Source organism: Listeria aquatica, from assembly GCF_014223975.1.
GTDB classification, from domain to species: domain Bacteria; phylum Bacillota; class Bacilli; order Lactobacillales; family Listeriaceae; genus Listeria; species Listeria aquatica.
The window spans coordinates 516,615-564,328 of sequence record NZ_JAARRM010000002.1 but is presented as its reverse complement, the minus strand read 5'-3'; the positions used below and the strand labels follow the sequence as shown (position 1 = coordinate 564,328).

Here is a 47,714-nt window from a genome sequence, read left to right as displayed (position 1 = left end):
GCAGGACAAAAAGTTGAACTAGTTGCTTATGATGCAGCAAAACCAAATACACGTAAAGAGTTAGACAGAAAATCATTCACAGTCAGAGAAGTAGCTGGTTCTAACTTACAAGGTAAGATTTTGGATGCTCACTATGACTATCAAACAGCAAAGGTTGTAGGTAACTTTACAGGAGATATCCAAGTAGCTTACATCACAGTTAATGGCGGAGAAGCTCAAGCTTGGGGCGGAAGCTTCAACGAAGATGGGACTTTCGAATACTGGACTAAAAGTATTAATCACGGTGATCGCGTAACTATTTATGGATATAATAAAACAACTGCACACGTAGAACTAGATAGATATACTTTTATAGCTGCGTAAACTAGTTTTTTGGTTCATTGGGATACTTTAAGGTATCTCAATGAACTCAATTTTATGGAGGATATTAAAATGAAAAAAACCTTATTAATTTTCAGCGCCCTACTCGTCGTTTTTCTAACGGCATGTTCAAGTGGTGCTGGTGATAATAAAACAAATGATGATAACAAAGAAACAAAGAAACAAAGTGTGTCGATTTCTAAAAATGATAACACAATAACAATCGATAACATGAAGATTACTTTAGAAAACAGTGATGAAAGTAAAGTGTCAGATAAAGGCAGTTCTGATAAAAAAGTCTATAGCTTTAAGGTGAAGGCGGAAAACGTAAGTAATGATCAAAAAGGTATGGGAACTGTTGATTTTGCTCTTAAAACAAGCGATGGCAAAACAGTAAAACCAGATTATAGCTATGCTTCGTTTGGGGATTCTTTTGAAAAAGGTGAATCGCTTACTGGAACTGTTTATTTTGTATTGAAAAAAGGTGTTGCTCCAAAAGAATTACAATATAAACCTGGCGATGATGTAAAAGCAACTTGGGAAGTAAAAACAAAATAGACTAATTAAATAAGAAGGTGTCAGAATGAAAATTGTTACAATTGGCTTAGGTTACATTGGCTTACCCACAGCTATTATGTTCGCAAACCATAACCAGGAAGTTATTGGTGTCGATGTAAAAGAAGATGTTATTAAAATGTTAAATAATGGGCGTGTGCACTTGGAAGAGCCTGGACTGGAAGCAGAACTGAAAAAAGCCGTTCAGTCTGGGAACTTCAAGGCACAGCTAAATGTGGAGGCAGCGGATGCATTTATTGTTGCTGTTCCAACACCAAATAAAGACGATCAGTATAAAAGTTGTGACTTAACGTATGTTCTCGATGCAGTGAAGTCTCTCGTACCGGTTCTTGAAAAAGGAAATACGGTCATTGTGGAGTCGACTATTGCCCCGCGTACGACAGAAGACTTTGTGAAGCCACTGATTGAAGAAGCGGGATTTGAAATTGGAAAAGATATCTTCCTTGTGCACTGTCCAGAACGGGTACTTCCAGGGAAAATTTTACATGAACTAAAATATAATAATCGAATCATCGGTGGTATGACGAAGGCGTGCACGGAAGCTGGAAAAAAAATCTATAGTATTTTTGTTGAAGGCGAGCTGATTACTTCTTCGGCGTCTGCGGCAGAGCTTTCAAAATTGATGGAAAACACCTACCGTGACGTGAATATCGCGCTTGCCAATGAGCTTGTGAAAATCGGCGAGGATTTAGATATTGATGCGCTAGAAGTGATTAAGATGGCAAATAAGCATCCGCGAGTAAATATTCATTCACCTGGGCCAGGCGTTGGTGGACATTGTTTGGCAGTCGATCCATACTTTATTGTGGCGAGCACGCCGGAAACGACACCGTTGATTCAAACTGCTCGTGCGATCAATGCGTCGATGCCCGATTTTGTTTTCACGAGAACAAAACGGTTGATGGAACAAATTGATGGGAAGAAGATCACGGTTTTGGGGGTAACATATAAAGGCAATGTGGATGATATTCGAGAAAGTCCGGCCCTTGAGATTACTCAGAAATTATTAGATGACGACAGCTATGAAGTAAGTATTTTTGATCCACATGTGGATCAATCTTGGATTGAAAAAGATTGGAAAGCAGCGACACGTGAGAGTGACTTATTGCTTGTTTTAACGGATCATAATGAATTTAAAACATTAACCGAAGCGGATTTAAGCGAGATGAAACAAACTTATGTACTGGATACGAAACAAATATTCCCAAGTGAATTTGTAGGCGATCAGTATTTGTCTCTAGGGAATATCGCCTCGCTAAGTCGGATTGAGAATGTCCCTTCGTTTTAATAAATGGAGTAGGAGAGTGCAATGGAGGAATTAATTGATTTAAAAAGAATATTTAGCGCCATTAGCCGCGGCAAATGGTACATTTTGGGGGCAATTGGCTTATGTGTGTGTGTCATGAGTATTTATCTTTGGTTTATTGCCACGCCCGTTTACCAAAGTAAGACACAAGTTTTGGTTAACCAAGTAGATTCTAGTGAAAGCAATATTCAAGCACAAGATGTTCAAGCGAATTTACAGCTTGTGGATACGTATAGTGCAATTGTGACAAGTCCACGGATTTTAAAAGAAGTGGAGAAAGAGTTAAACGATAAATATTCTCAGTCAGAGCTTGCAAACGCTATTCAAGTTAGCAATAATTCCAATTCACAAATTATTGAGATTGCAGCGGAATTTCCAAGTGCGAAGGGCGCGACAGAGATTGTAAATAAAACAGCACAGGTTTTCGAAAGACAAATACCGAATATTATGAAAGTTGATAATGTTACGATACTTTCACAGGCACAGTATACAAAAGGACAAGCGCCTGTTAAACCACATAAAAGCTTAATGTTAGCACTTTCATTTGTTATTGGAACCTTAATAGGTGTAATGATTATATTCGTTCAAACGATTTTTGATCGCACTATCAAAAGTGTGGAAGATTTACAAGAAACACTCGGACTTACCGTGCTTGGCACAGTGAATGCCTTTGAACCGGAACAGGTAGAACTTGAAAAAAGTGTGGAAGGAGGAAGAATAAAAAATGAAAAAAAGAACCGAACGGAAGCAATTAATCGCATACAATGATCCGAACTCTCCTGTAAGTGAGCAGTTTAAAACGATTCGAGCGGGGATTGATTTTTCAAGTATTGATTCAACCTTCAACACAATTTTGATTACGTCACCAGAAGCAGGAAGTGGCAAATCCACAATTTCAGCTAACTTAGCCATAGTCAATGCACAACAAGGCAAGAAAACTCTATTGATTGATGCAGATTTGCGAAAACCAACAATTCATAAGACATTTTCGAAGAATCTATATACTGGGCTTTCTGCGGTTTTGACGGATGAAATTAGTCTTGAAGAAAGTTATCAGCCAACAGAAGTGGAAAACTTATTTGTGTTAACGAGCGGAGCGATCCCACCGAATCCAAATGAAATGTTAGGTTCGAAAAAAATGGCGTGTGCGCTTGAAGAACTACAACAAATTTTTGATTTAATCATCATTGATACTTCGCCGATTACGATCGTATCAGATGCACTCGTGCTTGCGCCGCAAACGGATGGTGTTATTCTCATTACTCGTTTCGGTTCATCGCTTAAAGAACGGACGAAGCAAGCCGTGGAACAAATTCGTATGACACGGGTGCCGATCATTGGAGCAGTTTTAAATGGAGTCAGCGAGAAGAAAAGTAATTACTATTATTACGCTTATAAATAGTTTGGGATTTAAAGATGCAAAATTAATAAATGGAAAATTTGAAATAATATCTAATTTTGGAAGGGTGATGAACTGAAGATGTATGTGGCAGAAGGAAATATAGGAAAACGTGTAGAACTTTTGGGAAGCCAGCTTGATTGCTTAACAATGCATGAAACGATTGAAGAAGTGGAGCGCATTGTGGAAGCACGAATTCCAACACAACATGTTGTCATTAATGCGCATAAGATCAATTTGATGGCTAAAAATCCAGAACTTAAGGCGATTGTGAATGAGTGCCCGTTAATTAATGCGGATGGGCAATCGATTGTCTGGGCTGGGAGGATGCTTGGTCATGATGTGCCAGAGCGTGTCACGGGGATTGATTTGTTTTCGGAACTTGTGGCCATCGCAGCAGAAAAAGGATGGCGCCCGTTTTATTTCGGGGCGACGGAAGAAGTTGTGGAGGAAGTTGTAGCGAAGCATCAGGCAGAATATCCGGATCTCGAGATTGCAGGTTACCGAAATGGCTACTTTGATGAATCGGAATCCCTTACAATTGCGGAACAAATTCGAGATAGCAAAGCAGATCTTCTATTTGTAGCTTTTTCAAGCCCACAAAAAGAATTTTGGATCAATGAATATAAAAATGTGATGAAAGTTCCATTTGCGATGGGAGTCGGTGGAAGTTTTGATGTGATCGCAGGAAAAACTAAGCGTGCCCCTGTTTGGATGCAAAAAGCTGGAATGGAATGGTTTTACCGCTTCATTCAAGAACCGCGTCGGATGTTTAGTCGGAGCGTAACAGGTAACGCTTCGTTTCTTTTTAAAGTTGGCAAAGCGAAGTTGCATCGTTATTAAAAATTGGAAAGTTAAAAAGAATGTCAAAACGAATCTGCTTTTTGTTTCTTATTATTCAATTGTATGCCTGCTTCCATAGTGTTTTGTTTTCACGGTTCGCATTTAATCATAACAGACATTAATTTGCTACAAGTGTTTTAGGATGTGGTGATGATTGGTACCGGCTGTGTTGGAGTGCTCCTTGTTTATTGTCAATCAAAAAACGCAAGATTTTCTTACTCGACCAGGTTTATCTGTTCTTAGGAAAGATTTCGTTTAGCGTGTATCTGGTGTATTGTATAGTGTTTATTTCTTGGATTTACTTGCTGTAGCAAATGATTTGATCAATCATTGTCATTGAATTACTCAGTTTGCTGCTTATCTTTTGTACTTGTTATTCGAAAAATCAGCACTGCAACTTAAGCACAAACTTGGAAAGTAAATTAGTCAATTTCTCTTGTAACTTTCCAAGCCGAATAAGTAAAGGGTTAGTAGATAAAGGAGGTGTGACCGTTTGACTAAAAATAAGCCATTAAATATTTATTTCTTTTTCGTCATTATGTCAGTTTTTCCGCTAATTGATTTTTTAAATGGGCTTTTTATCAGCTTCAATGTCTCTTTGCCGCTTGGTACGGCATATCGCTTCTTTTGTGTTATCTACTTGGTTGCTTGCATTCTCCATGCAGGCCTAAGGAAAAATTTTTATACACTGATTTCTATTAGCTTTATTGTTGGGGCGCTCATGTTGCTATTTTTACAAGCGATTGTTCTGCAAAACTCTATGACTTTTTTGTTTGCAGACCTAGCAGTTTTCACGAAATTTTTCTTATGGGTTTTGATTGCCTACTTTGTCTATCAACGCAAGGAAATCTTTTTAACAATGAATTACAGCAAAATTTTTCTGGTCGTAAGTATTTTATTTACACTTGAAATGCTGATTCCTTACTTTTTAAATATGGGAAATCAATCCTATGTGAATAGTAATGCGGGTTATAAAAGCTTTTTCTTCGCAAGCAATGATTTAACCATTGCCTTTATGATCAATGCCACGTTTGTTGGCTGGTACTTTATAAAAGCCCTTGAAAAAAAAGCTTTTTTTCAAACGTTAGCCCTTGTGGTGCTCTATTTAGGGATTATCGTTACTCTAATTTTAATCAGTACAAAAACAGGGATTCTTTATGGCATTTTATTTACTGTAGGCATTCTGATTCACTTTCTACTTTTCCAAAAAAACTTTAAACCAATTTATCGTCTCGTCATCTTCATTATTGCCGTGGTTGTTTTAATTGGTCTGGTTACTGCGGGCTGGGATTTTATTATCTCGGCAACATCCGGAATGGTAGATAGAATCACTTATTTTTACCGCTTATACAACGGGAACTTGATCAGGCTCTTAACGAGTTCACGAAGTGACTATATGGTAGCTGGCTATGAGCTGTTTGCGAATAATCGCAATAATTTCTTGATTCCACTTATCGGTTTTGGCTTCGAATATCGTTCGATTAACTTTGAACGATATGGCTTGATTGAAATGGATCCAGTAGATGGACTTTATGCACTTGGTTTAATTGGGGTTGTACTCACTACAGTGATGCTTGGTTATTTCTTCTTTGTATCACTAAAAAAACAAAATCGCAGTATTTATACAATCGCCTTCATGGTTCTGATGTTCTACAGCATTTCAGCAGGACATGTGATGTTTTCAGCACTATCTTCAACCATGCTCGGGCTTGTATGCGGTGGAATACTTTTACAAAAATACAAGCACTCTTCAGCGAATGAAGAAGAAGCGGTTTCGAAGGAAGTGAAGCAAAGTGAATATATTAATGGTTGGACCAAAATCTGACTCAAAAGGCGGGATTGCAACGGTTATTGCCAATTTTAAAGAATATTATAGTGGTGAAAATCAGGTAGCCTACCTAGCGACATGGACAGAAAAACATAAATTTTCAACAGGAATAAAAGCCATGTTGACATTACGCAAGATTATTAGAAAAAACAAGATCGATGTTGTTCATTTTCATGTAGCACAAAAAAGTAGTTTTCATAGAAAAGCACTACTCGCTAAATTAGTACCACGTCGTACAAAAGTCATTTTCCATATGCATGCCTCTCAATTTGACACTTTTTACAAATTGGCAGGAAAAAAAGCGAAAAAAAAGATTCGGCGAGAACTTTCTCGTTTAGATGGACTTGTTGTTTTAAGTGAAGAATGGGCAGCATTTTATGAGCAAATTACAGATGCACCAATTGAAATTATTGAAAACGCAGTGATGGTTGAAGAACAACCCAAATACAATCCGAGAGCAACAGAAATTATTACGCTTGGTCGCTTAGGCAAACGCAAAGGGAGTTATGATATCCTTCATGTCGCCAAGCAACTAGAATCCGAATTTCCAAATGTATGTTTCACGCTGTTTGGAGATGGTGAAATCGAAGAAGTTGAAAGAGAGATGGAAGCTCTTGCTAGTCAAAATGTCCGCCTCGGTGGCTGGCTATTAAAAGAAGATCGGGATGAAATAGTAGCTGGAACAGTACTACATTTGCTGCCTTCCTATCAAGAAGGTCTTCCAATGTCTATTTTAGAAACCATGTCTGAAGGTATTCCGAATTTGGCCTCGGACGTTGGAGGTATTCCTCAAGTGATTCAAGATGGTGAAAATGGCATGTTGATCAAGCCAGGGGATATATCTTCCATGGTAGAAAAGCTGAGATATTTCTTAACTGATGAAAAACTACGAGAAAAATTATCACAAGCTGCATATGAAAAAATAAAAACGGATTTTTCACTTGAGAAGTATTTTGAAAAATGGGATCGCTACTATGAAAGTTTATTGGAAGAAGAATCACAGGAATCACTAAGTATTTCAAACTTAGATGAACGGCAAAAAGAATGGAGTTGAATATAGATTGTTAGTATGGACGGTTCTCACCTTTATATTGGGACTATTGCTGATGCCCCTTATCCGTAAATTAGCTTTTTTGGTTGGTGCGGTTGATATGCCACGTGAAAGACATGCGCATACGAAACCAACGGCAACGCTTGGTGGGCTCGCGATTTTCCTCAGTTTTACGATCATGGCTTTTCTAGCCCCTATTGATCGAAGTAATGCATTACCTTTATTTGTTGGCATGCTAATCATTGTTGGAACAGGTGTTATTGATGATATTAAAGAACTTTCACCCAAATTAAAACTAGCTGGTCAAGTGCTTGCTGCACTTTGCGTCACAATTTGGGGTGGTATTATGGTTCACCATATCTATCTACCATTTCTCGGACGAATTGAATTTGGTTACTTTGCCATTCCGATTTCGATTTTTTGGATCTTGGCTATTGTAAATGCAATTAATTTAATTGATGGACTAGATGGCTTAGCTGGTGGAGTCTCTACAATTGCTTTAATGACAATTGGAGGAATGGCGCTTCTTTTGGGGAACATGGGTAGCGCATTTACAGCTTTCTTGTTAGTTGGCGCGTTATTAGCATTTCTGGTCTTTAATTTCCCACCAGCCTCGGTTTTTATGGGTGACACAGGTGCGATGTTCATCGGATTTATGATCGCGATTTTATCGTTGATGGAATTTAAGAATGTGACACTAATCTCTCTTCTTATTCCGATTATTATTTTAGGCGTACCTTTTACTGATACATTTTTTGCGATTATTCGCCGCTTAAAGCAAAAAACATCGATTTCGACGGCAGATCGCTCGCACATTCATCATCGACTTTTGGCATTAGGATTGAGCAATCGGCAAACCGTATTATTACTCTATGTGATTGCGGCTTTATTCTCAGGAATTAGTTTTCTTTTATATTTCTCAACTACTTGGGGATCCATTATTTTGATAGTTGTTTTATTGTTGCTTATTGAAGTGGCTGTAGAATTCATTGGACTCATTGATGAGAGTTACCACCCGTTATTCAATCTTTATACAGGTATTAGTAGAACAAGACGAAAGCTTTATCTCATTATTAGTAAAAAATCACGTTAAGTTTTAATTTTACTCAAGAACCTTTATAATTTTAAAAGGAAGGATTTTCCATAGATGAAAAAAATTGTAATTATTGTGCCTTATTTTGGCAACCTTCCAGAGAATTTTAATGTATTTATGAATTCATGTGGCAGAAATGAAAATATTGATTTTATTTTTATTAGTGATAATGACCTGCAAATCGAGTTTGAAAACATTAGCTTCTGGAAGATGTCCTTTCCGGAATTTAGATCAATTGTTCAACAAGCTTTTGATTTTCCAATTGCATTAGAATCTCCATATAAGCTTTGTGATTATAAGCCAACATATGGAAAAGTCTTGCAAAATTGGATTAAAGACTATGATTTCTGGGGTTATTGTGATGTGGATTTGATCTTTGGAAGAATTGATCATTTTGTAACTGAGGATGTTTTACAGCGATATGACCAAATCTATCAATACGGACATTTTATGTTGTATAGGAATAATGAACTTAATAATGATCGGTTTATGTCGGATGAAGGTCTAAACTATAAAAAAGTATTTACTTCTAATAGGATTTACTTTTTCGATGAAAAAATAATGCCTAGTAAATTTGATTTACTCAAAGTACCTAGATATAAAGAAAGAGATTTTATTGATATTGATCCTTGGAAGTTTAGAATGATTGATGTCTGTGAAAACGATGCTAATCGTAAAGCCAAGACAACATTGTTTGAGTGGGAAAATGGTAATTTGTTTAAATGCACGTACCATAAAAAAACAGGCATGATTACAAAAGAGGAGTATCTTTATATTCATTTTCAAAAAAGAAAAATGGTAGATAATACGCAAGATGCTACTCATATTTTAATCACAAATAAAGGCTTATTGCCATGCTATGATGGCCTTAAGGAAGAACATTTTTTACAGTTGGATAATAATAATATTTTCCAAGATATGAATAAACATTTCAACAAACAAAAATTTATTTTAAATAGACGAATAAAAAGGTATATCTTAAAGTAATTTAGCAGACTACGCGTTGAAAATATAAAGAAGCTTAGATTTATTGTCAGGAGTAAATTAAATATGAAAATTTTAAAAAACTATGCTTATAATATGACGTATCAGATACTTCTTATGCTGATCCCTCTAGTAACAGTTCCTTATATTTCAAGAACATTAGGGGCAGAAGGAATAGGGGTATATGCGTATACGTATTCAGTTGTTCAGTACTTTATTTTGATCGGAAACTTAGGTATTTCAATATATGGTGCTAGATCAATTGCTCAGGTCAGGGAATCAGATCAAGACAGGTCAAGAGTATTTTTTGAACTTATGATCATAAAACTAGTGATGTTCTTTATTTCAGCGTTATTATATGGTTTGTTTATTTATGTGTACGGAGAGTATACATTCATTTTCATCCTACAAGGTATTTTTATCTTGGCTGCTGCTGTTGATATTTCATGGTTTTTTATTGGGCTAGAAGATTTCAAAAAGACGATTTCAAGAAATATCGTTGTAAAATTAGTAGCCCTTGTAAGTGTTTTTATATTCATTCGAACTCCAAATGACATTGCTTTGTATGTAGCGATAAATGCTATATCTACTTTTTTAGGGAATTTGACTCTTTGGACATATTTAAGGAAAAGAATACACAAAGTAGCGGTCAAAAATCTAGATTTGAAACCGCATGTTCGACCCGTGTTTTTCTTGTTTTTACCGCAACTACTTACTCAGATTTTTGTGAATATGAATAAATTATTTTTGGGAAACTTCTCTACATTAACACAGACTGGCTATTTCGAGAACTCAGATAAGGTAGTTAGGATGCTATCAGCTTGTGTCACGGCTATTGGTAATGTGATTTTCCCAAGGATAGCTAACGAATTTCATAAAGGAGAAGCTAAAACAGCGAATAACTATACATTACTATCTTTTCAAATCGTTAACATGATCTCAATTCCTCTGCTTTTCGGCATGATTTTAATCTCGAAAAATTTCTCGCTACTCTTTTTTGGGGAAAACTTTGATGGTATTGAATATGTATTAGCGATTCTATCGGTAGGTCTTCTATTTATGGGATGGGGATCGATTATTGGCCAGCAGTATATGGTTGCTGCAAATCAAGTAGCAAAATCAATTGTGTCACTTATTGTGGGTATCCTTGTCTCGATTGCTCTATCATTCTTATTAATTCCTTCATATGGGGCGCTTGGAGCTGCCATATCCTCTGTAGCAGGAGAAGCAGTAATTGCTATTGCTCAAATCATCATGATAAGAAAAAGTTTGCAAATTCATTTATTTAAAGAGACTGCAGGCTATGTGATAGCTGCACTTGTAATGGTAGTTGCTGGATTTGGAATGGGGATGCTCATTAAAGGGACTTTTTATTCCATGTGTGTCCAAATTGCCACCGCAGTTGTCGTATATGCAATTTTTATGATTTTAATAAAACCTGCTCCTGTACGTGTATTGATGGATAAATTTAAAAATAGAAATTAAAAATATTTGTTTGTTTTGATGAAAACGGACTGAAGATATTCGGTTCATATTTTGTTGAGAAACTTTAATAAAAATTTAGAAGCAATTTGATTTAGAACGTAATTAGTCAGGAGAAGTTCTGGCTATTGGAAAAAATTTAAAAAAGTAAAATAAGAGGTGTAAAATGGATAATAATCTTTCGAAAGAAAAGCAATTAGAATTATTGGATCAGTACTTTGTTTCAACAATAGAGGCATTAGATTTATTGCAAATCTCAAAACAAAGCTTTTATTCACTAGTAAATCGTGAAAAAATTAATCGTGTGAAAAAAGGTGGGGCAGTACTGTATTTTCGAGATGAAATTTTAGAAAGAGCTCGTGAACAGGAATTTTTGCGCAAAAAATATCGACCATTTGATTATTAAAAAATCAAGGAAAAGGTCTGTGAAATATACTGATATAAGAACATTCAATTGATGAAAGCGATAGTCGGTTTCTCAATTGGATGTTTTTTTATAGGAGAACTAACTGATTTGAAGAACGTTTTTTCACAAAAAATACATAACTTGAAAAATAGAATGGAACAAAGTTACAAAGATGAAAATTTATATTTTGATAAGCCGAAGTTAGCTTAGATTTTTGGAGTAATGTTCTTACTAAGAATTTAATTGGTGTGGGAGGGATAGCGCCTGAGCGATCAAAAGAGAGGAACTGAATAAAAATTGATAGGGCAAATAGATAAGCTCTTTTTGCCGTATATGAAGGATTGAGGAGGGAATTTGAATGAAATTACATAAATGGATAGGCATGGGATCAACGGCAGGTATGATTTTTGCTATACCGGTTTCTGCTTTTGCGGCAGATGGAGCTGAGTATCAATCAAATGGGGTAGTACAGTTCGTTCCGAGTACTGGGATTACAAAACCAATGAATCCAGATGATCCACAAGGAGAAACGATTACACCGGTTGATCCGACAACCCCAGAGGGATTAGCAGAACCTGGGACTTCGGGACCACTAAGTATAGATTTTGCCTCAAGTATAGACTTTGGAACAAATGAAATTACTGCCCGTGATGAAACGTATTATGCAAAAGCACAAAAATTTAACCAAGTGGATGGTAGCACAGGTTGGACGTCTAATTTTGTACAAGTTTCTGACCATCGTGGAACAAATCTTGGATGGATGCTGACGGTTAAACAAGAAGGACAGTTTAGTAATCCAGATACGCAAAATAAAGAACTAGTTGGTGAGCAAATTAAGTTTACTGATAGTCAAGTTGTTAGTAATGCAGAAGGGATGCAAGCACCGGATGCCAAGGATATCATTTTTGATCCCGCTGGAGCGGAGTCGACCGTTATGTCGGCGCAAATTCATAAGGGATCTGGGAGTTGGATTGATAAGTGGGGAAGCGTAGCAGAAGAACCAGCAACTGAAGGTAGTGGTGCAGAAGCGACTAAAGTGAATAAAGCCATTTCGTTATTTATTCCTGGTAAATCAGCTAAAGATGCCGTGCACTATAAAACAAAACTTACTTGGAAATTATCCGATGTTCCGGGAAATGATAAATAATTGATGAAAGAGGGGGAAAAGATATGAAAAATAAAACGAGCAAGATTGTAGCTATTTCTGCTTTATCGCTAGGAGCAGTTTTAACTAATGTGGGTTTAAGTTCCACTGTGTCAGCAGCAGAATATAAATCAAATCTTATCGTAGAATTTTCGCCGAGTAATGAGCTTGTAAAACCGGTTGATCCAACAGATCCAACAAAAACGCTTGGGGACGAGGAGGGACCTGTCGACCCAACAGATCCGAGTGGACCGAATCCAGGAACTGAAGGGCCGCTTAGTATCGATTACGCATCTAGCCTTGATTTCGGGACGCAAAAAATTACATCAACTGACCAGGTTTATAATGCAGTAGCTCAAAAATTTGGGGATGGTAGTAGTCGTGGAGACGGCCCCAATTATGTCCAAGTAACGGATAACCGTGGTCTCGAAACAGGTTGGTCGTTGTCTGTGAAGCAACAAGGGCAATTTCTTACGGCGGATAATGAAGAATTAACAGGCGCTGAGTTGGTGTTTTCAAATGGTGTTGTGAATACGGCATCAATCTCGCCTAAACCTTCTGCTGTTAAAAATTCTTTCTCACTAACCCCTGATGGGAATGGGACAGCGGTAAATATCATGGCTGCTAAAAACGGTGAAGGTGCAGGGACGTATGTTCTTGCGTTTGGGGATAATTCAAGTGGCGGCAAGAGTATTTCACTGAAAGTGCCTGGTAAAGCAACCAAATATGCGAAAAAATATTCAACATCATTATTGTGGAGACTTCAAGACGTTCCAGCTCCTGGTGGAGAATAAAATAACGAAGGGCAAAAGGCATGTTTGTAATAGCAAATATCGCCTTTTGTCTTGTTTTAAGGAGAATAATCAATGAAAAAGACTATTGGATACCTCTTGGGGCTTGTTTTGCTTTGTACGCTCGCGTTAGGTACTTCGATGGATGCACATGCATCAGAATTTAATTTTGCTGCTGAAACTCAAATTCCGAGCAATCAAATTGATAAGAAGAAATCCTATTTTAATTTAAAAATGAAGCCGGGACAAAAGCAAACTCTGGTAGTTAAATTGCGTAATGATACGAATAAGGCGGTAGTGGTCAACCCGCAAATCCATTCTGCGACGACTAACATGCATGGGGTTGTTGAATATGGTGAAGCGAATGTTCAAAGAGATAAGAGCTTACCTTATTCATTAAGGGATTTAATAAAGGTGGAAAAGAAAATTACTGTTCCTGCTAAAAAGAGTGTAGATTTAAAGTTAGCTGTTACTATGCCGGATAAACCATATGTGGGAGTACTTGCTGGAGGTATTACGTTGGAAGAGAAAAAAGTTGCAACGAGTCAAAAGCAAGATAAGGGCATAAGTATTGAAAATAAGTATGCTTATGTCATCGGCGTTACGTTACAAGAGTCAGACGAAGAAGTAAAGCAAGATTTAAAATTAAAGAAAGTAGAAGCGGGTCAGACGAATACGCGTAATGCGATTCTATTTACCTTGCAAAATCCTACACCAATATACTTAAATCGTTTTGAGTTGGAAGCAAAAATCACGCGAAAAGGGAAGACGGAAACGTTATATAAATCTTCACAAAAGGACATGCAAGTTGCACCTAATTCTCATTTTACTTATCCCGTGTTGCTGAATGGCGAGCCGCTTAAACCAGGTGATTATACGCTCCATTTGAAAGCAAAATCTTCAAAGGAAAGCTGGCGATTTACGAAGAACTTTCAAATTAGACGAGACGAAGCGAGTAAATTGAATAAGAAAGATGTGACGATCGAAAGCCCGAATTATTGGTGGCTCATTGCGCTTATTGCAGTAGTAGTCATTGTGGTTGGTTTTTTGCTTTACTTCGCTTGGAGAAAGAAGAGGAAGAAAAATAGACAAACAGCTAGGTGATTAATGAAAAAGGTGAAACTCAAGTTTTTGAGTTTCACCTTTTTTCTAGTAGTTTTGCCATGTAAAATTCATCGTAATAGCGGCCTTTCATGTAAATAGCATCTTTTTTTAAACCTTCTTTGTAAAAACCAAGCTTTTCATATAATTGAATGGCCGGGAAGTTTGCGGTGATTACAGTTAATTCGAGTCGATGAATAGATTCGTTTCTTGCCCAAACGAATATTTCTTCGAAAAGTTTAGAGGCAATGCCCTTCTTTTGGAATTCTTTTTGTACACCAATGACTAGATAGCCAGTATGCTTAATTTTTGTAAGATTAGAGGTTTGCGCGGAAATAACCCCAACGATCTGGTTTTGTACGATTGCACCTAATAAAATTCCGTTTTCCTGGGTGTTTTGAATAAAACTTTCAAGCTGTTTTTCTTGATAAAGACGTTCTTCAGGGGAATAGAGCATAAAATCAGTTTCTTGGTCTAGCTGTTTCATACAGTCGTATAGTTTCCTTTTTTCTTTTGGAGAAATTTTTTTGTAAAGTATGTCCATCTGTTTCCCCCTTTCTGTATAAGCCTATTATAGCGGAATTAATAATGGAAAATGTTGCATTTGCAACAAAAAGAGATTAAAATCGAAAATAAAGAGGGGGGAGAAAGAAAGTGAAAGATGTGTTGCGAGAACTTGGGAATATTGCTCGAGCGCTCGACTCGATTAGTAATGTTGAATTTAAAGATTTAAAATTAACTAAAGGACAATATTTATATTTAGTTCGAATTTGTGAATATCCTGGAATAATTCAAGAAAAATTGGCGGAAATGGTGAAAGTAGACCGAACTACAGTTGCTCGGGCTGTAAAAAAATTAGAATTAAATGGTTTCATTGAGCGCAAAATGGATAAACAGAATAAGAAGAACAAGCAACTATTTCCAACAAAACGTGGACTTGATACTTTTCCATTTATTATACGAGAAAATGAGTATTCAAATTCGGTTGCACTTGACGGCTTTTCAGAGGATGAGGTTGAATCATTAGTTTGCTTTCTAACCAGAATGCGGCAAAATATTGAAACTGACTGGAATGCGGTGAAAAAAGGTGGAAAACGGATTTATTAAGTGGAAAGGGTGGATTTAGATGATTAGTATTGAACCTTGTAGCTTGGGACAGCTTGATTTACTTCGATCGGTTAGTATCGATACTTTTATTGATACTTTTCGCGAGCAAAATGCTGAGGAAAATCTGCAAGCATATGTGGACCGGGCTTTTGATGAAGAACAATTAGAAAGGGAGCTTACTGATTCGGAGTCAGCTTTCTATTTGATTTATTTGGATGGGCAACTTGCTGGTTACTTGAAACTAAACTGGGGAGATGGTCAGACAGAAAAGATGGGAAATGATCATTTAGAAGTGGAACGAATTTATGTCCGAACCATTTTTAAACGAAAGGGATTGGGGCGACGACTTCTTCGCCATGCTTTTGATGAAGCAAAAAATAAAGGAAAAGAAGTCATTTGGCTTGGCGTTTGGGAGGAAAATCAGGATGCCTTACAATTTTACAAGAAACTTGGTTTTTCTCAAGCTGGTGAACATGTTTTTCTATTTGGGGAAGAGGAGCAAACGGATTTGATTTTGAAACGTCTCGTCGAAATTTAGGAAAATTTACAAGCTTAAGTTTAAACAAAATTTGTTAACTTTTACACTATGTGATTTTCAGATAAAAAGTGGCTCTACTGTAACTGCAGAGCCACTTTAATTTCTGCTTTTAATGTGCACAATTCATTTTTGTGTTATTAACTATGATAAATAAAAAACAAAATTGCTTATTTTAAAGAAAAACGTGAATAAAGTTCACAAAATGTCCACATATTTTTTGTCTGAAGTATGGTAAAATTTTATCGAAATAATCATAAAAAGAGGAGATGAATTTCATGTCTGGACAAATTAGAATGACCCCAGCTGAACTACGGGATCGTGCAAAAACTTATGGAACAAGTGCACGTGACATCGAACAAATGTTACAACGCTTGTCTCAACTACAAGAACAACTTCGCAGTGAGTGGGAAGGTCAAGCTTTCCAACGTTTTGATGATCAGTTCAATCAATTGAAACCAAAAGTAACTGAATTTGCAAACTTGATGGATCAAATTGAACAACAACTTCAAAAAACTGCATCTGCAGTGGAAGAGCAAGATCAACAACTTTCTCAAAACTTTGGTTTCTAATATTCTACCTTAGAACATACATATTTGTGTGTCTTGAAAAGCCATGTAGCCCTTCGTTACATGGCTTTTTCTGAAAAGTGCACAACGAGTGGAGATGGAAGGCGTCTGGGAATAGAGTAAGCTTGAAAAACGGGAGTGACTAAACAGGATAATGCGGAAAATAAAATGGAAAATAGTGCTGTTTTTGATTCTAGCAATCGGATTAACGGCTTCTGTCTCTATTTTGGGACTGAACCAATCCATTAGCAAAAATCGAAATCAAAGCCAGACTGAAAAACAAGATAGTGCGATAAAAAGTGAGCAAGTTCAGAAAATGAATGTAGCGCTTGTCAATGAAGATGAAGGAGCGAAACTTTCAGGCAAAGAATATTTGTTTGGGAATGATATCCAAACAAGTGTGCTGAAGGATAAAACACACGACTGGGCAACGGTAAGTCGGGGTGTAGCTGAAAGTGGATTGAAACGGGATATTTATAATCTAATGATTGTGATTCCGAATGATTTTTCAAAAAAAGCGTTATCGTTAACGTCGGATTCGCCGGAAAAAATACAGATCTATTACAAAATTAATGATACGGGAAACAATGATTTGAAAACAGAAGCAGAAAAAACAGCCTCTGACTTACTTTCAGACATGAATCAGCGAGTGATTGATGTTTATTTTGCAAGCATATTAACGAACTTACAAGAGTCACAAGATAACATTAAAGAATTAGTTAACAAGGAAAAGAAAAATAATGATCGCTATAATGTTTCGGTACACAATCCGCTAGCAAATTATACGGATCAATTTAAAACGGTGCAAGACTATACAGGGAGCTCAAAAGAAAGTTTTACTGGATTCCAAGATTTATTGAAAGGTCATGAAAATTCTCTTTTAGAAGCAGACCAAGAAAATAAAGTTTATGGGACTGATCTAAGCAGTCTACTTAAAATGCAACAAGATCATACACCTTTTGGAACAACATTTGAAGATAATTTGCAGAAGTATACGGCGAGTTTATCTGCGGAGAATGTGCAAAGCCAACTAGGAGCATTGCAGCAAGCGAATGCACTTTTATATCGAGAGTTAACATCGTCAGAAAATACGACGTCACTTATGACACAGACACAACAACTGCAAAATTATATAGCAGACGTTAATGCGAGAATTACAGCGGTTGATCAGTCGCTTAATGATACGATCAATGCAGAGATTCAAGATGCAGTTAAGCAAGATTTAGTTCGGATACTTTCTGGTGGAGCTGGTGGATCGAATGAAGTATTCACAATAGCTTCGCTCGATCCGGATATTAATAAGCGCTTTACAGATACGCTCACGGATTCTATTCGGAAGCTACAATATTTTTCGGAAGACGATGCTGCCATGCTTGGGATTGATACGGGAGCGTACAAGAAAATTAAAGATCTTGCTAAGCAGTATATGAATGAAAATCCTACAAACTTCAGTGATGCAGATAAAGCGCAAAATCCATCTAAGAATGTCATTAACGATCAAATTGTTGAAACACAAAATAAGAAAGTTCAAGAATTAAAACAGAAGGGGATCACGATTCAGTCGGATTCGCTTGCGCTACCTGAGACGGACCCCGAAATGGAAACGGAAGTACGTTTGAATTTCGACAGCCGATTTGATTTGGAAAACTTGACACTGACTAAAGATGGACAAAATGTGGATTACCAAATTGCAGAGCAAAGTGATGGCAAGCTTATTCTTCATTTTTCACAAGAAAATGGCGAGGCAGGGAATTATGCTATTTCAGCAACTGCTAAATTGAAAGACAATGTTGTAGCAAATGACATTCCAATTTTTGGATCGCTGAAAATAAATGCGATGGCTGTACAGAAAGTGAAAAAGGAAGTCGTTCAAGATAAAGCTGCAACTCCTAATCCAGATCCAGGAACTACTGGTAATGAATCGACTGAACCGAACAATTCTACGAAGAGTTCGGCGGGTACTGAAGCGACTGGGGAAAGTAATGTAGGTGCTACGGATGACAAAACAGGTACCAAGGAAGATGAACCAGCTATTGAAACGAAGGAAGAAACACTCATTCAAGAAGTTTATTCGTTTGAGTTTGCAGACTTGCCGTTTTATAACAAAGATGATTTTAGTTTGACGGATATGTTTAAAGAGCTGCGTTTGATTGTGCGGAATTATGAACGGACGGGCATATTATTCCAGCTTTATTATGGAATTAATCCTTGGAATAGTAACTATACACCTAGTGGTTCGCTTGACAGTCAAGCAACTTCTAATTCTTATTATGCTATTTTCAACCGAGACGACTTACTAGAAACGATTGCTGTGAAGGCATCAGGTAATATGACGAAGGCGTATAAAGAAAAATTGTCTGCGTTTGAGTTGAGGATCGCTGATTATAAACAGGTGATGAGTGATGCGGATGCACGGTCGCAAGATGTGGCTGCGCGGCTTATTGGAACGAATCAAGAAGCAATTAGTCAAAATGAGAACTTGGCAAAAATGCTAAGTGATATTGATTCTTGGCGAGAAAAGAGTTCGGGACTCGTTTCGGAAAATCAAGTTGTACTTGGAAATAGTTCGGATGAACAAGCGGCAGCAATGGCTCTTGATAGTTCATTTGGGTCTTTACTTGTGACAAGTCAGAGTTTAGCAGATTCTACTGGACAAAATTTAGATTCGGCAAAAGGCGTGTATGACACGTTTGATGCAATTGATCAAGAAGCGAAAAATATTCAAAAAAGCGGAGAAAATTTAATTTCAGAGGCAGGCGGTTTATCAGGGTCACTTGCGAAAAAATTACAAGCGGATCAGACTTTTTCGAAGAACTTTTCTAAGGTTATGAAGAACAGTCGCGTAGGGGATCGTCAAAATGAAAACCTATATAACTTCTTGAGTAATCCAGTTGAAAAAGTAAATGGGAAGGCAATTGTCGCTGGAGATAAAACGACGCCTTATTACATGGTATTGATTTGCACGATTATCGCTCTATTTTCTGGATACGTCATTTCTGCTTTTGAGAAGAGACGTATTCAAAAAGACCAATTCCGTGAAGAACTGTCGATTGCTTCCCGCAATTTACCGATTACGAGTATCACAGTTGGGGTTGCAGTTATTGAAGGTTTGATGATTGGACTTATTTCTGGAAAAATCTTTGATGTGAGCGAGATTGGCTATTTCTTCTGGATAGGTATTTGTTTACTGTTAATGCTGCTCCTCGTTTCTGGATGTACTTACTTGTTGCGGCAATTGCAGATGGTGGGGATGTTTATCATTTTGCTTGTGCTAAGTTTGTATTTATTCCTAACGGATGCAATTGGACTAAATGTTGATAAGACTTCTGCGTTTGGAACGCTACAGAAATTCTCACCACTACAATATTTAGAGACCTTGCTTAATCGGATTTTGAATGGGGAAAGCAACATTTTGATTCTGACATTTGCTTGTATTGGAGTCGCTATAATTCTGATTGTTAGTAACTTGTTTGTTGTCAAAAAAGAAACAGCGGAAGGAGAGGGCGTACATGAAAGCTAGGTTTTTAAGTATGGGTTTACTGATTATACTTGTTTGCTTTGCTACAGCTCCTTTCGCATTAGCGGCAGGAACAGGTTACTTAGAAAATGATGGGAAGATGGATCTGAAGACGGATCGGTTACAAAAAACGAATGAGGAAAAGCAAGAGGATCTTAAAAAGGCGGAGCCGACAATGCTCGATCAGTTGGAATTGCCACTTTTCACTCAAGATCTTGAAAAAAAAATAAAAGCACAACAAAAGAAAGAACAGAAAAATTTTCAGGAGATGCAGGATCAACTGTTTACAGGGAAAGCAGTGAAAAGTGATACAGCGAAAACCACACAGGAGGAACTTTTCAAAAAAACGAATACGACTCAAGCTTCTGAAGTGGGAGAAGATGTTCAGGACAAAAAAGAAAAAAGTACAGAATCAAAGTCATTGATTGCGATTATTGGTGCAGTTGTTGTCGCACTTGGTGGTGGAATTTATTTTGCAAGTAAAAATACCATGGAGTAAGGGAGGATTAAGAGATGGCGAAAGAGACACATTTAAATGTGACGGTGGATTTTTCGAAGTGGGGTGCGGAAGTTTATGACTTACGCATTCCAGTCGGTCAGCCGGTAAGGGCTTTGATTGATAATCTAAAAGAAACGCTTAAAATTGAGATGCCAGATGCTTCGAAATGTTCGATTAAAGCCGTTAATAAAGGGATTTTATTAAGTGATGATGACAAAATGGTAGATTATCCAATTACAAATGGAGACATCTTAGAAATTTTATAAAAGGGAGCCGAGATGATGAAAAGTACAATTGAAATTGATGGTGTTACATATGACTTTAACTATGAACAGAATGAGTGGCGTGTTAGCTTTGTTGAATCCCGTACGCGGATTAAAGATGCTGCTCAGCTTGAAATTTTAACCAAACCGTCGCTATATTTTGTTCCAGTAAAAATTGAGCATGAAAAGGAAACTTATACGTTTTGTTATGAAATTGGGGAGACCATGTATCGCTTTGAAGAGGTCAGTAAAATGGAGCGAAAAGATAAACTGCGTGCCCTTAAAAATGTTGCGGATTTAAAAGCGCTGATTGGAACGCGTTTTACGTTTTTCCTTCACCCTGGAAATCTTGTTTTTGATGAAAATTTAATGCCGAAAATTGTTCATCGTGGCTTAAAAGGAATCATTCATCCTTATGACTTAACAGAAGAACTATTCTTTAAGCAATATCAATCGCTTTGCGTGGCAATGTTTTCGAAGAAGTATCAATTTGATAATTTATATGCTGGCTCCCTTAAAAACGCTCGGGGAACTAATTTTGAGCGGCATCTAGCAGACGCAAAGACGACAGAGGAAATCGAAAGTTTCTTGCAAGAGTCGTTTGAAAAAGAATTGACAGATTCAAAACGAAAAATGATGTTGATTCCAAAGAAACGGTTCCGGATGTTTAGGGGGCTTGCGGTTGGATTTATTATTGCGACGCTACTGCTTGCGGGACCAGTGGTTTATTTTGCGTTCTTCAAAGTGCCTTATCAAAATGACTTGCTTTTGGCAAATGAAGACTTTCTTAAAACGGATTATACAAAGGTGATTTCAGATTTAGAGAATGAAAAACCTGAAAAGTTACCTCAAGCTTCGAAGTATGAGCTAGCTTATTCTTATTTACAAGGAGAAAAGCTCGATGATAAGCGTAAAGAGAACATCATGAAAAATGTTAGTTTGAAATCGGATGAACAATATCTGCTTTACTGGATTTATAATGGACGCGGTGACTTTGATGAGTCACTTGATTCTGGAAAACGACTTCAGGACAATGAACTGGTGGTTTATGCACTTACGAAACAGCTGGAAGAAGTTCAAAATGACAAGACGCTTTCAGGTAATGAGTCTGTGAAGAAACAATCAGAAATTGAAGCGGAACTGAAGAAATATATGGAAAAAATTAACGGGAAAGATGATTCCGAATCCAAATAGGGGAGAATGAAGATGGGACAGAATACTTTACTTATTGTTAGTAACGGGAAAGCTTGTCATAAACAACATGTGTCTCCTGATAAGGTGACGGAGATTAGCGGTAACAAGGAAGCAGCAGTCTTTTATCCGGAGTTTCCCGGAACCGTGGACGTGCGCTTTGAAGATGAAGTGTGGATGGCAGGTAACACGGCACTTGAATTTGACCAAAAGCAAGAACTTGAAGTAGGCGAGAACGGACGGTTGTCACTTTACTTAACAGAAAATGTGGATGTACAGTCTTTTGACACAGCTGGAAAACTCGTACTGACTTTTGGTGCAGGAAAAGACAATGATGTGGTACTTTCGGGTACGGATGCGGATTTTGTATTTATGCGAGATGACAAACAAGACATTTTTGCTGTGCAGGTTTTCGCAGGAGAAGTTTATCACAACTTTGAACGCTTGACAGGACGAGCTGACCTTCAAAATGGGGATCAACTCTATGTAGATGGAATCACCCTCACAGTCGGTCAAGATGATTTAACAATTGCGGCGGTTAAGTCTCGCATTTCGACAGATCTTGCTCCACTTTTCTCAGCCGATAATGCTTTTGGACCGGACTATCCAGACTATCATCGTTCACCTCGGATTATTTACCGTGCGCCAGAGGATAAGTTTACGCTTGCAAAACCTTCTGCGGCACCTACGAAACCATCAGAGGGACTTTTGAAATTGATTTTACCTCCGCTTGTGATGATTGCGATCACGGTACTGATTTCGATTTTTCAACCGCGTGGGATCTACATCTTAATGACACTTGCGATGACAGGGATGACGGTTATCATGTCGCTTGTCACATATATTAAAAATCGCAAAGAATTTAAAGTGAAGACAAAAGAACGCGAGGAAAGATACGATTTATATTTGAAACGTCGTACGAAAGATTTTCATCAGGCAAGTGAAAAGCAACGTCAAGCATTGCTTTATCATTATCCTTCTGTTGAAGAAATCGCTGAAATGGCAACACGTGTAGATTCACGTATTTATGAAAAAACGAGATTACATCATGATTTCCTGACTTTTCGAGTGGGGACTGGAACAGAACCGATCAGTTTTTCTGTAGATTATAAAGAAGAAGAGTTTTCACAAGATAAGGACCCACTGGCGGATGCTGCTAGTCGTCTCAAAGGGCAATATGTGGATGTGAATAATGTTCCAGTTGCGACAGACTTAATGAATGGGCCTGTCGGATATATTGGGCCACGTGGGCTTGTTTTGGAACAGTTGCAAATGCTTGTCATGCAAACAGCACTATTTCATAGTTATTATGATTTGCAATTTGTGACGATTTTCCCGGAAGAAGAAAAAGAAAACTGGGAATGGATGCGCTGGCTTCCGCATGCGAATTTGCGTGATGTAAATGTTCGCGGCTTTGTTTATCATGAGCGTTCGCGAGATCAAGTGTTAAATTCACTCTACCAAATTTTGAAAGAGCGGAAACAAGCACTTGCAGAAAGAGCGAATAAAAATGAAAAACTATTTTTCGCACCGCATTATGTCGTGCTTATTACAGATGAAAAACTTGTGCTTGACCACACGGTGATGGAATTCTTTAATGAGGATCCATCAGAACTTGGGGTTTCACTTGTTTTTGTTCAAGATGTCATGCAAAGCTTACCAGAACATGTTCGGACGGTTGTTGATATTCGTGACCATAGAAGTGGGAATATCATTCTTGAGCAAGGTGATCTTGTAAACCGGACATTTATCCCAGATCACTTACCGGAAGAATTCGATAAGGAAACAATTTCGCGTGCGCTTGCGCCGCTCAATCATCTTCAAAACTTGAAAAACTCGATTCCTGAGGCAGTTACGTTCCTCGAAATGTATAATGTGGAGCGCGTGGAAGAATTAAATATCGGGAATCGCTGGACACAAAATGAAACGTATAAGAGCTTGGCTGTGCCACTTGGGCTACGCGGAAAAGATGACATTGTCAATTTAAACCTACATGAAAAAGCGCACGGGCCACACGGGCTTGTTGCGGGTACGACAGGTTCAGGGAAATCTGAAATTATCCAGTCGTATATTATTTCACTTGCTGTTAATTTCCATCCATATGAAGTGGCATTTCTGTTGATTGACTATAAAGGCGGCGGGATGGCGAACTTATTCAAAAACATGCCGCATTTGCTAGGAACGATCACGAACTTGGATGGTGCGCAGTCAATGCGTGCGCTTGCTTCGATTAAAGCGGAGTTGCAAAAGCGTCAGCGCTTATTTGGTGAGCATGATGTGAATCACATCAACCAATATCAAAAATTATACAAACAAGGCAAAGCAAGCGAACCGATGCCTCATCTATTCTTGATTTCAGATGAGTTTGCCGAACTCAAATCAGAACAACCGGAATTTATGAAGGAACTTGTTTCGACGGCACGGATTGGACGGTCGCTTGGAATTCACTTGATTCTTGCGACGCAAAAACCAAGTGGAGTTGTCGATGACCAAATTTGGTCGAACTCGAAATTCAAATTGGCGCTTAAGGTGCAAAATGCGAGTGATTCAAATGAAATTTTGAAAACGCCAGATGCAGCAGATATCACGCTTCCTGGTCGAGCTTACTTGCAAGTCGGAAATAATGAAATTTATGAATTGTTCCAAAGTGCATGGAGTGGTGCGGATTATGTGCCAGATAAAGAAGATGAAGATTATCTCGATACGACAATTTATGCGATTAATGAACTGGGACAATATGATATCTTAACAGAAGATTTGAGCGGATTAGATAAGAAAGAAGATTTAACGAAGCTCCCTTCTGAACTTGATGCTGTCATTGATTATATCCATGAATATACGGAGGCGGAGGGTATTGAGCCATTGCCACGACCTTGGCTTCCACCGCTTGAAGAACAAATTTTCTTGCCAGAACTACATCCTGTAGATTACATGTCGGAATGGGCACGTGAAAAATCGCCACTACATGCGACAATCGGTTTCCTAGATATTCCAGAAATGCAAGCGCAAGAACCTCTTACGCTTGATCTTGCGAAAGATGGACACTTGGCAGTCTTTTCAAGTCCGGGATACGGGAAATCAACTTTCCTTCAAACAGTTGCGATGGGTCTTGCTCGCGAACATAGCCCAGAACGCTTGCATATTTATTTGCTAGATTTAGGAACAAATGGACTTCTGCCACTTAAAGATTTGCCGCAGGTTGCGGATACGATCATGGTGGATGAAGAAATCAAGATGCAAAAACTGATTCGCCGGATTACGCGTGAACTTAAAGTTCGGAAGCAAAAACTAAGCGAATACGGGGTTGCGAACATTGGCATGTATGAAAAAGCAAGTGGGACAGAGGTTCCTTCGATTCTGCTTGTGATTGATGCATTTGACTCAGTTGCAGAAGCGCCGTATAAAGATGATTTTGAGAAACTGATTGCGCAAGTGGCGCGTGAAGGTGCAGGTGTTGGGATTCATCTTGCCATTAGTGCTGTGCGTTCGAATGCGATTCGGATTCAAGTGCTTGCGAATATTAAGACGCAGATTGCGCTTTACATGATTGACCCGACGGAACCACGCAATATTGTAGGAAAAACCGACCTGACGATTGAGGAAATCGCGGGGCGTGGACTTGTGAAACTTGAAAACCCAACTTCGTTCCAAACGGCACTTCCGGTTTCGGGGGCAGATACGCTTGAGATAATTGAGAATGTACAGGCGGAAAGTAAGCAGATGAGCGAAGCTTGGACAGGTAGCGTGCCGGATGCGATTCCGATGGTACCAGATGTTCTGTCGATTGCGGAATACTTAGAGAAACAAGAAGTTACCGAGATGCTCAGAAACGGGGGAATCCCATTTGCTGTTGATTTCGAGGATGTTCAGCCGTTTGACTTATCATTAAATCAGCGTGGCCATACGCTCGTTCTTGCAGACTCACCAGATGTTGTGGAAAGGTCGATGCAATCCATTTTGGGAATGACTGTGAAGAGTACAGGTATTCAGGTGACGTTATTTGATAATAGTTCGTCACGCTTTGGAACCTATCAAAATCAAGTTGATTTGTATGCAAGTGATGAGGCAAGCTTTACATCTATTATCGGAGAGCTTGCAGCGGCATTTGACAACCGTGAACAAGCTTGGCGCGAAATTCAGTCGACGGGCATATCGCTCCAAGAGTTTTCGAAGCAATTTGAGCCAATCGTTGTGCTTGTAACGGATACGGCTTATTTAGCTGAGAATGTTTCGATAGATGCGCAAAAGCCACTTCAAAAACTTGTAGAACAGGGTGAGAAGATGGGCATCTACTTCGTTGCTGGAGCTGTGAGCGGACAAATTTATAGGGCTTATGATGAGGTTTCGGGAATGTTCAAGAAACAAAAAGTCGGCATCTTAGTCGGTAGAATCATCGACCAAAACGTACTTGAAGTCATGAACAAGCCTTATAAAGAACAGCCGCTACCACCATATGAAGCTTACTATATCAGACAAGGGCAAGCTGAGCGGATTAAACTTGTTGCTCCGCTTTAAGAAGGAGGAGATGGAATGGGTTTATTTGGTTTTTTTAATACGCCAACAGAAAAAAAACGAGATGACTATGATAAACTGCATGACTTATTGAAAGATGCGATTCGGGAGCATGATAATAAGATGGCAGAAGCAAAAGAAACGTTCAATAGTTACAAAAGCGCTGTACCAAACATGTCGAACAGCAAGCTCCCTTCTAATGATTTCGATCCAAAACGGGAGAAGCTAACTGCGAAGCTAGCTAAGTATATCAGTAGCGAAGCAGATAAACGCTCGAAGCTCGTCAGTGCGAAAAACAAAGCCTACGACAAGTATACAGAATACAAGGCGCAGGCAATTCACGAGGCGGCAGTTGAAAAGGCGAAGAAAGAAAAAGAGCGAAAAGAACGGGAGGAACGACTAAAGAATGGGTAATGTGAAGATCAAAGCAAGTAAAGTTGCGGAAGCAAAAGCACAGGCTAAAATCGTAGAAGACTCCCTCCGCGAAACGCAAAAAAAATGTTCTGACCTAACCTCCTATGTAGCAAGTGCAAAGTGGGACGGGAAAACGCGGGATAGTTTCTTGACCTATATCGAGTTAATCGAAAAATACCACAAGGAAGTAAAATCACGTTACAAGAAGCAAAGAAAAGCTTTACAGAAATTGTCCGAATTCGAGGCTGACTTTGAAGAATCAAGTCAAGTACGTGAGGTGAAACGACTATGACAGCACAGGATACTTTTCGTGTAGAAGAACTATTTTTGATTGCTTCTGCTTTTGGCGGGGAATCCGTTTTCGGTTTACCAGACCGAGCGGTTTTCCAGCTGCAAGGCGAAGATGGTTTTCGTGAAGGCTATGAGGCGCTTCAAGCGAAAGGGATTTTGAATGAAATTGGCGAACTGACAGATGGAGGCGCACTCGTTGTCGAATCCCTTGAAAACTATCAGCACTGTCAGTCGTATGTTCGGCTCAATCAATTTATGTTCGGGTTTCGGGATGAGGATTCAGAGAACGCGTATTTGCTGATTGAGGTGGAAGAAGATTCTTCTTACCGGTTTGAAGTCATGGATAAAGTATTCATTTTGCAACTCCTTACCCAGCAGTTCCCGCTACTTAAAAGAACGTTGTCGGAAGAAGAAAAATCATTTTTAATGCGTAAGCTGAGTACGGAAGACTCGGAGTTAGCTGCGCTAAGTGAGCCAGATGAACGTTTTTTGAGTATGGAATATTTTCACGTAAACGAGGAGCCACGTGTGGAAGAAAATCGTGAATTTTATCAGCAGTATTTCTTGTTTGTTTGGAAAGAGCGGTTGATTGCGGTTGACGTGGTACGTGAGGCGTATTATCAAGTGAGCGGTTATTGGCTGTGGAATGAGCTTTACCGCGAATTGAAGTTTCCAGTGAAGGAGGCGCTAGAGAATGGCACAACAGGCATTTAGTGGAGCGGGCGGTTCAGGAACGATTTCAATCAATCCAGATGAACTGACACACATTGCGAATGAACTAATGGCGATCGCGAATGAATTCGAATCGGTGATTGCGCCGGCGATTAAGAATATCAATCAACAAAACTATGTAACGGCCGGAAAAGCAAAAAAAGCGATGAAAAAAGTATCCGATGCGAATGATCGCGTTTTGGAATTACAAGATCACTATTCCCGTGCATCATCACTTGTTTTTGAGACGTTAAATGCGATGATTCAAGCTGACCAAGAAGTGGGCGAAAAAATTATCGCGTCGCTGAATATTGGAGGCGATAAAGGATGAAGGATGTCCACTACATTGAAGCGGATTTTGAGAAAGCTGAAAAAAGCATCGGGAGCTTAATCGGCAAGGGCGTTTGGGGTAAAGGGGCGATTGATAGTTTAAAGGATGTTTCAAAAAACCTGGAAGAAGCTGAAAGCGATATTGCTAAATACGATGCAGATGGCGCAATTTCATTTTCACATACGAATAATAAAAGCAAATATCAAAGTTTGTTCGAGGATTTTGAAGTTTTATATGACTTTGCAGGAGAAGCGGGGAACCTTGTAGAAGACAAGATTGACCAACCTTTTTATGAAGCATTAGACGAATTTGTGGAAGGTATGCGGGACTTAGATGCTTCAAAATTCACGACGAAAAATCGGATTGGTGCGACAACAACTGTCACAAGCTATGCGAATAGTTATACGCAAGAACAGATTGAAGTTCCCAAAAAGGAAGTCAGTTTAGACGATCTGTTTAGTGGGGATAATTATTATGCGGATCAAATGAAAGTCCAGTATGAAGAATGGAAACGGCAAAATAAAGATCAAGATGTGAGTCAAAAAGATTTTCGCTCAGCCATGATCAATTCCCGCGCTTTTGAATACACCTCGATTAAAGATGAGCAACAAAAGAAAGAGTTCTGGGTGAATGTTGTGGCGACGGTTGCCATTGTGGGCGTGAGTATTTTCTGTCCGCCAGCAGGACTTGCGTTAGGTTTGGCTTATGGTGGTTTAGAAATGAGTGCGGCAGTGAGTGGGAAAGATTGGCTAACGGGTCGGGAAATGGATACCTCAGAACGTGTCATGCGAGGAGCCTTTTCACTGTTGGATATTGTACCGGGTATGAAAGCTTTTTCAGGAGGCACGCAAGCCATTCGGTCAGGTACGAAGCTGGCGAGTTTAAGCGACAATCTTTTACATGGTGTGAAAAGTATTCCGTCTAAAGCGGATGACTTGATTAAACTGGGGAAAAGCAAAGCCTTAACACGGATTAATAGCTTAAAAACAACGGTAAAAGAAGGCATACATACAGGCGTTGAACGAACCACTAAAGGGCTGGATAAAGTTGGGGAAGTTGCCGATAATTTTAAGAACAACTTGAATTTGAACTCAAGACGTCAACTCGCCGCTGATGGCTTTGGGGCACTTCCAGCAGGTGGAACTTCGAAAGTCACAAATGCCACAGAGAAAATGAAAGATGTCTTACGGAAGTATGATTTGAATTTGAGTAGCGGAAGACGCGGGGCGGATGATATAATTGGGGGAAGTAGTAAAGTAGCCAATTATTTAGATGAAGTGCCAAAAATTAAAGAAGTTCCATATGGAGAGCATATTATTAAAGGAAAGGGCGGAAGAAAAGAGCTTGCGCCACACACGCGTTATGTTACAGAAGATGGATACAAATATACAACTGATAAATTAGGTAGAGTTGTAGATGTAGAAGCTGATAGTTTAGTTCTCAAGGCTGCTGAAAGAAATGAAGGCATGCAAAAAGTAGCTGGACGTGAAGATAGATTATTAGATGATGATGGAGGACATTTAATCGGTAGTCAGTTCAATGGCCCTGGTGATATTGATAATTTGGTAGCCCAGAATAGACAAATTAATCGTTCAGGGGGAAAATGGTATGAGATGGAGCAAGAATGGGCAAATGCTTTAAAAGAGACCCCTCCAAGAAAAGTATCTGTTAAAATTGAGCCGCAGTACTCTGGAGAGTCATTGAGACCTGATAAATTTAAGGTTATTTATCAAGTTGAAGGAGAGCGTTCTGTAACAAAAAGGATCACGAATAAAGCAGGAGGTTAAATATATGAGCTTTGAAGGGAAATTAAATAGGATTTATTTAGATATAGCGCAAAAAATTAGCGATGCTATTCCAGTGAATTGGAAAGAATTTTATTTTCAAGGAGAAATAAATGATGGAGAAGGAGGAGTTTTCTTTTTCTTTAACACTACGGATAATAATGAATATAAATATTGTTATGATATTCCAGAAATTTATAATATAAATAGAAAGGAGTATGATAAAAAAGAGGATGAAATATTTGATTTAACAGTAAAGTTGCAAGAGACTTTTATTGAAAATGAGCAGGAACCATGGTTTTCTGTAACTATGATTGTTAATGAAGAAAGAAAGTTAAAAATTCACTTTGATTATATAAATTGGTCTAAATCTGAGTTTGGCCCGACTGCAAGGTTGAAATACTTCGAATATAAGTATCTGAATAAAGAACCATTGGATGGCAAAGAAAAAGATTTATTTATTAAGATGAGTGAATATGAAAAAAAACAATCCTCTTAAAATTAATTAGACTATATACTTCTTTTCAAACTATATATAGTGTTTTCGAGCTTATAGCGTTGTTTTCAATGAGATGGGTAGTCTTATATTCTCTTCTTATCCATAACAGTATATTTATGGCATCTAAATAGGGCAGATTCATGATAATATGTAGTAGATAGGAAGAGAATTTAAGAAAGAAGACAAAGAGTAGAGTTACGTCCAAATACTACGGTTAAAGATGCTTATGAGGTGGATTTTATTGGAGTAGCAAAATATAGAGATGAATAAACAGTAACTTTGTTAGAAATGTGAAGTTATCGAGCGGTATTAGTGAGTAAGTAATCACTGATATCGTTTTTTTATTATAATAATAAATAAGAAAGAAATTATGGGTAATATTTATGATTTTAAATTTAAAGAAATCAATGAAAGCAAGTGACAAACGAAACTAGTGCCGCAGTAGGTGGAAATGGTTCTTTTTCGCGTTTTTATATCACGTTAAATGCATTTTTCAACCAAGAAACGGGTGGAAAGCTTTGGAAATTTAGTGTTTTAGAAAAATGGAGCCTTTTGATTGGAGTTTTGACCAGTATGGCCATTTTTCTAATGAGGAATTAGGTGGAATCAGGGTATCATATTCTTTAACCGTATAAATATATTTGTTACCATGATGGTGCAATAAATCATATCAAGGAGGCATCATTATGAACAATATGTTTGATTTAACGGGAAAAGTGGCAGTTGTAACTGGGGCTTCGAGTGGTTTAGGAAGAGACGCGGCACTTTGTTATGCAGATTACGGGGCTGATGTGGCACTTCTTGCGCGCAGAAAAGAAAAGTTAGATGAGGTGGCGCGGGAAATTACGGCAAAAGGAAGAAAAGCTATTCCGATTGTATGCGATGTTACAGATGAACATAGTGTTGAAAAAGCAGTAGCAGAAGTTGTGGAACACTTTTTAAAGATCGATATATTATTAAATAATGCTGGGGTCGCGATTATGGGAACAGTCGACCAGCTTTCAGAAGCAGACTGGGATACATCGATGGAAGTTAACGTGAAAGGGATGTATTTAATGTCTAAATTTGTACTTCCACATATGCGAAAACAAAGGTATGGGAAAATCGTGAATTTAGCCTCCATTAATGCCGTTGTGGCAGATAAAGGTTACGAGCTCGCAAGGCATGCTTATAATACCTCAAAAGCGGCTGTGCGCGGTCTGACAATGGGGATGGCTGCTACTTATATGGAAGAGAATATTACAGTCAATTCAATTGGGCCGGGGTTATTTGAATCAGAAATGACGATCGATTCGCTGTTTAAGCATGAAGATTTCATAAAGCTCTACAATCAATTGACACCGGCCTCAAGACACGGCAGAAAAGGAGAACTTAACGGCACCATCATTTATTTATCTTCGGATGCTTCAACTTATGTGACGAGTCAACACATTATTGTAGATGGCGGTTTTACAAGCGTTTAAGCAAGAAAGGAAGCTTCATAAAGAGGCTTCCTTTTTTTAGTCTAGCTATTCATTTTGGATGGCGACTTGTGTTAAAATCTCGCTTGGCTGCCGAAAGACATGTTCGGCTTTTTCAAAGCCTTTTTCGGATTTTGCTCCCCACAGCGCCAAACCAAAATCGACTCCGGCTGAATGGGCGCAAGCCATGTCGTAAGGCGAATCACCGACGTAAAGCACTTCCTGCGGGTTTCTTGCAAGAAGTTCCATTGCTTTAAGTAGCGGATCAGGGTGTGGCTTGTGATTCACTGTGTCGCTTGCACAAACGATCGCTTGAAAATAGTCCCCAATTCCAAATGGGTAAAATCCTTTTTTCATCTCATAACTATTTTTTGAAGTGACGACACCACTTTCTGGGATTTGCGCTAGCACAGCCTCGATTCCATCAAAAAGCTGAACTTCGCTAGCCATCTGGACTTCCCGTTCCATCCATTTTGTGAGGATTTCTTCCTCGTTTTGAATATTTAAAAACTGAATCGCTTTTTCACCTGGAATGCCAAGCGCGAATCGCAATTCTTCATGTGTATAAAATTGGTCTTCTTCCGCTAAAACCGATTGCAAGGAATGCAAAACCGCTTTTTCGGTATCTAAAATGGTGCCATCCACATCGAACACAATCGCTTGATACATCTTGATCCTCCTCATTTTGAAAAAAAGTATTGGTGGTGTGTTGTATAGCGGCTTCTTTTCGGTTGCGGTGTGCTAGCAGTTTTTGGTAGCCCTTGCTTCGTGTGGAGCGCTTCATAAAAGGGATATAGTTTTTCTTCCGTTCCCGCAATCTCGAAACAGATTTTTTCGCAGCTAAATGTTAAATAAACTTGGCCATTTTCTGGTATCAGCGCAATGTTCTCTAGGCCTTGCAAAGGATAGGTGTGTCGCTTCCCCATTTTGTAACCATAATTTTGCTCAAATACCAGATAATCTCGATCCATATAAAATTCCCCGTATTGATACTCCATGCCCATTCCAGAATGGACTTTACAGATTCCTTCAAGTTGCACTGTTTTCACCCTCTTCATATATTTATATACACCTTAGTTGTAAATGATGAAACGGGTTTCATGTCAAGCGTAAACCTTAAGAAAATTTATAAAGATTTTCGTTCAATGAGTTCATGATGGATTTTTTGTTTCTGCACTTTGCCAGAATGGAAAATCGAAAAGGCAGTAGTTCCAAGCCGTTTCAAATGAAGATCCAACGTCGAAATCTCCAATACCTCACTGACCGGCAAATTTTCTTGCCCTAAAATCGCCAGATCTTCAGGAATTCGCAAACCGTTTTTCCGTGCGTAAGCGAAGATTCCTGCGGCGACTTCATCTCCCGTCGCATAGATCGCATCTGGCTTTACAGGCGCTTTTTCCAAGAAATACTCGGCTGCTGCTTCCCCGTCTGAAATGTTATAGCAGTTGTTGAGCATGTTGGCGCGATTCGCTTTGGTCGCAAAAATTTCTTCAAACGCGGCAATTTTGTTTTGCGTGCTCGGACTAATGCGATCTGTTCGCCCTGTTGTAAAAGCGACATTTTGATAGCCTTTGTTTTGAATGAAGCGAAAGCCATCTTGGAAAGCTTGGAAAAGGTTGATATATGCGCAGGCAAGCTCAGGCTGCTCGGTTTCTTCACAAAAAACGAGCTGTTCGGGTTCAGCTACTTCGAGTAAGGCTTGAAAAGGGTTCGCCCGAGAAGTGATGATGATGCCATCCACTTGTTTGGTTTTCAGCATTTCAAGGTGTTTCAATTCTCGTTTAGGGTCATAACCCGTTGGTAGGAGCATGACAGAATATTTTTTACGAAAAGCTGCTTCGAGAATTCCGCTTGTGATTTTATCGAACCAAGGATGATCCGTATATGGCAGAATGACGCCAACTGTGTTAGTTTTTCCGCGTGCTAGATTCATCGCACTGCGATTTGGTATGTAATCCAGTTCATGGATGATTGCTTCGACGCGTTCGCGTTTGTCGGCTGCAACGTAAGGATGTTGATTTAAAACCCGCGATACGGTTGTAACAGAAACCCCAGCACGCTTTGCAATCTCTTTGATATTTGTCACTTTATGATACCTCCCCTAGCAAATAAAGACAGAGCGGTAGCGCCGCTCTGTCTTTACGTTAAGCAAGTTCAAGATTTACAGGTTCAGCTTCGGGCTTTTTTGCCCGTTCAACCCTGATGGAAACTAGTCTCGCTTCTTTTATTTCGAGCGCTGTGAATGTGAAATCTTCATATTCAGCTACAACTTGTTCACCGTCTTCCGGAATATTCCCGATCAGAGTGAGTACGAAACCTGCAATCGTATCTACACCACGGGAAGGAAGCTCGACATCAAACATGCGATTAAAGTCATCAAGCGCAAACATACCTTCTAATTCATAGGTGTTTTCATCTATTTTAGTAAACTCATTAGTTAAATCATCATATTCGTCATCAATATCACCGACGATTTCTTCAAGCATGTCTTCAATGGTAATGAGACCTGCCACACCGCCGTATTCATCCATTAGCACCGTCATTTGATTTCGCGTCCTCTGCATATTTTTCAGAAGATCATCAATGAAGATTGTTTCAGGCGCAAAATAAGCGTCTTTAATGAGTGAATGAATATCTACTTTTTCAAATCCGACTTGTCGTGCTGCAGCGAAATAATCTTTCAAGTGCAGAATACCTACAATCGAATCCGCGTCATTTTTATAAACCGGAATTCGCGAGTAATTCTCATTCAGTAGCAAGTCGCAAATTTCATCAGGCGCCATATCAATATCAAGCATGAACGCATCCGTCCGTGGCACCATTGCTTCTCGCGCATATTTATCGTCAAGTTCAAACACGCCGCGAAGCATGCTGAGCTCTTCTTGTTCAATTACGCCTTCTTTTCCGCTATTTTCGACAAGCAGCTGCATCTCTTCACGCGTCATCTTATCTTCTTCACCCGTTTTGTCCATCCGCGTCAACTTTACAAGAACATTTGTTGAAAACGAGAGGAACCTGACGAACGGACGAAGTAGGAACCCCACGATACGAATGGGCGTAACTGCAAGCCGCGCAATCATCTCAGACTTCTGTAAAGCGACTCGTTTCGGATAAAGTTCACCAAAAACTAAGGTAATATACGACAAAATAACTGTAACAACGATAATGGCGAGTTCCTTCGCAAAGACTCCTCCACCAAAAACCGGTTCGATCCGCGTTGCGATACTTGTTGCTGCCGAAGCACTCGAGAAGAAACCTGCTAGTGTGATACACACTTGGATGGTCGCTAGGAAGTTACTAGGATCATCAAGCAGCTTTACTAATTTGATTGCTTTTTTATCTCCTTGCTCGGCTTGGTTTTTTACGCGTCCTTTGTTAAGCGAAACAAGCGCCATTTCAGCTGATGCGAAAAAGGCATTCAGTAGCGTAAGAACTAAAATGAGAATTAATTGAAAGATAATCTGCTGACTCTCGGGGTCAGGTGACATAAAATCGACCACTCCTTAAAAGAAAATTTGGATAGCCAGAATTAGATCCAGCTATCCAAATTTTACCATGCGATTCACCATTTGGTCAAAAAAGCATGCTTTATTTTCAGAGTTTTTTGAAGACCTGGAGGGCGTCCGCCTTGATCATTGTATGTGGGAAGGGCAAGAAAATATTTTCTTTATTCACCGCAAAAACGCTTGCCTTAGGATTCCTGTAATCAATCAAGTTACAAAACGGGCTGACTTTGAAACTTGTCCCGGCAATAATGACAAGATCCGCAGTTTGCAGAGCTTGGATGGCATTTTGGATGGCATCAGCGGCGATGCCTTCCCCGTAGAGCACAACATCCGGCCGAACTCGACCACCGCAATTCTGATGGCTATCCGATTTTAAATACGTTTCGGTTGGGACGGTTTGGCCGCATTTCGTGCAGTAACAGTGATACAAGCTACCATGGAAATCCACGACCGATTTTGACCCAGCTGCTTCGTGAAGGCCATCAATATTTTGTGTAACCACTGTGACGTTTTTTTCTTCGCCAATCTCGGCAATTTTTAAGTGAATGGGATTCGGTTTGGCATCTGGATAATACATATTTTCTGTGACGAATTGATAAAAAACATCCGGTTCATTTGCGAGACAAGCCTCACTTAATAAGTATTCTGGATTGTGCTTTCCGGCATAAAGCCCATTTTTTGAGCGGTAATCCGGGATCCCCGAAGGCACGGACACCCCCGCGCCTGTCAAAAAGACAATTTGGTTTGCGGCGCGGCCGTGCGAAGTTGTTCGATTTGTTCCATCTGAATCATTCCTCCTGTTTCTTGTGATGAGTCGTTCGGTTAAAAATAGCCACGAGGCAGACGTTTAGCAAAATGAAGACGGCGACAGCTAGGAAAACGTCACTATAGCCGAAATGGGCGGCGATGCTTGAGCCAATTAGCGGTCCGATGACATTCCCAATGTAAAGAAAGGACTGGTTGTACCCGAAAATCCGCCCAGTGAGGTCGCGCGGTGCATTTTTTGAGAGTAGAGACTGAACGGCTGGGAGAAGCGCGCCGTCTGCAATTCCAAGCAAGAAGCGCAAAACGCCAAATTGAAATGGTGTCTCGGCAAAAGCCATTGGGATTTGCAGGAGCATGGAGCCAATCAAAGCGCCGAGCAAGACTCGTTCGGTGCCGATTTTGTCGCCCCATTTGCCGAGGCGCGGGGCTGCAAGTAAGGAAGCGACGCCGGGGACGGCGGCGATCATCCCGCTGATGAAAGCAATATTTGCGATGTTTCCGGCAAGGTCGCGGACGTAAAGCGTTAAGATCGGACTAATCGCGTTATTTGAGACTTGGATAATCATCGAAGTGAAAAATAAAATAATAATGAGTTTCGGGTTTTGAAGGGCGCCAAAGACTTCCCTGAAGGAGCGGACCTCCCGTTTCTCGACCGGAGTAAAATTCTCTTTCACAAAAAGCAGCGTCAAAAGGAAGCTTCCGGCGATTAGTGTTCCGGTGATGAAAAAGACGGGACGTACACCAAAGATATCGGACAAGAATCCCCCAATTAGTGGCCCGATTAAAACGCCAGAAACGGCTGCCGTTGAAAGTGTTCCTAGAGCATAGCCGCTCTTGTGGCGCGGCACCTGTGTGGCAATTAGCGCATTCGCTGTCGAGATGTAGCCTGAGAAGATTCCCATGAGGAGTCTCAGTCCGATGAACTGAAAGACGTTTGTGACAAGCCCCATCAAAATCATCGCAATACTCATTCCGAGTGCAGCGCGAAGGAGCATTAAGCGGCGCCCTTTACGATCGGCCAAGTTCCCCCAAATCGGTGCCATAATGGCAGAAACAAAAAAAGTCGAGCTAAGCGCGACACCTGAATAAAGACTGACTTGGTCGGGATCGTGGATGCCAAGTTCTTCTACGTATAGAGGCAGGAAAGGCATGATCAGGTTAAGTCCGGTGCCCGTTAAAAAGCAACCAATCCAAACAATATAGAGATTTTTCTTCCAATCTTTCAAAATTCTCACCTGATTTCCTGCGATTTTCTCTTCTATTATTTCATAGTTTGAAAAGGTTTGAAAATAATTTGCTGGGAAGAAGGGAGTGCGGATTAGTTTTTAGTGCTGAAGGGAGAGTAAATTATAGGTAAATAAAAAAAGAGAGTTGTGCAAAAAGCACAACTCTCTTTTTTATTCTTCCTTCAAATTTTCAAGTGGAACCCAACCAGCCGTTTCATCTTCATCGATACACCACGCCCAGCCGTTTAATTCTCGGTTGCTTTCAAGCTTATCACCCGGCTTAACGTCAAGCTCGCGTGCGGAATAATCTTCCAAAACGGTTCCCGACTTGCTATCTGGAACGCGGGCAATAATTTGTTCTGGGATATAGCCTTCAGCGCCACTTGATTTGATTTTACAAAGCATCCACCCAGGATACGTTTTATCTTCATCAAACACCCAAATTTCTTCATTTTTATTCGCGAAAAGTGGCTTAGCAACATCTGGATGATGAGCTTTTTTTACAATGAAATGTTTGTTCATTTTTTAGTCCCTTCATAATCCGCTAAGAATTTATCAATTCCAATATCCGTCAGTGGGTGTTTTAGCATTTGTTCAAATACTTTAAACGGCACGGTTGCGATATCTGCACCAAGTTTGGCGGATTCGATTACGTGGATTGGATGGCGAATGCTTGCCGCAATGATTTCTGTTTTGATGTCATGGATAGCGAAAATTTCTGAGATGTCGCTGATGAGTTCTAAACCATCTTGACCTATATCATCTAGTCGACCGAGGAAAGGAGAGACGTAAGAAGCGCCAGCACGTGCAGCAAGTAGCGCTTGCGCAGCTGAGAAAACGAGTGTGACATTCGTTTTAATTCCCTCTTCATGTAGCGTTTTGACGGCAGCCATGCCCTCACCTGTCATAGGGATTTTAACAACCATATTTGGATGAATAGCCGCTACAAGCCGACCTTCTTCAACCATTTTATCGGCTTCTAAACTTACCACTTCCCCGCTGATCGGTCCGTTAACAATCGAAGTGATTTCTGTTACCACTTCTTTAAAATCCCGTCCTTCTTTTGCAATCAAAGAAGGATTGGTTGTGACGCCATCAATAAATCCCATGCGACTTGCTTTCTTTATTTCGTCTACATTTGCCGTATCAATAAAAAATTTCATTAGTCTTCCTCCTTGTTTAAAACGCTTTCATTCATTATAACGCAATCCACCTATTTATGCCTTGATTGTGCTTTCTTAAAAATTGGTTGCATGGTCAACTAATTTCTAGTAAACTAGATTAGTTGACTGCGCAACTTTATTGCGAAAATAGTAAGATTTGAGGCGACTTAATTGACAGAAAGACATGAAGCGATTGTAAAATCAATGGCGATGATTCATCGCTCGGAACATATTTTCAAAGACAGCAGATTGACTGAAACGGGACTTTGTGTTGGACAACTCCGCTACTTGTTCACGCTTTACAAGGAAGACGGACTTGCTCAAGAAGCGTTTGTGAAGCGATTTTCAGTTGATAAGGCAAACGTGACAAGACACATCAAACGGCTAATGGAGCTCGGGTTCGTGCGACGTGAGCAAGATCAAAAAGACAAGCGTATCCAGCGTATTTTTTTAACAAAAAAGGGGTTGGCGCAAAAAACGTTAATAGAGGGGCTAACAGAACAGTGGAACGACTGTTTAACAGCAGGATTTTCGGAGCAAGAAAGGTCGGAATTTTTTCGTTTGGTCGTCCAAATGGCAGAAAACGCAACTTGTGCGGCTAAAAAGGAGGAAAGTGTATGAAAGAACAAAGTAGAAGACTTGGTGAAGATAGTATTGGTTCTTTGATGGCGAGGCTTTCCATTCCTGCATTTGTGGGGATGTTCGTTATGGGGATGTACAATATTGTCGACACGATTTTCGTCTCATATGGTGTCGGACCGAATGGGGTTGCGGCGCTTTCGATTGCCTTCCCAGTTCAGATGATTTTGATGGCGATGGCAGCGATGTTTGGTATCGGGGGCGCATCAATTATTTCTAGATCGCTCGGTGCTGGCGAACAAAAAACAGCGAACACGGTATTTCATCAGGTTATTTGGCTAGTCATTTTTTCAAGTATACTTATTGCTATTTTAACTTTTATTTTTATTGATCCACTGATTACCATGTTTGGTGCACCAGCCGAAATTCATCAAATGACAAAAGAGTTTCTAGAAATTATCTTACTTGGTGCTGTATTCCAATCATTCGGGATGGGAATGAATAACATTGTCCGTTCAGAAGGAAATGCGAAAACAGCCATGCTTACAATGATTATTTCAGCAGTCATCAACATGATTTTGAATCCAATTTTTATTATGGGACTTCATATGGGCGTCCGTGGTTCAGCGCTTGCGACGCTTATTGCGCAAGCGATTGGAGCAGCTTGGCTATTATTTTATTTTTTATCGGGTAAAAGCACGTTATCCCTTAAAGGCTTTAGTTTGCGAATGGATATGAAAATTGGTTTGCGGATTGTGGCAATTGGCTTCCCATCGTTTATCATGATGGCGTCTGGAAGTGTAGTTACGATTGCGGTTAACTGGATGCTACAAATTTATGGAGGGACGATGGCGATTGCGGCGTTCGGTGTAGCTAACCGAATTGCATCGTTCGCGATCATGCCAATTAATGGGGTAACGCAAGGAATGCAGCCGATTGTTGGCTTTAACTATGGTTCGAAACAGTTTGGGCGCGTGAGTCATTCGGTGAAACTAGGGATGCTCGTTGCGACGATTTTGTCACTCATCGCGTTTGCGGTTGCAGAGATATTCCCAGCAGAACTAGCGAGAATTTTCTCATCTGACCCAGTTTTGATTGCAGAAAGTGAAGAAGCGCTCCGAATCATGCTACTGGCAGCGCCGACGATTGGCTTCCAAATTGTTTGTGGCGGTCTTTATCAGGCCCTCGGAAAAGCGCGGATTTCCTTTATTATTTCTCTGATGCGGCAAATAATTTGCCTTGTGCCGCTACTTCTCATTTTGCCAAACTTCTTTGGCTTGTCAGGCGTATGGTATGCCTTCCCGATTGCTGACCTTTTAGCCTTTTCGGTTTGTGCGATCATTTTGGCAACGACTTGGCGGAAAGTTTTCCGGGAAACAGAAATGGTTCGTTAAAAAGCGAAGGAGCTAGTGCTCCTTCGCTTTTCATTTGGATTTTGTTAAATGCCCACATAATGTCCGACAATATATGTAATCACCATGGTTAGCATGCCCACGAAACAATTTCGAAGGACAGCTGGTCTTGTTGGAGCATTTCCAAGATAAGCGCTTGTATATCCAGTAATGGCAAGCGCCACTAGTACAGCAACGAATGTAAACCAGATTCGAATGGAAGCTGGAAGAAGGGTAATCGTAAGCAGTGGCAAAATAGCTCCTACTGAAAATGAAAACAGGGAGGAAAGCGCTGCACTGAATGGATTAGCATAATCGTTCAACTTAAAACCTAGAACTTCCTGGGCCTGTACACCAAGTGCGTCTTTTTTCATCAGTTCAGAAGCCACTTGATGCGCCGATTCATCAGACAGACCTTTCGCTTTATAAATTTCAATTAGTTTTTGTAATTCGCCTTCATAATCTGTTTTCAAGGATTCCCGCTCTTTTTTGACAAGCGACTTTTCAGTATCCTTTTGAGTGCTCACTGAAACATATTCTCCGCCTGCCATCGAAAGTGCACCAGCAAGAAGACCTGCAATACCGGAAATCAAAATTGTGAACGTTGATGTTCTGGCGCCGGCTACCCCGATAACAATCCCAGCCACCGAAACAATCCCGTCGTTTGCTCCGAGAACGCCTGCCCGCAAGACGTTGAGCCGTTCACTTAATGTCATTTTTTTCATAACTTTGCTCCTTTCTTTTATTTTCTTATACCCGTTTTTGAAGGCATTCAACGAAAAGTGTTCATAAAAAAACACAACCTGCTTCTTCAAAAAGAAGCAAGTTGTGCAAAGAAAATGATTATTGTTTTCTAAGTCGATATAGAGCTAGGCTGGTAAGGAAGATTCCTGCAAGCGAAGCAAGACCCGCAGAATCGCCTGTTGCAGGGAGGATGCCTTTGTTTCCTGCAGGAGTAGTTGAAGAAGGTTTTTCTTGGGGCTTCGATTCTGTGCTCGTGACAGGATCGTCGCTAGAATCTGGAACTTCCGGCTGCACTTCGGTTTCGCTCGCTTCAACTTGAACTGTGAAAGCCGCACGATTACCAGCCTTGTCCGTCACGTGCACCGTCAGTTCGTCGCCCGCAGCAAGCTTGAGCGAGGAGACAGCCAACTTAAACGCGCCAGATGGACCAGCTGTACTAGAAACAGCAGGTGAGACTTTTAAGCTTCGTTCTGCTTTCGCTATACCCGCTTTTTCAACAGTGAGCGAAGCCCCGCCAAGTGTAACCCCAGTCAAAAACGAATCCTTGTCGGTCAACTTATCAAAACGAGTCGCATCCCGAATCGCTTTTACCGCTTCCTCTGCTAGCTGTTCTGCGGATTTATAAGTTTTACGACCTTCTTCTTTCGCTGAAATGAGTTTTCCTTGCGCCGTTTGGGCTTTAATGTAATTAATAAACGTTTCCGTGTCAGGATCAATCGCTGAAACGAGTTTTCCTTTGGTAAACGCCGAGAAACCATCCCCGCCCCCGTAAAGAAAATCGTTAATCACAACTTTATAAGTTTTGCTTAAATCAAGCGGCTCCCCATCTTTAGTGGTCACATTCGCTACTTTGTAAGCATGCTCGAGGTCATCTGTATCCGTAAACTCATATTTCAATCCCGAAATCTGTAAGAAATACCGCTCATCACTTAAATATTGCTGATTAAGCGCTTCGAGAATCATAGCCCCGTCCAGTTCGACCACCTGTAAAATATTCCCGAATGGCTGAACCGCTTGAGCAGCTCCCCAAGTAATTTGATGATTCGCATCCGTTACAAGATCAGCGCGGATACCACCGTTATTGGTCATCGCAAAATCAGCCTTCACGTCCGCTTTTTCTGCCATCTCAAGTTGCGCATCCGTAATCAAATTGCCAAGGGCAGACTCTTTCGCATCAATTGCCGCACCGCTTTGGTTTGTTTCCCGAGTAATTGTTCCATTCTCTGTTTTTCCAATCGGTTCATTAATCGTATCTGCGATCCGTGTAGCTGCATCTTTTGTGATCGCCGTGATAGCGCCATCCGGTGTGACCGAACGCGTATTATATGTAATTTTCGCATCCGGCGTTTTCACGAAATCTCCCGTTTCTGGATCAATTTCTCCCGTAACATTAGAAAAAGCCTTTCCATTGTTGTAGCTTTGCACAATCCGCGTAGACCCCACAATGCCATTCGTATATTGGTGATTATGTCCGGCTAGAACAAGATCGACCGAGTTTTCTGGATCGAGCTGATTGACTTTTGTTATCATATTAGCGGCCTCGCCGTTTACATCTTTCCCCGTTCCTAAATTCGGATTCCCATCCGAAAGCGCTGGAACATGCGAAAGCACCACAATCGCATTGACCCCTTGATCACGCAAAATTTTCGCATACTTCGCAACCGTTTCCGCCTCATCAAGAAAATCATAATCCTTAATATGGTTTGCAAGCACAAGATTTGGAATTTCAGTCGTCACAATCCCGATAAAACCAATTTTCTCCCCGCCGACATTTTGAATGGTATAAGGCTTGAAGCCCTCGGCAACATTCGTTGTCCCTTTATCAACAACATTTGCCGCGACAATTTCCATCTTGCTTTGTACACGTGGATAATTCGCAACAATTGGTCCGAACTTGTCTGTTGCAACCCCGTCTAGAATTCGTTTGTATTCAGGCAGCCCTTCATCGAATTCATGGTTTCCGAGAGTCCCAACTTTAAAGTCCATCGTATCAAGCGCCTTCATCGTGGGCTCATCTTGAAGTAGCCCTGAAACAGCGGGGCTTGCGCCAACCATATCTCCAGCTTGAACACGAATTGAGTTCCCCGCATCAGCCCCCGGATTTTGAGCCAAAAAGTCGGCTTGCGCAAGATCTAAGTTAGCAGAAAGAAAGTCCGCTCCACCAATCGCATTTCCAGAAGCATCCTTAGAAGCCGTATCAAGCGCTCCATGAAAATCATTAATCCCTAAAAATTGAACCGGAACAAGCGGTTCAGCTGCAACTGCTTTACCCCCGTTAAATGGTAAAGCCATTCCCAAAATTAAACTTGTTGCGAGTACTAAATGTGCCATTTTTTTCTTCCAATTTTTCACAAGCATACTCTCCCTTTTTCCTTTTTGTAAACGCTTAACAACAAACGTTCAGCTACATTTTAGCAAAGCCGAAAGGGAATAACAACAAGAAATAAGTGAAAGTTACGTAAATAAGATTAAACCTTTTTCAAGAAACTGTTAAAAAGCCTACAACGAATAAATGTGAAATCCAGCAATAAATGTTGTCTTGTCCACTTGAATAGACGCTTCCGTATAATCATAACGATCCATAATTTTAAACAAAATGCCGAGACCGCGTCCTTTGTGATTAGGCTTCGTCGTAAAACTTTTTTTCGTAATCTTATCCGTATCAATCGAAACATTTGGGTCAATTTGATTCTCGACAGTCACTACCAAATTTCCATCCGAATGCACCAATTTGATTTCAATAAAGGGGTTTGGAGCGCTTTTTGAAGCCTCGAACGCATTATCTAAAAGAATTGTAAAGCTCCGAATAAAGTCGATTAAATCAATCCCAACGTAATTAATCGTATCAGGAACGACGAGCGAATAAGGGACGCTTTCTTGCGTTAATTTATCTGTATAAAGTTTCAATAAACCTTGGACGGGTGGAACACCAATTTTGAGTAGTGCCGTTTCATTTTGATCGAAAATATTATCATTAAAATAGCGTGTTTGATCCTTAATCAGGCGCAGAGCCTCCTCATTTTCATTTTTTTTAATGTGGAGCGCAAGCGAAAGCAAAATGTTGTTGTAATCATGTTTAAAGTCATGCAAGTTTTCGGATTGTATATTATAGTAGTCCGATTGGCTAGCTAAATGATTCAATTTTTCTTGGCTTAGTTCACTTCGAATGAAAAAAGCGGTAAAGATGATGCCGTTTGTTGAATAAAGAAAAATAATGAGAGAACTATAGAGATTTCCAAAAGTAGTTGGCCAAGGATAGAAAAAGTGAATAGAGTTTACGATGAAAAGCCCCGTGATTAAAATAAATGAAAACAAATAGTATTTTTTTACAAGATGATCAAACATCGCATAAAAATTAAACTTTTTGAGTAGTTGGCGAAGAATGAATGCAAACAGCATGGTAAGAAGAAGGTTAATCACCGCTAAAACCAGTGGAGGCTCCGTCCAAAACAAACGTGAAAAATCAAAAGTTAAAAACCAAACAAAACCGTTTAGAGTGTATACAGTGATTAATAAAATGGCAGATAACAACCATTTTTTGGTAAATAGATAGAAATATGTGAAGATAAGTAAAAACATGAACGCAAGACCGAAACTGATTGAGAAAAAGTCACCGAAAAAATAGAGAACAGCAAAAAGGACAACAATGGAAAAAAGCATCATCGTTGTCTGCCGTTTATTCAAAAGAAGCTTGTAACTTAGAAAAAAGATAATGAAGAGTAGATTCAGCGAGTAATTAAATTCAATAATAAACAAGCAAACCACTCCCTTTTCTAGAACGATGAACATTAATAGAGCTCATCGAAAGCATCTAGGATTTTTTTTATGATCCGTTTACTGACGACAATTTCATAGCCAGAACGAAACTGCACATAACCCGATTTTTTATCGATTGATTGAATTTGGTTGAGATTAAGAATGTAGGACTTTAGATTAGTCATCATAAAAGGTGTATTTAGTTGTGGGGCTAGCTGACTAATGGATGAGCGAAAAATAATATTTTCCTTTAAAGTGTGTAACCTCAGGTAACCTCGTTGGTGTGGAATGCTTTCAACTAGAATAATTTCATTCATATCAATAAAACGTGACAAATTCCCTTGTTTGATTTCAAAAACGCTTGAATGTGACTGAGCATCCGAAATCAGCTTTTGAGCAATTTCAATCAGTTGTTCTTCCACTGTTTCAATCCGCTCTGGATTTTTAATGACATAACCTGAAGGGAGAATTCCACGATTGATAATTTCTTCTGCTTTACGCTCATCCCCAGTGACAAAATAAATGGAGCAATAAGCATTTTTGTCACGAATCGCTTCAGCCAAATCAATTCCATCCATCCGCGTTTTAAAATCAATATCAAGCAAAAAAGCATCTGTGCGTTTAATACTGTCAATTTTGTGCACTTTCAGAAATTCATCTGCATTTAAGAACGATTCGATTTCAACTGTAATCGGTCGCTTTTCTAAAAATGTAGTAAGTGTCTTTTCCAAATAGTCTTTTTGTAAAAAATTATCTTCTATGATGAATAGCCTCAATTTGATCACCTCAAAAAATGACAATAAGTGCAAAATCATGGTTGCAATGTTCTTCAGCGAGATAAAAAACATACTATCATTAAAATAAGAAATGTAAAATATTTTATTTATATTTTGACATAAAATCGCCATAAATGACTAGGGTTTTGCACAAAAGTTTACTTTGTTGCATATAAACACGTAAGAAAATAACAATTATACTTTAATATAACAAAGAAATTCTTCGAAAACAATACTATCCAAGTGCTAACCCACAATAAAATTGAAAAAAAGTATTGGGGTGTAAAAATGGAATATTTGGATTACTATCGGATACTGAAAAAAGACAAATTTATCGAAAATATGGTGCGCCAAGAATTGACTGGTAAAAAACGTCACTTTCAAAAAGGTGATCGAATTCCTCTTGAAAAAGATCGAATTTTACTGATTGATCGGGGTGCTCTCATCTTATGTAATGAAAGTACTTTTCTTCGCTGTTTTAAAATGGATGATTATATCTATACGATTGATCCACAGAATAATCAAATAGGAGAAACGGTACTTGAAGCAGCAGAACAAACAACTTTGCGTGAATATGATGCACGTGAATTTCTAAATTACTTGGAGCAAAAACATCTTCTTAGTAACTTCTTTTTGCAGGAGTTAGGCAAGGCACAAAAATGGTCTTACAGCCAAACGAAGCGAGTATTAATTTCGGCAGAAGAGCGAGTGGCTTCCGTTTTACAAGAACTGGTTGAACAGTTTGGAAAGGAAGTTGCGAACGGAATAGTTATTTTGCCCAAATGGATTAAAATCGTTACGCTTGCCAAGTTAAGTGGTTGTTCACGCAATATGGCTTCAAGGAGTATCCAACATTTGAAAGATAAAGATATTATTACACAAGAAAATATGCCATGGCAAATTAATTACAAGGCTTTAGCAAACCTGTACAATTGAAAGTTGCATAAAACATCTATGTATATTTTTCTGATTTTTAAATAACGCATGCAAATTAGTATCTAGTATAAGGGGATAAAGAATCGAATGAAAAAAATATTTTATATCGTAGTTTGTTTAGTAGCATTCTGCTTAATATATCCAGCACAAACGTTAGCGAAAAATACAAGTTCCGATATGGCCTATTATGTTGAAGCTATCATTCCAGATAACCAAATAGATCAAGCGAAAACTTACTTTGATCTTTTGGCGAAACCAGGGGAATGGCAAACCTTGCAACTTCGGGTGCATAATGCTAGAAGTGAGGAGCTAACGCTTGAAATTAAGCCGCATACCGCTCGGACTGGAACAGGCGGGGACATTGATTACAGTGGAGACAATAAGAGCACACTTGCCACAAGTTTACCTTATTCAATAGAAGAGTTGCTGGAAGGTGAGGAGCAAGTGACGCTTAAACCAAATGAAACACGGACTGTTTCATTTACGCTAAAAGTTCCTAAAAAAGCATTTAGTGGCGTGTTGCTTGGTGGGTTTTATATTCATGAAAAAAATCAAGCGGAGCAAGTGGATGATAAAAAAGAAGGCGTTTCGATAAAAAATCAATATGCCTATGTTATTGGCTGTAAAGTGCGTGTGGACGAAGAGGAAGAGCAACAACAATTCGCTTTAAAAACGCCGAAGTTAACAAAATGGAACGATCTCCCCGCTACAAGCGTTGGACTAACGAATGAGGCTTCGCGGATACTCTCGCAATATGAATTACAAGGAGAGATCCGAAATCACTCGGGCAAGAAAATTCAAGAAATCAAGAAGCGGACATTTTCA

47 protein-coding genes (1 of these 47 only partly in view) are annotated in these 47,714 nt (G+C 39.5%); 34 read left to right on the top strand and 13 right to left on the bottom strand.

What is annotated here, in order from left to right; translation table 11 throughout:
• From HB912_RS08640 to HB912_RS08570, 15 genes are all read left to right on the top strand, one after another.
• On the top strand, nt 1-363 hold a 363-nt coding region (locus tag HB912_RS08640; RefSeq protein ID WP_221635673.1), incomplete at its 5' end, for an immunoglobulin-like domain-containing protein.
• Between the two features lie 69 nt (nt 364-432).
• A complete protein-coding gene (locus tag HB912_RS08635) occupies nt 433-918 on the top strand; it encodes a DUF4352 domain-containing protein (RefSeq protein WP_185373784.1) in 486 nt (161 codons plus the stop codon).
• Nucleotides 919-943: 25 nt separating this feature from the next.
• Nucleotides 944-2,224, top strand: coding sequence for a nucleotide sugar dehydrogenase (locus tag HB912_RS08630; RefSeq protein WP_185373782.1), 1,281 nt, complete (start codon nt 944-946; stop codon nt 2,222-2,224).
• Nucleotides 2,225-2,245: 21 nt separating this feature from the next.
• Nucleotides 2,246-3,010 carry a YveK family protein gene (locus HB912_RS08625; RefSeq protein ID WP_185373780.1) on the top strand — a complete coding sequence of 255 codons (765 nt, stop codon included), beginning with the start codon at nt 2,246-2,248 and terminating at the stop codon, nt 3,008-3,010.
• Nucleotides 2,967-3,644, top strand: coding sequence for a CpsD/CapB family tyrosine-protein kinase (locus HB912_RS08620; RefSeq protein WP_185373777.1), 678 nt, complete (start codon nt 2,967-2,969; stop codon nt 3,642-3,644). The genes HB912_RS08625 and HB912_RS08620 overlap by 44 nt, the downstream gene beginning before the upstream one ends.
• A gap of 78 nt (nt 3,645-3,722) precedes the next feature.
• Entirely contained in the window at nt 3,723-4,484 is a 762-nt protein-coding gene (locus HB912_RS08615) for a WecB/TagA/CpsF family glycosyltransferase (protein ID WP_221635672.1), read from the top strand.
• A 493-nt stretch (nt 4,485-4,977) separates the two neighbouring features.
• Nucleotides 4,978-6,309 carry an O-antigen ligase family protein gene (locus HB912_RS08610; protein ID WP_185373775.1) on the top strand — a complete coding sequence of 444 codons (1,332 nt, stop codon included), beginning with the start codon at nt 4,978-4,980 and terminating at the stop codon, nt 6,307-6,309.
• A complete protein-coding gene (locus tag HB912_RS08605; RefSeq protein WP_185373773.1) occupies nt 6,278-7,366 on the top strand; it encodes a glycosyltransferase in 1,089 nt (362 codons plus the stop codon). The genes HB912_RS08610 and HB912_RS08605 overlap by 32 nt, the downstream gene beginning before the upstream one ends.
• A gap of 7 nt (nt 7,367-7,373) precedes the next feature.
• Entirely contained in the window at nt 7,374-8,456 is a 1,083-nt protein-coding gene (locus HB912_RS08600; RefSeq protein ID WP_185373771.1) for a glycosyltransferase family 4 protein, read from the top strand.
• A gap of 54 nt (nt 8,457-8,510) precedes the next feature.
• Nucleotides 8,511-9,443, top strand: a complete 933-nt coding sequence (locus HB912_RS08595; protein ID WP_185373769.1) for a DUF6625 family protein — start codon at nt 8,511-8,513, stop codon at nt 9,441-9,443.
• A 63-nt stretch (nt 9,444-9,506) separates the two neighbouring features.
• Nucleotides 9,507-10,925: a flippase gene (locus HB912_RS08590; protein WP_185373767.1), complete on the top strand. Its 1,419-nt coding sequence runs from the start codon at nt 9,507-9,509 to the stop codon at nt 10,923-10,925.
• Between the two features lie 163 nt (nt 10,926-11,088).
• Nucleotides 11,089-11,328 carry a helix-turn-helix domain-containing protein gene (locus HB912_RS08585; RefSeq protein WP_036074203.1) on the top strand — a complete coding sequence of 80 codons (240 nt, stop codon included), beginning with the start codon at nt 11,089-11,091 and terminating at the stop codon, nt 11,326-11,328.
• Nucleotides 11,329-11,686: 358 nt separating this feature from the next.
• On the top strand, nt 11,687-12,475 hold the full coding sequence (locus HB912_RS08580; RefSeq protein ID WP_185373765.1) for a WxL domain-containing protein: 789 nt from the start codon (nt 11,687-11,689) through the stop codon (nt 12,473-12,475).
• A 23-nt stretch (nt 12,476-12,498) separates the two neighbouring features.
• Nucleotides 12,499-13,266, top strand: coding sequence for a WxL domain-containing protein (locus HB912_RS08575; protein ID WP_185373763.1), 768 nt, complete (start codon nt 12,499-12,501; stop codon nt 13,264-13,266).
• Between the two features lie 72 nt (nt 13,267-13,338).
• Nucleotides 13,339-14,367 (top strand): WxLIP family cell surface protein, encoded by a 1,029-nt coding sequence (locus tag HB912_RS08570; protein WP_185373761.1) that lies wholly within the window; start codon nt 13,339-13,341, stop codon nt 14,365-14,367.
• A gap of 34 nt (nt 14,368-14,401) precedes the next feature.
• Here HB912_RS08570 and HB912_RS08565 read toward each other — a convergent pair whose 3' ends face one another.
• A complete protein-coding gene (locus tag HB912_RS08565; RefSeq protein WP_185373759.1) occupies nt 14,402-14,908 on the bottom strand; it encodes a GNAT family N-acetyltransferase in 507 nt (168 codons plus the stop codon).
• Nucleotides 14,909-15,018: 110 nt separating this feature from the next.
• On the opposite strand from HB912_RS08565, the gene HB912_RS08560 reads away from it, so the two are divergent.
• The 15 genes from HB912_RS08560 (at nt 15,019) to HB912_RS08490 (ending at nt 32,050) form a co-directional block, all read left to right on the top strand.
• Nucleotides 15,019-15,471: a MarR family transcriptional regulator gene (locus HB912_RS08560; RefSeq protein WP_185373757.1), complete on the top strand. Its 453-nt coding sequence runs from the start codon at nt 15,019-15,021 to the stop codon at nt 15,469-15,471.
• A 19-nt stretch (nt 15,472-15,490) separates the two neighbouring features.
• The gene (locus HB912_RS08555; RefSeq protein ID WP_185373756.1) at nt 15,491-16,009 is read left to right on the top strand and encodes a GNAT family N-acetyltransferase; all 519 of its coding nucleotides are present in this window, start codon (nt 15,491-15,493) and stop codon (nt 16,007-16,009) included.
• A gap of 275 nt (nt 16,010-16,284) precedes the next feature.
• Nucleotides 16,285-16,578, top strand: coding sequence for a WXG100 family type VII secretion target (locus HB912_RS08550; protein WP_036074194.1), 294 nt, complete (start codon nt 16,285-16,287; stop codon nt 16,576-16,578).
• A gap of 151 nt (nt 16,579-16,729) precedes the next feature.
• On the top strand, nt 16,730-20,095 hold the full coding sequence (gene esaA, locus HB912_RS08545) for a type VII secretion protein EsaA (protein ID WP_185373754.1): 3,366 nt from the start codon (nt 16,730-16,732) through the stop codon (nt 20,093-20,095).
• Entirely contained in the window at nt 20,085-20,591 is a 507-nt protein-coding gene (gene essA / locus HB912_RS08540; protein ID WP_185373752.1) for a type VII secretion protein EssA, read from the top strand. Before esaA ends, essA begins: the two co-directional genes overlap by 11 nt.
• A gap of 14 nt (nt 20,592-20,605) precedes the next feature.
• Complete coding sequence (locus HB912_RS08535; protein ID WP_036074190.1) at nt 20,606-20,857, top strand: EsaB/YukD family protein; 252 nt, start codon at nt 20,606-20,608, stop codon at nt 20,855-20,857.
• 15 nt (nt 20,858-20,872) lie between these two features.
• Complete coding sequence (gene essB, locus HB912_RS08530) at nt 20,873-22,048, top strand: type VII secretion protein EssB (RefSeq protein WP_185373750.1); 1,176 nt, start codon at nt 20,873-20,875, stop codon at nt 22,046-22,048.
• Between the two features lie 12 nt (nt 22,049-22,060).
• Nucleotides 22,061-26,560: a type VII secretion protein EssC gene (gene essC / locus HB912_RS08525; RefSeq protein WP_185373749.1), complete on the top strand. Its 4,500-nt coding sequence runs from the start codon at nt 22,061-22,063 to the stop codon at nt 26,558-26,560.
• A gap of 15 nt (nt 26,561-26,575) precedes the next feature.
• On the top strand, nt 26,576-26,971 hold the full coding sequence (locus HB912_RS08520) for a hypothetical protein (protein ID WP_036074186.1): 396 nt from the start codon (nt 26,576-26,578) through the stop codon (nt 26,969-26,971).
• Nucleotides 26,964-27,263 carry a WXG100 family type VII secretion target gene (locus tag HB912_RS08515; RefSeq protein ID WP_185373747.1) on the top strand — a complete coding sequence of 100 codons (300 nt, stop codon included), beginning with the start codon at nt 26,964-26,966 and terminating at the stop codon, nt 27,261-27,263. Before HB912_RS08520 ends, HB912_RS08515 begins: the two co-directional genes overlap by 8 nt.
• Entirely contained in the window at nt 27,260-27,976 is a 717-nt protein-coding gene (locus HB912_RS08510; protein ID WP_185373745.1) for a DUF5081 family protein, read from the top strand. Before HB912_RS08515 ends, HB912_RS08510 begins: the two co-directional genes overlap by 4 nt.
• The gene (locus HB912_RS08505; protein WP_185373743.1) at nt 27,957-28,304 is read left to right on the top strand and encodes a hypothetical protein; all 348 of its coding nucleotides are present in this window, start codon (nt 27,957-27,959) and stop codon (nt 28,302-28,304) included. The genes HB912_RS08510 and HB912_RS08505 overlap by 20 nt, the downstream gene beginning before the upstream one ends.
• Entirely contained in the window at nt 28,301-30,091 is a 1,791-nt protein-coding gene (locus HB912_RS13205; protein ID WP_244964453.1) for a DNA/RNA non-specific endonuclease, read from the top strand. The genes HB912_RS08505 and HB912_RS13205 overlap by 4 nt, the downstream gene beginning before the upstream one ends.
• Nucleotides 30,092-30,095: 4 nt before the next feature.
• Entirely contained in the window at nt 30,096-30,587 is a 492-nt protein-coding gene (locus HB912_RS08495; RefSeq protein ID WP_185373741.1) for an immunity protein YezG family protein, read from the top strand.
• 686 nt (nt 30,588-31,273) lie between these two features.
• On the top strand, nt 31,274-32,050 hold the full coding sequence (locus HB912_RS08490; protein WP_185373739.1) for an SDR family NAD(P)-dependent oxidoreductase: 777 nt from the start codon (nt 31,274-31,276) through the stop codon (nt 32,048-32,050).
• A 45-nt stretch (nt 32,051-32,095) separates the two neighbouring features.
• Here HB912_RS08490 and HB912_RS08485 read toward each other — a convergent pair whose 3' ends face one another.
• The 8 genes from HB912_RS08485 to fsa form a co-directional block, all read right to left on the bottom strand.
• The gene (locus tag HB912_RS08485; RefSeq protein ID WP_185373737.1) at nt 32,096-32,716 is read right to left on the bottom strand and encodes an HAD family hydrolase; all 621 of its coding nucleotides are present in this window, start codon (nt 32,714-32,716) and stop codon (nt 32,096-32,098) included.
• An 11-nt stretch (nt 32,717-32,727) separates the two neighbouring features.
• Nucleotides 32,728-33,105, bottom strand: a complete 378-nt coding sequence (locus tag HB912_RS08480; RefSeq protein ID WP_221635671.1) for a hypothetical protein — start codon at nt 33,103-33,105, stop codon at nt 32,728-32,730.
• 68 nt (nt 33,106-33,173) lie between these two features.
• Nucleotides 33,174-34,133: a LacI family DNA-binding transcriptional regulator gene (locus tag HB912_RS08475; RefSeq protein ID WP_185373735.1), complete on the bottom strand. Its 960-nt coding sequence runs from the start codon at nt 34,131-34,133 to the stop codon at nt 33,174-33,176.
• Nucleotides 34,134-34,191: 58 nt separating this feature from the next.
• Complete coding sequence (locus tag HB912_RS08470; RefSeq protein ID WP_185373733.1) at nt 34,192-35,535, bottom strand: hemolysin family protein; 1,344 nt, start codon at nt 35,533-35,535, stop codon at nt 34,192-34,194.
• Nucleotides 35,536-35,641: 106 nt separating this feature from the next.
• A complete protein-coding gene (locus tag HB912_RS08465) occupies nt 35,642-36,364 on the bottom strand; it encodes an NAD-dependent protein deacylase (RefSeq protein ID WP_185373811.1) in 723 nt (240 codons plus the stop codon).
• Nucleotides 36,342-37,544, bottom strand: coding sequence for a multidrug efflux MFS transporter (locus tag HB912_RS08460; protein ID WP_185373731.1), 1,203 nt, complete (start codon nt 37,542-37,544; stop codon nt 36,342-36,344). The genes HB912_RS08465 and HB912_RS08460 overlap by 23 nt, the downstream gene beginning before the upstream one ends.
• 171 nt (nt 37,545-37,715) lie before the next feature.
• The gene (locus HB912_RS08455; protein WP_036073835.1) at nt 37,716-38,066 is read right to left on the bottom strand and encodes an SH3 domain-containing protein; all 351 of its coding nucleotides are present in this window, start codon (nt 38,064-38,066) and stop codon (nt 37,716-37,718) included.
• A complete protein-coding gene (fsa, locus tag HB912_RS08450) occupies nt 38,063-38,707 on the bottom strand; it encodes a fructose-6-phosphate aldolase (RefSeq protein WP_185373729.1) in 645 nt (214 codons plus the stop codon). Before fsa ends, HB912_RS08455 begins: the two co-directional genes overlap by 4 nt.
• Nucleotides 38,708-38,878: 171 nt before the next feature.
• Between fsa and HB912_RS08445 the strand changes: the two genes are divergently transcribed.
• Nucleotides 38,879-39,328, top strand: a complete 450-nt coding sequence (locus HB912_RS08445; protein ID WP_185373727.1) for a MarR family winged helix-turn-helix transcriptional regulator — start codon at nt 38,879-38,881, stop codon at nt 39,326-39,328.
• Entirely contained in the window at nt 39,325-40,680 is a 1,356-nt protein-coding gene (locus HB912_RS08440) for an MATE family efflux transporter (RefSeq protein ID WP_185373726.1), read from the top strand. The genes HB912_RS08445 and HB912_RS08440 overlap by 4 nt, the downstream gene beginning before the upstream one ends.
• 44 nt (nt 40,681-40,724) lie before the next feature.
• Here the strand turns inward: HB912_RS08440 and HB912_RS08435 are convergent, their stop codons facing one another.
• From HB912_RS08435 to HB912_RS08420, 4 genes are all read right to left on the bottom strand, one after another.
• Complete coding sequence (locus HB912_RS08435; protein WP_036073828.1) at nt 40,725-41,402, bottom strand: VIT1/CCC1 transporter family protein; 678 nt, start codon at nt 41,400-41,402, stop codon at nt 40,725-40,727.
• Nucleotides 41,403-41,520: 118 nt separating this feature from the next.
• Nucleotides 41,521-43,779 carry a bifunctional metallophosphatase/5'-nucleotidase gene (locus HB912_RS08430; protein WP_185373724.1) on the bottom strand — a complete coding sequence of 753 codons (2,259 nt, stop codon included), beginning with the start codon at nt 43,777-43,779 and terminating at the stop codon, nt 41,521-41,523.
• A 141-nt stretch (nt 43,780-43,920) separates the two neighbouring features.
• Nucleotides 43,921-45,177, bottom strand: coding sequence for a GHKL domain-containing protein (locus tag HB912_RS08425; RefSeq protein ID WP_185373722.1), 1,257 nt, complete (start codon nt 45,175-45,177; stop codon nt 43,921-43,923).
• Nucleotides 45,178-45,209: 32 nt separating this feature from the next.
• Nucleotides 45,210-45,953 (bottom strand): LytR/AlgR family response regulator transcription factor, encoded by a 744-nt coding sequence (locus HB912_RS08420; protein WP_185373720.1) that lies wholly within the window; start codon nt 45,951-45,953, stop codon nt 45,210-45,212.
• A gap of 288 nt (nt 45,954-46,241) precedes the next feature.
• On the opposite strand from HB912_RS08420, the gene HB912_RS08415 reads away from it, so the two are divergent.
• Both HB912_RS08415 and HB912_RS08410 read left to right on the top strand, forming a co-directional pair.
• Entirely contained in the window at nt 46,242-46,889 is a 648-nt protein-coding gene (locus HB912_RS08415; protein WP_185373718.1) for a Crp/Fnr family transcriptional regulator, read from the top strand.
• 87 nt (nt 46,890-46,976) lie between these two features.
• Nucleotides 46,977-47,714: the 5' portion of a DUF916 domain-containing protein gene (locus tag HB912_RS08410; protein ID WP_185373716.1), read on the top strand. Its footprint extends 288 nt past the window's final position; only the first 738 of its 1,026 coding nucleotides appear in the window; it begins with the start codon at nt 46,977-46,979; the stop codon falls past the right edge of the window.

What these genes read in the sequence shown, in the direction of transcription:
- HB912_RS08490 (WP_185373739.1), top strand. Translation starts at nt 31,274, where the DNA reads ATGAACAATATGTTTGATTTAACGGGAAAAGTGGCAGTTGTAACTGGG.
- HB912_RS08570 (WP_185373761.1), top strand. Translation starts at nt 13,339, where the DNA reads ATGAAAAAGACTATTGGATACCTCTTGGGGCTTGTTTTGCTTTGTACG.
- HB912_RS08555 (WP_185373756.1), top strand. Translation starts at nt 15,491, where the DNA reads ATGATTAGTATTGAACCTTGTAGCTTGGGACAGCTTGATTTACTTCGA.
- essA (WP_185373752.1), top strand. Translation starts at nt 20,085, where the DNA reads ATGAAAGCTAGGTTTTTAAGTATGGGTTTACTGATTATACTTGTTTGC.
- HB912_RS08535 (WP_036074190.1), top strand. Translation starts at nt 20,606, where the DNA reads ATGGCGAAAGAGACACATTTAAATGTGACGGTGGATTTTTCGAAGTGG.
- HB912_RS08580 (WP_185373765.1), top strand. Translation starts at nt 11,687, where the DNA reads ATGAAATTACATAAATGGATAGGCATGGGATCAACGGCAGGTATGATT.
- essC (WP_185373749.1), top strand. Translation starts at nt 22,061, where the DNA reads ATGGGACAGAATACTTTACTTATTGTTAGTAACGGGAAAGCTTGTCAT.
- HB912_RS13205 (WP_244964453.1), top strand. Translation starts at nt 28,301, where the DNA reads ATGAAGGATGTCCACTACATTGAAGCGGATTTTGAGAAAGCTGAAAAA.
- HB912_RS08615 (WP_221635672.1), top strand. Translation starts at nt 3,723, where the DNA reads ATGTATGTGGCAGAAGGAAATATAGGAAAACGTGTAGAACTTTTGGGA.
- HB912_RS08495 (WP_185373741.1), top strand. Translation starts at nt 30,096, where the DNA reads ATGAGCTTTGAAGGGAAATTAAATAGGATTTATTTAGATATAGCGCAA.
- HB912_RS08435 (WP_036073828.1), bottom strand. Translation starts at nt 41,402, where the DNA reads ATGAAAAAAATGACATTAAGTGAACGGCTCAACGTCTTGCGGGCAGGC.
- HB912_RS08415 (WP_185373718.1), top strand. Translation starts at nt 46,242, where the DNA reads ATGGAATATTTGGATTACTATCGGATACTGAAAAAAGACAAATTTATC.
- HB912_RS08510 (WP_185373745.1), top strand. Translation starts at nt 27,260, where the DNA reads ATGACAGCACAGGATACTTTTCGTGTAGAAGAACTATTTTTGATTGCT.
- HB912_RS08470 (WP_185373733.1), bottom strand. Translation starts at nt 35,535, where the DNA reads ATGTCACCTGACCCCGAGAGTCAGCAGATTATCTTTCAATTAATTCTC.
- HB912_RS08575 (WP_185373763.1), top strand. Translation starts at nt 12,499, where the DNA reads ATGAAAAATAAAACGAGCAAGATTGTAGCTATTTCTGCTTTATCGCTA.
- HB912_RS08480 (WP_221635671.1), bottom strand. Translation starts at nt 33,105, where the DNA reads ATGAAGAGGGTGAAAACAGTGCAACTTGAAGGAATCTGTAAAGTCCAT.
- HB912_RS08430 (WP_185373724.1), bottom strand. Translation starts at nt 43,779, where the DNA reads ATGCTTGTGAAAAATTGGAAGAAAAAAATGGCACATTTAGTACTCGCA.
- HB912_RS08625 (WP_185373780.1), top strand. Translation starts at nt 2,246, where the DNA reads ATGGAGGAATTAATTGATTTAAAAAGAATATTTAGCGCCATTAGCCGC.
- HB912_RS08590 (WP_185373767.1), top strand. Translation starts at nt 9,507, where the DNA reads ATGAAAATTTTAAAAAACTATGCTTATAATATGACGTATCAGATACTT.
- essB (WP_185373750.1), top strand. Translation starts at nt 20,873, where the DNA reads ATGAAAAGTACAATTGAAATTGATGGTGTTACATATGACTTTAACTAT.
- HB912_RS08520 (WP_036074186.1), top strand. Translation starts at nt 26,576, where the DNA reads ATGGGTTTATTTGGTTTTTTTAATACGCCAACAGAAAAAAAACGAGAT.
- HB912_RS08455 (WP_036073835.1), bottom strand. Translation starts at nt 38,066, where the DNA reads ATGAACAAACATTTCATTGTAAAAAAAGCTCATCATCCAGATGTTGCT.
- HB912_RS08440 (WP_185373726.1), top strand. Translation starts at nt 39,325, where the DNA reads ATGAAAGAACAAAGTAGAAGACTTGGTGAAGATAGTATTGGTTCTTTG.
- fsa (WP_185373729.1), bottom strand. Translation starts at nt 38,707, where the DNA reads ATGAAATTTTTTATTGATACGGCAAATGTAGACGAAATAAAGAAAGCA.
- HB912_RS08485 (WP_185373737.1), bottom strand. Translation starts at nt 32,716, where the DNA reads ATGTATCAAGCGATTGTGTTCGATGTGGATGGCACCATTTTAGATACC.
- HB912_RS08515 (WP_185373747.1), top strand. Translation starts at nt 26,964, where the DNA reads ATGGGTAATGTGAAGATCAAAGCAAGTAAAGTTGCGGAAGCAAAAGCA.
- HB912_RS08585 (WP_036074203.1), top strand. Translation starts at nt 11,089, where the DNA reads ATGGATAATAATCTTTCGAAAGAAAAGCAATTAGAATTATTGGATCAG.
- HB912_RS08635 (WP_185373784.1), top strand. Translation starts at nt 433, where the DNA reads ATGAAAAAAACCTTATTAATTTTCAGCGCCCTACTCGTCGTTTTTCTA.
- HB912_RS08505 (WP_185373743.1), top strand. Translation starts at nt 27,957, where the DNA reads ATGGCACAACAGGCATTTAGTGGAGCGGGCGGTTCAGGAACGATTTCA.
- HB912_RS08630 (WP_185373782.1), top strand. Translation starts at nt 944, where the DNA reads ATGAAAATTGTTACAATTGGCTTAGGTTACATTGGCTTACCCACAGCT.
- esaA (WP_185373754.1), top strand. Translation starts at nt 16,730, where the DNA reads ATGCGGAAAATAAAATGGAAAATAGTGCTGTTTTTGATTCTAGCAATC.
- HB912_RS08620 (WP_185373777.1), top strand. Translation starts at nt 2,967, where the DNA reads ATGAAAAAAAGAACCGAACGGAAGCAATTAATCGCATACAATGATCCG.
- HB912_RS08550 (WP_036074194.1), top strand. Translation starts at nt 16,285, where the DNA reads ATGTCTGGACAAATTAGAATGACCCCAGCTGAACTACGGGATCGTGCA.
- HB912_RS08565 (WP_185373759.1), bottom strand. Translation starts at nt 14,908, where the DNA reads ATGGACATACTTTACAAAAAAATTTCTCCAAAAGAAAAAAGGAAACTA.
- HB912_RS08595 (WP_185373769.1), top strand. Translation starts at nt 8,511, where the DNA reads ATGAAAAAAATTGTAATTATTGTGCCTTATTTTGGCAACCTTCCAGAG.